Annotated in this window: 52 protein-coding genes and 2 tRNA genes (2 of these 54 running past the window's edge); 8 read left to right on the top strand and 46 right to left on the bottom strand. The window is 70.7% G+C overall.

Annotation, left to right across the window (positions count from 1 at the left end; all coding sequences use genetic code 11):
• From dxr to rpsB, 10 genes are all read right to left on the bottom strand, one after another.
• A protein-coding gene (gene dxr / locus EAE32_RS09505; protein WP_206059857.1) for a 1-deoxy-D-xylulose-5-phosphate reductoisomerase crosses the window boundary here: on the bottom strand, nt 1-410 show its beginning. The gene continues 853 nt to the left of window position 1, outside the view; 410 of the gene's 1,263 nt are visible here — the first part of the coding sequence; the start codon lies at nt 408-410; the stop codon falls past the left edge of the window.
• A gap of 128 nt (nt 411-538) precedes the next feature.
• Entirely contained in the window at nt 539-802 is a 264-nt protein-coding gene (locus EAE32_RS09500) for a GlsB/YeaQ/YmgE family stress response membrane protein (protein ID WP_121845789.1), read from the bottom strand.
• A gap of 165 nt (nt 803-967) precedes the next feature.
• Complete coding sequence (locus tag EAE32_RS09495) at nt 968-2,599, bottom strand: solute symporter family protein (protein WP_424321743.1); 1,632 nt, start codon at nt 2,597-2,599, stop codon at nt 968-970.
• Nucleotides 2,600-2,601: 2 nt separating this feature from the next.
• Complete coding sequence (locus EAE32_RS09490) at nt 2,602-3,039, bottom strand: DUF485 domain-containing protein (RefSeq protein ID WP_121845790.1); 438 nt, start codon at nt 3,037-3,039, stop codon at nt 2,602-2,604.
• A 170-nt stretch (nt 3,040-3,209) separates the two neighbouring features.
• A complete protein-coding gene (locus EAE32_RS09485) occupies nt 3,210-3,956 on the bottom strand; it encodes a DivIVA domain-containing protein (RefSeq protein ID WP_121864991.1) in 747 nt (248 codons plus the stop codon).
• A gap of 79 nt (nt 3,957-4,035) precedes the next feature.
• Complete coding sequence (locus EAE32_RS09480; protein ID WP_240625066.1) at nt 4,036-4,980, bottom strand: phosphatidate cytidylyltransferase; 945 nt, start codon at nt 4,978-4,980, stop codon at nt 4,036-4,038.
• Between the two features lie 41 nt (nt 4,981-5,021).
• The gene (gene frr / locus EAE32_RS09475; protein WP_121864990.1) at nt 5,022-5,579 is read right to left on the bottom strand and encodes a ribosome recycling factor; all 558 of its coding nucleotides are present in this window, start codon (nt 5,577-5,579) and stop codon (nt 5,022-5,024) included.
• A 131-nt stretch (nt 5,580-5,710) separates the two neighbouring features.
• Nucleotides 5,711-6,442 (bottom strand): UMP kinase, encoded by a 732-nt coding sequence (gene pyrH, locus EAE32_RS09470; protein WP_121845804.1) that lies wholly within the window; start codon nt 6,440-6,442, stop codon nt 5,711-5,713.
• A 257-nt stretch (nt 6,443-6,699) separates the two neighbouring features.
• Nucleotides 6,700-7,530, bottom strand: coding sequence for a translation elongation factor Ts (tsf, locus tag EAE32_RS09465; protein ID WP_121845794.1), 831 nt, complete (start codon nt 7,528-7,530; stop codon nt 6,700-6,702).
• Nucleotides 7,531-7,643: 113 nt separating this feature from the next.
• Entirely contained in the window at nt 7,644-8,522 is an 879-nt protein-coding gene (gene rpsB / locus EAE32_RS09460; protein WP_121845795.1) for a 30S ribosomal protein S2, read from the bottom strand.
• A gap of 381 nt (nt 8,523-8,903) precedes the next feature.
• Between rpsB and EAE32_RS09455 the strand changes: the two genes are divergently transcribed.
• Nucleotides 8,904-9,521 (top strand): murein hydrolase activator EnvC family protein, encoded by a 618-nt coding sequence (locus EAE32_RS09455; protein ID WP_121845796.1) that lies wholly within the window; start codon nt 8,904-8,906, stop codon nt 9,519-9,521.
• A gap of 67 nt (nt 9,522-9,588) precedes the next feature.
• Here the strand turns inward: EAE32_RS09455 and EAE32_RS09450 are convergent.
• The 6 genes from EAE32_RS09450 to EAE32_RS09425 all read right to left on the bottom strand — a co-directional run bounded on the left by EAE32_RS09450 (nt 9,589) and on the right by EAE32_RS09425 (nt 15,102).
• Nucleotides 9,589-9,665: transfer RNA gene (locus EAE32_RS09450), tRNA-Met, on the bottom strand.
• Nucleotides 9,666-9,774: 109 nt separating this feature from the next.
• On the bottom strand, nt 9,775-10,929 hold the full coding sequence (locus EAE32_RS09445; RefSeq protein ID WP_121864989.1) for a glycosyltransferase: 1,155 nt from the start codon (nt 10,927-10,929) through the stop codon (nt 9,775-9,777).
• A 22-nt stretch (nt 10,930-10,951) separates the two neighbouring features.
• A complete protein-coding gene (locus EAE32_RS09440; RefSeq protein ID WP_121864988.1) occupies nt 10,952-11,905 on the bottom strand; it encodes a DMT family transporter in 954 nt (317 codons plus the stop codon).
• A gap of 257 nt (nt 11,906-12,162) precedes the next feature.
• Nucleotides 12,163-12,939, bottom strand: coding sequence for a phage holin family protein (locus EAE32_RS09435; RefSeq protein ID WP_243635668.1), 777 nt, complete (start codon nt 12,937-12,939; stop codon nt 12,163-12,165).
• A gap of 202 nt (nt 12,940-13,141) precedes the next feature.
• Complete coding sequence (locus EAE32_RS09430) at nt 13,142-13,978, bottom strand: ABC transporter ATP-binding protein (RefSeq protein ID WP_121864986.1); 837 nt, start codon at nt 13,976-13,978, stop codon at nt 13,142-13,144.
• A gap of 2 nt (nt 13,979-13,980) precedes the next feature.
• Entirely contained in the window at nt 13,981-15,102 is a 1,122-nt protein-coding gene (locus EAE32_RS09425) for an ABC transporter permease (RefSeq protein WP_121846824.1), read from the bottom strand.
• Nucleotides 15,103-15,395: 293 nt separating this feature from the next.
• Between EAE32_RS09425 and EAE32_RS09420 the strand changes: the two genes are divergently transcribed.
• A complete protein-coding gene (locus EAE32_RS09420) occupies nt 15,396-16,769 on the top strand; it encodes a sensor histidine kinase (RefSeq protein WP_121864985.1) in 1,374 nt (457 codons plus the stop codon).
• A complete protein-coding gene (locus EAE32_RS09415) occupies nt 16,766-17,389 on the top strand; it encodes a response regulator (protein WP_121864984.1) in 624 nt (207 codons plus the stop codon). Before EAE32_RS09420 ends, EAE32_RS09415 begins: the two co-directional genes overlap by 4 nt.
• Before the next feature lie 155 nt (nt 17,390-17,544).
• On the opposite strand, the gene EAE32_RS09410 is transcribed toward EAE32_RS09415, so the two are convergent.
• From EAE32_RS09410 to EAE32_RS09355, 12 genes are all read right to left on the bottom strand, one after another.
• Nucleotides 17,545-18,687: a pyridoxal-phosphate dependent enzyme gene (locus EAE32_RS09410; RefSeq protein WP_121864983.1), complete on the bottom strand. Its 1,143-nt coding sequence runs from the start codon at nt 18,685-18,687 to the stop codon at nt 17,545-17,547.
• Nucleotides 18,684-19,529 (bottom strand): GHMP family kinase ATP-binding protein, encoded by an 846-nt coding sequence (locus EAE32_RS09405; protein ID WP_121864982.1) that lies wholly within the window; start codon nt 19,527-19,529, stop codon nt 18,684-18,686. Before EAE32_RS09405 ends, EAE32_RS09410 begins: the two co-directional genes overlap by 4 nt.
• Before the next feature lie 74 nt (nt 19,530-19,603).
• Nucleotides 19,604-20,875: an MFS transporter gene (locus EAE32_RS09400; RefSeq protein ID WP_121864981.1), complete on the bottom strand. Its 1,272-nt coding sequence runs from the start codon at nt 20,873-20,875 to the stop codon at nt 19,604-19,606.
• Nucleotides 20,872-21,738, bottom strand: coding sequence for a Rossmann-like domain-containing protein (locus EAE32_RS09395; RefSeq protein ID WP_240624963.1), 867 nt, complete (start codon nt 21,736-21,738; stop codon nt 20,872-20,874). Before EAE32_RS09395 ends, EAE32_RS09400 begins: the two co-directional genes overlap by 4 nt.
• Nucleotides 21,735-22,856 carry an ABC transporter substrate-binding protein gene (locus EAE32_RS09390; RefSeq protein WP_121864980.1) on the bottom strand — a complete coding sequence of 374 codons (1,122 nt, stop codon included), beginning with the start codon at nt 22,854-22,856 and terminating at the stop codon, nt 21,735-21,737. The genes EAE32_RS09395 and EAE32_RS09390 overlap by 4 nt, the downstream gene beginning before the upstream one ends.
• On the bottom strand, nt 22,853-23,752 hold the full coding sequence (locus EAE32_RS09385) for an ABC transporter ATP-binding protein (protein ID WP_243635667.1): 900 nt from the start codon (nt 23,750-23,752) through the stop codon (nt 22,853-22,855). The genes EAE32_RS09390 and EAE32_RS09385 overlap by 4 nt, the downstream gene beginning before the upstream one ends.
• Entirely contained in the window at nt 23,749-24,807 is a 1,059-nt protein-coding gene (locus tag EAE32_RS09380) for a FecCD family ABC transporter permease (RefSeq protein WP_121864979.1), read from the bottom strand. Before EAE32_RS09380 ends, EAE32_RS09385 begins: the two co-directional genes overlap by 4 nt.
• A 121-nt stretch (nt 24,808-24,928) precedes the next feature.
• The gene (locus tag EAE32_RS09375) at nt 24,929-25,837 is read right to left on the bottom strand and encodes an alpha/beta fold hydrolase (protein WP_121844892.1); all 909 of its coding nucleotides are present in this window, start codon (nt 25,835-25,837) and stop codon (nt 24,929-24,931) included.
• Nucleotides 25,834-26,553, bottom strand: coding sequence for a DUF998 domain-containing protein (locus tag EAE32_RS09370; RefSeq protein ID WP_121844893.1), 720 nt, complete (start codon nt 26,551-26,553; stop codon nt 25,834-25,836). The genes EAE32_RS09375 and EAE32_RS09370 overlap by 4 nt, the downstream gene beginning before the upstream one ends.
• A 179-nt stretch (nt 26,554-26,732) precedes the next feature.
• Nucleotides 26,733-27,041 (bottom strand): hypothetical protein, encoded by a 309-nt coding sequence (locus EAE32_RS11895; protein ID WP_206059827.1) that lies wholly within the window; start codon nt 27,039-27,041, stop codon nt 26,733-26,735.
• A gap of 267 nt (nt 27,042-27,308) precedes the next feature.
• Nucleotides 27,309-28,544, bottom strand: a complete 1,236-nt coding sequence (locus EAE32_RS09360) for an AI-2E family transporter (RefSeq protein ID WP_121864978.1) — start codon at nt 28,542-28,544, stop codon at nt 27,309-27,311.
• Nucleotides 28,545-30,248: 1,704 nt separating this feature from the next.
• Nucleotides 30,249-30,980, bottom strand: a complete 732-nt coding sequence (locus tag EAE32_RS09355; RefSeq protein WP_121864977.1) for a recombinase family protein — start codon at nt 30,978-30,980, stop codon at nt 30,249-30,251.
• A gap of 763 nt (nt 30,981-31,743) precedes the next feature.
• On the opposite strand from EAE32_RS09355, the gene EAE32_RS11815 reads away from it, so the two are divergent.
• Nucleotides 31,744-31,908, top strand: coding sequence for a hypothetical protein (locus tag EAE32_RS11815; RefSeq protein ID WP_165860493.1), 165 nt, complete (start codon nt 31,744-31,746; stop codon nt 31,906-31,908).
• Between the two features lie 248 nt (nt 31,909-32,156).
• Here EAE32_RS11815 and EAE32_RS09350 read toward each other — a convergent pair whose 3' ends face one another.
• The 12 genes from EAE32_RS09350 to EAE32_RS09290 form a co-directional block, all read right to left on the bottom strand.
• Nucleotides 32,157-32,348 carry a hypothetical protein gene (locus EAE32_RS09350; protein ID WP_121864976.1) on the bottom strand — a complete coding sequence of 64 codons (192 nt, stop codon included), beginning with the start codon at nt 32,346-32,348 and terminating at the stop codon, nt 32,157-32,159.
• 975 nt (nt 32,349-33,323) lie between these two features.
• Nucleotides 33,324-33,399 (bottom strand) — tRNA-Asn (locus tag EAE32_RS09340).
• Between the two features lie 148 nt (nt 33,400-33,547).
• Nucleotides 33,548-35,551, bottom strand: coding sequence for a DNA primase (gene dnaG, locus EAE32_RS09335; RefSeq protein WP_121864974.1), 2,004 nt, complete (start codon nt 35,549-35,551; stop codon nt 33,548-33,550).
• A gap of 68 nt (nt 35,552-35,619) precedes the next feature.
• Nucleotides 35,620-36,939 carry a deoxyguanosinetriphosphate triphosphohydrolase gene (locus EAE32_RS09330; protein WP_121864973.1) on the bottom strand — a complete coding sequence of 440 codons (1,320 nt, stop codon included), beginning with the start codon at nt 36,937-36,939 and terminating at the stop codon, nt 35,620-35,622.
• Nucleotides 36,940-36,944: 5 nt separating this feature from the next.
• Complete coding sequence (gene dusB, locus EAE32_RS09325; protein ID WP_121864972.1) at nt 36,945-38,135, bottom strand: tRNA dihydrouridine synthase DusB; 1,191 nt, start codon at nt 38,133-38,135, stop codon at nt 36,945-36,947.
• Nucleotides 38,136-38,257: 122 nt separating this feature from the next.
• Entirely contained in the window at nt 38,258-39,070 is an 813-nt protein-coding gene (locus EAE32_RS09320) for a tetratricopeptide repeat protein (RefSeq protein ID WP_121864971.1), read from the bottom strand.
• Nucleotides 39,071-39,091: 21 nt separating this feature from the next.
• Nucleotides 39,092-40,456: a galactokinase gene (locus tag EAE32_RS09315; RefSeq protein ID WP_121864970.1), complete on the bottom strand. Its 1,365-nt coding sequence runs from the start codon at nt 40,454-40,456 to the stop codon at nt 39,092-39,094.
• A 55-nt stretch (nt 40,457-40,511) separates the two neighbouring features.
• Nucleotides 40,512-41,933 (bottom strand): sugar porter family MFS transporter, encoded by a 1,422-nt coding sequence (locus tag EAE32_RS09310; protein WP_121864969.1) that lies wholly within the window; start codon nt 41,931-41,933, stop codon nt 40,512-40,514.
• A gap of 320 nt (nt 41,934-42,253) precedes the next feature.
• Nucleotides 42,254-43,048: a CPBP family intramembrane glutamic endopeptidase gene (locus EAE32_RS09305; protein ID WP_165860492.1), complete on the bottom strand. Its 795-nt coding sequence runs from the start codon at nt 43,046-43,048 to the stop codon at nt 42,254-42,256.
• A gap of 194 nt (nt 43,049-43,242) precedes the next feature.
• Nucleotides 43,243-44,208: a GNAT family N-acetyltransferase gene (locus EAE32_RS09300; RefSeq protein WP_121864967.1), complete on the bottom strand. Its 966-nt coding sequence runs from the start codon at nt 44,206-44,208 to the stop codon at nt 43,243-43,245.
• A 4-nt stretch (nt 44,209-44,212) separates the two neighbouring features.
• Complete coding sequence (locus tag EAE32_RS09295; protein WP_121864966.1) at nt 44,213-45,595, bottom strand: glycine--tRNA ligase; 1,383 nt, start codon at nt 45,593-45,595, stop codon at nt 44,213-44,215.
• Between the two features lie 266 nt (nt 45,596-45,861).
• Nucleotides 45,862-46,488 carry a winged helix-turn-helix domain-containing protein gene (locus EAE32_RS09290; RefSeq protein ID WP_121864965.1) on the bottom strand — a complete coding sequence of 209 codons (627 nt, stop codon included), beginning with the start codon at nt 46,486-46,488 and terminating at the stop codon, nt 45,862-45,864.
• A 137-nt stretch (nt 46,489-46,625) separates the two neighbouring features.
• On the opposite strand from EAE32_RS09290, the gene EAE32_RS09285 reads away from it, so the two are divergent.
• Nucleotides 46,626-47,807: an MFS transporter gene (locus EAE32_RS09285; RefSeq protein ID WP_243635666.1), complete on the top strand. Its 1,182-nt coding sequence runs from the start codon at nt 46,626-46,628 to the stop codon at nt 47,805-47,807.
• A 78-nt stretch (nt 47,808-47,885) separates the two neighbouring features.
• Here EAE32_RS09285 and EAE32_RS09280 read toward each other — a convergent pair whose 3' ends face one another.
• Nucleotides 47,886-49,079 carry an acyl-CoA dehydrogenase family protein gene (locus tag EAE32_RS09280; RefSeq protein ID WP_121844918.1) on the bottom strand — a complete coding sequence of 398 codons (1,194 nt, stop codon included), beginning with the start codon at nt 49,077-49,079 and terminating at the stop codon, nt 47,886-47,888.
• A 151-nt stretch (nt 49,080-49,230) separates the two neighbouring features.
• Between EAE32_RS09280 and EAE32_RS09275 the strand changes: the two genes are divergently transcribed.
• The gene (locus EAE32_RS09275) at nt 49,231-49,791 is read left to right on the top strand and encodes a MarR family winged helix-turn-helix transcriptional regulator (protein ID WP_121844919.1); all 561 of its coding nucleotides are present in this window, start codon (nt 49,231-49,233) and stop codon (nt 49,789-49,791) included.
• Here EAE32_RS09275 and mmsB read toward each other — a convergent pair.
• Entirely contained in the window at nt 49,733-50,689 is a 957-nt protein-coding gene (gene mmsB / locus EAE32_RS09270) for a 3-hydroxyisobutyrate dehydrogenase (protein WP_121844920.1), read from the bottom strand. The genes EAE32_RS09275 and mmsB overlap by 59 nt on opposite strands.
• Before the next feature lie 79 nt (nt 50,690-50,768).
• A complete protein-coding gene (locus tag EAE32_RS09265) occupies nt 50,769-52,265 on the bottom strand; it encodes a CoA-acylating methylmalonate-semialdehyde dehydrogenase (RefSeq protein WP_121864963.1) in 1,497 nt (498 codons plus the stop codon).
• Between the two features lie 240 nt (nt 52,266-52,505).
• Here EAE32_RS09265 and EAE32_RS09260 point away from each other — a divergent pair, with 240 nt between their 5' ends.
• On the top strand, nt 52,506-52,742 hold the full coding sequence (locus EAE32_RS09260; RefSeq protein ID WP_121844922.1) for an RNA-binding S4 domain-containing protein: 237 nt from the start codon (nt 52,506-52,508) through the stop codon (nt 52,740-52,742).
• Nucleotides 52,743-52,865: 123 nt separating this feature from the next.
• Here the strand turns inward: EAE32_RS09260 and EAE32_RS09255 are convergent, their stop codons facing one another.
• Nucleotides 52,866-53,510 carry an alpha/beta hydrolase gene (locus EAE32_RS09255; protein ID WP_121844923.1) on the bottom strand — a complete coding sequence of 215 codons (645 nt, stop codon included), beginning with the start codon at nt 53,508-53,510 and terminating at the stop codon, nt 52,866-52,868.
• Between the two features lie 71 nt (nt 53,511-53,581).
• Here EAE32_RS09255 and EAE32_RS09250 point away from each other — a divergent pair, with 71 nt between their 5' ends.
• Nucleotides 53,582-54,466 (top strand): SGNH/GDSL hydrolase family protein, encoded by an 885-nt coding sequence (locus tag EAE32_RS09250; RefSeq protein WP_121864962.1) that lies wholly within the window; start codon nt 53,582-53,584, stop codon nt 54,464-54,466.
• A 99-nt stretch (nt 54,467-54,565) separates the two neighbouring features.
• Here EAE32_RS09250 and metX read toward each other — a convergent pair whose 3' ends face one another.
• Nucleotides 54,566-55,735, bottom strand: a complete 1,170-nt coding sequence (gene metX / locus EAE32_RS09245) for a homoserine O-acetyltransferase MetX (RefSeq protein ID WP_121864961.1) — start codon at nt 55,733-55,735, stop codon at nt 54,566-54,568.
• On the bottom strand, nt 55,732-56,762 hold the 3' portion of the coding sequence (locus EAE32_RS09240) for a bifunctional o-acetylhomoserine/o-acetylserine sulfhydrylase (RefSeq protein ID WP_121864960.1). Its footprint extends 475 nt past the window's final position; the window shows 1,031 of its 1,506 coding nt (coding positions 476-1,506); its start codon lies beyond the right edge, outside the window; its stop codon occupies nt 55,732-55,734. The genes metX and EAE32_RS09240 overlap by 4 nt, the downstream gene beginning before the upstream one ends.

Genomic DNA, 56,762 nt, shown 5'->3' with positions numbered 1-56,762 from the left:
CCGATGCTGCCGGTGATCCCGTTGAGCACCACGTCCGTCCCGTTCCACTCGGCGATCCGCGTGGCCGCCTCGGGACCGTGGAACACCTCGGGAAGCGCCGCCGACGACGCCGCCCGCGTCCGTGCCGCGAGCAGCTCACGCAGCCGGGCGGCGTCGTCCGCCGTGCCACTCGTGCCCACGGCCGCCACCGCGAAGTCCACGGCCTGGCGCGCGAGCAGCTCCAGGTTGCCGGCACCGGCCGCGAGGGCGAGCACCCGGAAGGGCGGGTGCTCCGCGTCCGTGACGGGCCGGGCGAGCCGTGCCGCCGAGGCGACGACGTCCAGCGCCTGCGTGCCGATGGAGCCGGTGGAGCCCAGGATCACCAGACTGCGGGGGGCGTCCCGGGTGGCGCGGTCGAGGTCCGGGGTCATGGCGGGTGCGCTGTTCATGGGACCAGTATGGCCCGGACGCGGTGTGGGCCCGGCTCCGCAGATGCGACAAGGGCGCCACCTCGGAGGTGACGCCCTTGCGCGAAGGCCCCTCAGGGCCTGTGGGTCGTTCAGCGACGACGCCCGGTCACGAAGCCGTAGACCAGCAGCACGATGAGTGCGCCGACCACGGACGTGATGATGGTGCCGATGCTGATCTTGTCGATCCCGGCGTGCAGGCCCGGAATGAAGCTGCCCAGCCAGCCGCCGAGGAACGCGCCCACGACGCCCAGGATGATGGTCACGATGATCCCGCCACCCTGCTTGCCCGGCAGGATCAGCTTGGCGAGGGCGCCAGCGATCAGACCGAGGATGATCCAGCTAATAATGCCCATTTCTCCACCTCAAGTTGTCGTTGCTCGCGCATGCGGTTGCCCACATGACGGGGCGAGCCTCGCTCTGGTCAGCGAACTGCCGTTCAGTGTACTACCAGATAGCAGGACTATAGGCCTTACCGTCGGGTAGGAGATGTGGCTCACAGAAACCGCCCTCCCCCGCGATCAGTGGGCCACGGGCTTCTCCGCGCCCACACCCGTGAGCGAGCGCACCTCCATCTCGGACTGCTTGTACGGATCCTCCTTGCGGCGCTCCGTGACGGAGCCCAGGAAGCCCAGCAGGAACGAGGCCGGGATGGAGATGATGCCCGGGTTGGACAGCGGGTAGACGGCGAAGTCCGCGGTGGGGATCATGGACGTCTCCGCACCGGACATGACCGGGGAGAAGACGATCAGCACCACGGAGAGGATCAGCCCGCCGTACATGGACCACACGGCCCCTCGCGTGGTGAACCGCTTCCAGTACAGGGAGTAGAGGATGGTGGGCAGGTTGGCGGAGGCGGCCACCGCAAAGGCGAGGGCCACGAGGAACGCCACGTTCTGCCCCTGCGCGCCGATGCCACCCGCGATCGAGATCAGACCGATGACCACCACCGTGGTCTTGGCCACGCGCAGCTCCCGGCGGGGATCCGAGTTCCCCTTCTTGATCACCGACGTGTAGATGTCGTGCGCGAAGGAGGCCGACGCCGTGATGGCCAGTCCCGCGACCACCGCGAGGATCGTGGCGAACGCCACGGCCGCGATGAGCCCCATGAGCACCGATCCGCCCAGCTCGTAGGCCAGCAGCGGTGCTGCGGAGTTCACCCCGCCCGGCGCCGACTTGATCCGGTCCGAGCCGATCAGCGCCGCCGCGCCGAAGCCGAGCACCAGGGTGAAGAGGTAGAACAGGCCGATCAGCGAGATCGCCCAGACCACGGACTTGCGGGCCTCCTTGGCGGTGGGCACCGTGTAGAAGCGCATCAGCACGTGGGGCAGGCCGGCGGCACCGAGCACGAGGGCGAGGCCCAGGGAGATGAAGTCCAGCTTGGAGATCTCGCTCACGCCGTACTTCAGGCCGGGCTCGAGCATGGCGGGGTTGTTGTTGGTCTCCACCGCCGCGCCGAGGATCGAGGAGAAGTTGAAGCCGAACATGGCCAGGATCCACACGGTCATCACGGCCACCCCGGTCACCAGCAGGCACGCCTTGATGATCTGCACCCACGTGGTGCCCTTCATGCCGCCCACGAGCACGTAGACGATCATGATGACGCCCACGACGACGATCACCAGCGACTGCCCCGCCTTGGAGCCGATGCCCAGCAGCAGGGAGACGAGCGCGCCCGCTCCGGCCATCTGGGCGAGCAGGTAGAAGAACGTCACGGCCAGTGTGGAGATCGACGCCGCCACGCGCACCGGACGCTGGCGCAGCCGGAACGAGAGCACGTCCGCCATGGTGAACTTGCCGGTGTTGCGCAGCGGCTCGGCGATCAGCAGCAGCGCCACGAGCCACGCGACGAAGAAGCCGATCGAGTACAGGAACCCGTCGTAGCCCTGCAGGGCGATCGCTCCCACGATGCCCAGGAACGACGCCGCGGAGAGGTAGTCACCCGCGATGGCCAGGCCGTTCTGCGTTCCCGAGAAGGAGCGGCCGCCGGCGTAGTAGTCCGCCGCGGTGGCCGTGGACTTCGACGCCCGGATCACCACCACCAGGGTCACGAGCACGAAGCTGAGGAAGATGGAGATGTTGATCGCGGGGTTGCCCACGGTGGCCGAAGCGCCCTCCGCGAGGTGCACCGCCGGCAGGGTGGTGGCGAGGATGTTCACGGCCGAACCCCCTCGGACGTGCCGGGCTGCTCAGAGGCTCCGGGCTGCCCACGGTGCTGGATCGCGTGGTGCTGGGCCTCGAGCTGCTCCGCCTCGAGCTGCTCGCGCAGCGCCGTGGCCTGCGGGTCCAGCCGGCGGTTGGCGAACCGCACGTAGGCCGCCGTGATGCCGAACGTGGTCACGAACTGCAGCAGGCCCAGGACGAGTCCGAGGTTGATGTTGCCCAGCACCTTCAGCGACATGAACCCCGGCGCGTAGATGGCCAGCACCACGTAGAGCAGGTACCAGACGAGGAACGCGACGGCCAGGGGGAAGACGAAGGAGCGGTGGGTGGAGCGCAGCCGCTGGAACTGCTCCGAGCGCTGCACTGCGGGGAAGTCGATGCCGAGGGTGGCTGCGGAGCCGTTGGGATCGACGGAGGGCGTGGATGCCATGTGTGCCTCCTAGTGTGATGACCACCACAGTAGGAGTTGTGTATCCACAGCGGGAGGGGAGCGTGGATGTTGCCCCGAATAATCCGCATTGTGACGGCATCCTGCGGCATATCTCGCCGATCCGCGCCGTTCAATGTATACAAAGACGGGCCGTGCCGCGCGCCCGGATGTCAGCGCCGCGTCTGGTGTCCCCTCACCGCGAGCACGAACTCCACGGCGCGGTCCAGGAACGCGTCCACCTGCTGCTCCTCGTAGCAGCGCTGCCCCTGCGCCGCGCGGAACACGGCGCCGCGCAGCAGCCGGGGGTCGATGTCCGGGGCGCTGCGCAGCTGCTCCATGAGCCGGTCGCACAGCACGTCCACGTCCGCCGCCGAGTACCCCGCCGTACGGTGCTTCGCGGGTCTGCGGAACCGCTCCGTGCGCGGGCGGTTGAGACGGCCCACGAGCAGCTGCCCCAGCAGCTCCACGTGCTCGTTCCACCGCTGGACGCCGTGCTCCGCGACGAACGCCTCCCGCTCGCGGTCGAACAGCTCGTCCTCGAGATCGTCCAGGTGGGCGTCCACGGCCGCGGGGTCGTAGCCCTCGCGCCCCCGGTCGAACACGCGTTCCCGCACCTGTCGGCTGCCCACACGGGCGCTCGACCCCGCGGTGGCAGGGGTCGACTCCCCCACCGCCCCGGAGGTCCCTGCGCCCTCGACCGACGACGCGCCGGCCGCAGCCCCGGTTTCTTCGCACCCCGGGACCGCAGTGGCACCCGCGCCGGGAGCCGACGCGGCGGCGTCGTGCCCCGCAGTGGGAGACCGCGCGTCCGTGGCGTGGAGCACGGCCGCGACGCGGTCCAGGAAGTCGTCCACCTGGGCGGGGTCGTACCCCCACGAGCGCTGGTCGAGGCGGGGGAAGCGGTCCTGAGACGTCATGAGAGCCCTTTCGGAACTGGAACGGGCCGGTCGCCCACGACGACCGGCCCACGGCGGCAGGCCCCGGAGCCCGCCCGCGTCATGCGAGAACGGAGAACAGCTCGAAGATCACGTAGCCGGTGATCACCGCGAAGAGGATGGAGTCGATGCGGTCCATCACACCGCCGTGCCCGGGCAGCAGGGTGCCCATGTCCTTGATCCCGATCTCGCGCTTGATCATGGACTCGGAGAAGTCCCCCACGGTGGAGACGGCCACGATCGCGACCGCCAGGACCGCGCCCTGCCACCACGGGAGTCCCAGCAGCAGGACGGCGCTCAGGATCCCCACGAGCACGGCACCCCCGAGCGAGCCCGCGAAGCCCTCCCAGGACTTCTTGGGCGAGATCCTCGGGGCCATGGGGTGCTTGCCCCACACCACACCCACGGCGTAGCCGAAGGTGTCGGAGCTGACGGCCAGGAGGATCACGGTGAGGACCTTCTGCGGTCCGTCCGCGGAGTGGTAGAGCAGCACGGCGGTGCTGAGCAGGAACGACACCCACACGAGCGCGAACACCGAGCCCATCATCGACAGCATCATCCCGTGCCGCGGACCGAAGGCCCGCCACACCACCACGAGCGTGACCGCGAGCACGAGCGCCATGGACAGCCACGGCGCGCCGCCGAAGAACGCGGCGAGGGGCATCAGGACCGCGGCCACCACGGCCGGGACCTTGGGGATCAGCACGCCCTTGTAGGTGAGGGACCGCGCGACCTCCCAGACCCCGATCCCCGCCGCTGTGCCCGCCAGCAGCGCCAGCACGAGGGGGACGAAGAACAGCCCCGTGACGAGCGCACCGATCAGCACCACCGCCACGGCCACGGCGGCCGGGAGGTTGCGCCCGGCCCGGGACGGCGCCCTGTGCTCACGGCTGCGCTGGAACGGCCGCGCGAGCACGTGGCGCAGCGGCCCGGTGGTCGGGGACTCGTCGTGCCCGCCCGTGGCCGCCTCCCCCGCGGGCGCTTCCACGGGGTGGGAGCCCGCCACGGGGTCGCGGGGCGCTGGAGAGGTTGGTTCAGGAGCGGACATCAGGCGCCGAGCAGTTCGGCTTCCTTGTTCTTGAGCAGCTCGTCGATCTGGTCGGTGTGCTTCTTGGTGGCCGCGTCCAGGTCCTTCTCGCCGCGCTTGCCGTCGTCCTCGCCGACGTCTCCGTCCTTGACGAACTTCTCGATGGACTCCTTGGCGTGGCGGCGGATGTTGCGCACGGACACTCGGGCCTCCTCGGCCTTGGTGTGCACGATCTTCACGTACTCCCTGCGGCGCTCCTCCGTGAGCTCGGGCATGACCACGCGGATCACGTTGCCGTCGTTCGCGGGGTTCGCGCCGATGTCCGAGTCCCGCAGGGCCTTCTCGATGTCGTTGAGCGCGCTGCGGTCGTAGGGCGTGATGAGCAGCGTGCGGGCCTCGGGGGTCTGGAACGAGGCCAGCTGCTGCAGCGGGGTGGGGGTGCCGTAGTACTCCACCAGCAGGCTGGAGAACAGCGCGGGGTTCGCACGGCCGGTGCGCACCGTGGAGAAGTCGGTCTTCGCCGCGTCCACCGCCTTGCTCATCCGGGTGGTGGCATCCGAGAGGACATCTGAGATCACGGGTGGTTCTCCTTCTGCGACGGGTCGTGCGAGGCTGTGCCGGAGTCGCTCACCCCGGCGGCGGGACAGTGGTCCCACTCTATCGTCCGGGCCCGCCCCCAGGGTCCTGGGGCCGCGGCCCGCGGGTGTGTTCAGGGGGTGACGAGGGTGCCGATCTCCTCGCCCAGCACGGCGCGGGTCACGTTGCCCGCACCCTCCATGCCGAACACCCGCATGGTCACGTTGTTGTCGCGGCACAGGGCGAACGCGGTCTGGTCCATCACGCGGATGTCCCGGGCAAGCGCCTCGTCGTAGGTGAGGCTCGCGAGCCGCCGTGCCTCGGGGTCCTTGCGGGGGTCCGCGGTGTAGACGCCGTCCACACCGTTCTTGGCCATGAGCACCTCGGTGGCGTGCACCTCCAGCGCGCGCTGGGCGGCCACGGTGTCCGTGGAGAAGTAGGGCAGTCCGGCTCCGGCGCCGAAGATCACCACGCGGTCCTTCTCCATGTGGCGGATGGCGCGGCGGGGGATGTACGTCTCCGCGACCTGCTCCATCTTGATGGCGGACTGCACGCGGGTGTCCACGCCGCACTGTTCCAGGAAGTCCTGCAGCGCCAGGCAGTTCATGACCGTGCCCAGCATGCCCATGTAGTCCGCACGCGAGCGGTCCATGCCGGCCTGGGAGAGCTCGGCGCCGCGGAAGAAGTTGCCGCCGCCCACCACGATCGACGTCTCCACCTGACCCACGGTCGCTGCGATCTGCTCGGCGATCTGGCGGACCACATCAGTGTCCACGCCCACGCTTCCGCCCCCGAAGACCTCGCCCGAGAGCTTGAGCAGCACACGCCGGCGTCCCGGTTCCGATCGCCGGGACTCACGGCTCATCCGCAGTGCCTCGTCCTGGGGCTCGGAGTCGTTGGTGGTGGGCATGGATCCTCCCGGGGCCGCTGCGTGTTCTGGATGTGGCCCACCCGTGGCAGACCGCCCCCCAGCATACAGAAGCGGCGGGGCGCCACCGGTCCCCCGGTGATGCCCCGCCGCTGCGGGGTGGGCGCCGTCACGGTCTCCCGTCACGGCACCCCGGCCGCACTGCCCCGCCCGCACTCAGCGGGCCCGGGGCGCGGCCGTGGGACGAGCTCGGCTCAGGCTCCCACGCGGAACCGCGCGAACGCGGTGGCGGTGGCGCCGGCCTCGGAGAGGACCTGGCCCACGGACTTCTTGGAGTCCTTGGCGAAGTCCTGGTCCACGAGCACGACCTCCTTGTAGTAGCCCTTGAGGCGGCCCTGGACGATGTTCGGGATGATCTTGTCCGGCTTGCCCTCGTTGCGGGCGGTCTCCTCGGCCACGCGCTTCTCGTTCTCCACGGTCTCGGCGGGGACGTCGTCCTCGGAGAGGAACGCGGGGGACATGGCGGCGATGTGCACGGCGACGTCGTGGGCGGCGGTCTCCGCGTCGGAGCCCGAGACGGCCAGCAGGACGCCCACCTGGGCGGGGAGGTCCTTGGAGGTCTTGTGCAGGTACACGGCCACGTGGTCGCCGGCCACGCGGGCCACGCGACGCACGACGACCTTCTCGCCCAGCAGCGCGCCGGTCTCGGTCACGAGCTCGGAGACGGTCTTGCCGTCAACCTCGGAGGCGAGCAGGGTGTCCAGGTCCGCGGCGTCGGCGGCCACGGCGGCGTCGAGCACCTTGTTGCCGAACTCCACGAACGGCGCGGACTTGGCCACGAAGTCGGTCTCGGAGTTGACCTCGACCATGTAGCCCACGCTGTTCTCCGTGCGCGCCACCACGATGCCCTCGGCGGTGGAGCGGCCCTCGCGCTTGGTCACACCCTTCAGACCCTTGACGCGGATGATCTCCTGGGCCTTCTGGGCGTCGCCGTCGGCCTCGTCCAGGGCCTTCTTGACGTCCAGCATGCCGGCGCCCGTGCGCTCGCGCAGGGCCTTGATGTCAGCAGCGGTGTAGTTCGCCATGTGAACTCCTCTGTTGTCGGTTGTGTCCGCCCGGGCGTCCTGGGACGCCCGGGCGGTTCCGGTCACCACTGTGGGCCACCGGGAAGAATGGGAGGTGAACACCTCCCGCGGCCTCACTCGGCGGCGGGGGCGTCCTTCTGCTCGGTCTCGGCGGGCGCCTCGGCAGCCGGGGCGGCCTGCTCGGCCGGAGCCTCCTGCGCAGCGGCCGGGGCGGAGTCCTGGGACTTCTGCTCCTCGTGCTGCTCGAGCAGCTCGCGCTCCCACTCGGCCATGGGCTCCTCGGCGGCGTTGGACTTGCCGTTGTGGCGCTCCATGAGGCCCTCGGCCACAGCGTCAGCGACGACGCGGGTCAGCAGGGACACGGAGCGGATGGAGTCGTCGTTGCCCGGGATGGGGAACGCGACCTCGTCCGGATCGCAGTTGGTGTCCAGGATCGCGACGATCGGCACACCGAGCTTCTGGGCCTCGTCCACCGCGAGGTGCTCCTTCTTGGTGTCCACGATCCAGATCAGGGACGGGGTCTTGGTGAGGTTGCGGATGCCGCCGAGCGTGCGCTCCAGCTTCTCCTTCTCGCGGCGCAGCAGCAGCAGTTCCTTCTTGGTGTACTGCGAGCCGGCGACGTCGTCGAAGTCGACCTCTTCCAGTTCCTTCATGCGGTCGATGCGCTTGGACACGGTCTGGAAGTTGGTGAGCATGCCGCCGAGCCAGCGGTGGTTCACGTAGGGCATGCCCACGCGGGTGGCCTGCTCGGCAATGGCCTCCTGGGCCTGCTTCTTGGTGCCGACGAACAGGATGGTGCCGCCGTGGGCCACGGTGGCCTTGACCGCCTCGTAGGCCTTGTCGATGAAGCCCAGCGACTGCTGCAGGTCGATGATGTAGATGCCGTTGCGCTCGGTGAAGATGAAGCGCTTCATCTTCGGGTTCCAGCGGCGGGTCTGGTGGCCGAAGTGGACGCCGTTGTCGAGCATCTGGCGCATGGTAACGACGGGCATGTCGTCTCCTCGTGGGTATCCGGCGGCCCGGGGGCCGCCGTGGGTTGACGGTTCTCGACCGGTGGTGCCGGTCCCTGGCGCGATGCGCGGGCCGTGCTCGTGGAGCGTGGCCCGACGCGCCCCGTACCGTCGTCTCCCGCTGCCGGGAGCTCGAGCGGACCGAGGGGTGCGCACCCGGTGGGAGCGGATCCGTTCCGGGTTCCTTCGCGCGCGAAGTCAGCCGTCCCGCCGCCGCCCACGCCCGCGAACGGGCATGGGTGTGCTGCGGCAGGGCAACTGCACGGGTCAGCCTACAGCATCCCGCCACCGCCGCGTGCCGTGCGCACTCCACATCGGGGCACCGTCTCCCGCACGACGCCGCCGCCACGCCAGCCTGAGGGCATGACTCTCCTTCCCGCCGGGCCAGTGCGCCCCGCACCGTGCACCGGCCCGTCCGGCTCGGGCACCTCGGCACACGTGACAGCGGCTGGCTCCGCCGCGCAGGGCACCACCCGGAGCGCGGTGTGGGTCTGCGGGGCACTCGTGCTGCTGCTGTGGCCGCTCCTGGTGGGCTGGCCCGCCCCGGCGAGCGGTGCGAGCCCCGGCTGGGCCTGGCCGGTGTCCCCGCGCCCGGCGGTGGAGCGGCGCTTCGAGGCACCCGCGAAGAGGTGGCTCCCCGGCCACCGCGGCGTGGACCTGCACGCCCCGCCCGGCACACCCGTGCGCGCTCCGCAGGCTGGGGTGGTCAGCTTCAGCGGCATGGTGGTGGACCGGGAGGTGCTCACCGTGGACCACGGTGAGGGCCACCTGTCCTCCTTCGAGCCGGTCACCGCCGTGGTCCACCGGGGTGAGCGCGTTGCGCGGGGGCAGGTGGTCGCCACGGTGGCCGATCCGGGCCACGGCCCGGGCGGCTCGGCCGTGCACTGGGGTGTGCGAGAGGACGGGGAGTACGTGAACCCCGTGCAGTTCGTGGCAGACCTGCGACCGTCGGTCCTCCTGCCCCTGCCGGGCGGAGGCTGACGGGTGCGGGCCGACGGGTGCGGGCACGGAAAACCCCCGCGGTCCTCTCTGCGGACCGCGGGGGTCGTGGTAGGGCGGGTGGGGCTTGAACCCACGACCCAAGGATTATGAGTCCTCTGCTCTGACCAGCTGAGCTACCGCCCCGTGGTGCGGCCGGTGACCGACCGCCGGTCCAAGGTACCGCACTGCACGGTTTCGACCCGGCACCGCGCCCGGGTGGCTGCGCACGGGTGGCCGTCCGTCGCGGGCGGCGTCAGCGGCTCTCGCCGCGGTAGATCCGCTCGAAGGTGTCCAGGGTGCGGGCGAACGAGTGCTGCTCCACCATCCGGCGGCTGTGCTCGCCCATGACCCGGCGCTGCTCGGGCGGAGCGTCGAGCACGAGCTGCAGCTTGTGGGCCAGGTCCCCCGGGCTGCCGGGGGCGAAGAGGTATCCGTTGCGTCCCTCGTCCGCGAGGTGCGGCAGGGCCCGGGCGTTGGCGAGCACCACGGGTGTGGAGGCGCTCATGGCCTCGAGCGTCACGAGCGACTGCAGCTCGGCGGTGCCGGGCTGGCAGAACACGTCTGCCCGGAGGTAGGCCCGGCGCAGCTCGTCGTCCGTGAGAAAGCCCAGGAAGTGCACGCGGTCCGCGACGCCCCGCTCGTGGGCGAGCTTCACGAGCCGCTCCCGCTGCTCCCCCTCCCCCACGATCTCCGCGTGCACGTTCTTCTCGCGCGGGATCAGGGCCAGCGCCTCGATCAGCTCGTTGACGTTCTTCTCCACGGCCAGCCGGCCGCAGAAGAGCACCACGGGGTGCTCGGGGTGCTGGATCTGCTCGTCGGCGGCGGCCTGGTAGTGACCGGCGTCGATCCCGTTGGAGACCGCGACCGCCCGGTCCGGCACGCCGTTGTCCACCATGGTGCGCACGGCGAGCGGTGTGGGTGCGGTGATCACGTCGCACCTGCCGTAGACCCGCGCGATGTCCCACCAGGACACCTTCCGGTAGCCACGGATGAACCACTGCGGGAAGGGCAGGAACGGCTCGATGTTCTCCGGGATGAAGTGGTTGGTGCCCACCACCCGGATGCCCCGGCGCACGGCCTCCCGCACCATGATCCGCCCCACGATGTAGTGGCACTGCACGTGCACCACGTCCGGGCGCAGCTCGTCCAGCAGCCGCGAGACCTCGCGGGCGATCTCCCACGGCAGGCAGATGCGGAAGTAGGGGTGGGTGAACGCGTGGTGCGAGCGGAAGCGGTGCTCCACCACACCGTCGTCCGTCATGATCCGGGAAGCCCCGCTCGTGGGCATGGCGGCGGCCACGTGGACCTCGTGCCCCCGGCCGAGCATGCCGTGCGCGAGGCGGCGCGCGAACTGCGCGGACCCGTTGACGTCGGGAGGGTAGGTCTCTGCGGTGATCAGAATCTTCAAGGCGTGGGGTTCCGTACGTTGCTCACTGATCGGCGTGCTCGCCACGACACGGGGTCGTGGCGGCCCGGGGACGGGTGCCGCTCCCCGGATCCGTCGTCCGGGCGCGAGCGGCCGCTCGGCGCTGGAGGACCTCGGGGTGGTACCGGGAGAGCAGGACGACGCCGACTATAGCAACGAGACCTGCCAGACCCATGGTGACGGCGGTCCCAGTGGTCAGGCCCGCACCGGCCTCACCCAGGACCACGAGCCCCAGCGCCACGCCCACCATGGGGTCCACCACCGTGAGACCCGCGATCACGAGGTCCGGCGGGCCGCACGAGTAGGCGCACTGCACCATCCAGCCCCCCAGCAGGGCCGCCACCAGGATCATGAGCACGCTGAGCCAGTGCACCGCGCCGATCCCGCCGGACAGCAGGGCGGTCATGGTCAGACGCACCAGCACGGCCACGAACCCGTACAGCACCCCGGCCGCGAGCACGTAGAACATGCTGATCCGGCGTCTGCGCAGGACCACTTCCGCGACCCCGACGAGCACCACGAGACCCGTGAGCAGCAGCACGACGAGCCGCTCGGCGCCGGCACCCGCCACGTGGGACGGGTCGGTGGCCGGGACCGCGCACGCCACGAACCCGGCACCGCCCACGCTGCAGAGGGCCACGGCGAGCCAGGTCCTGCGGTTGATGGTGAGCCGGCGGCGCCTGGCGTGCAGCAGGGTGGTGATCACCAGGGCGATCACGCCCAGGGGCTGCACCACCGTGACCGTGGCCAGGGCGAGCGCCGCGACGTTGAGCAGTGTGCCCGAGGCCAGCAGGGCGAGGCCGCCGACCCACCGGCGGTTCCGCACGAGCACGAGCAGCCCCCGGGGTGACAGTGCACCCCCGGTGTGCCCGGTGACCGCCGCGGACTGGATCTGCGTGCCGAGCGCCAGGCACACCGCCGAGGTGATGGCCAGGGCCACCGCGATCCACTGGGTCATGCCGTCACCGTGCGCTGGTTCACACCCCCATGCTAGGCGATGGGTACCCGGCCCATGTGGAGCAGACCGGACCTGCAGAGTGGACCGGGCCCGCACCGAGGGGGGCGGGGCGAGGGGGCGGGGTGAGGGGTCTGGCGTCGGTGCCGGGGCGCGGACGCAGAACGGGCCGAGTCCTGAGGACCCGGCCCGTTCTGCACGGAGGTTCCGCCCGGAGACGGTGCGTTCGGGCGGCACCTCTCGGTGCCGGCCGCGCGGCGCTACTTCTTGAGCAGCTTCCGCAGGAACACGACGAACGCGGTGCCCGCGGCCACGGCCACGGCCAGCGGCTGCCAGCGCTCGCTCAGCTGGTCCGCCGCGGAGGTGGAACCCGCCGGGCGCACGTCCTGGGACCCGCCCCTGGTGGCGAACGTGTTCTTGACCGACTCCTGCGTGCTGGTGAACGTGCGGGAGGTGCGGTTCACGAAACCCTGGGTGGCGGACTGCACGGAGTCGGCCCGGTTCTGGGCGTCGTCGCGCAGGCTCTTGAGGTGCTCGCGGCGCAGCTTCAGGCGGTTGCGCAGCTGCTCCTCGGTGGGCTTGACCGGCTTGACCTGGTTGGGGTCGTTGGCGGCCTCCTCCTTCTCGCGCTGCTTCTTCTGCTCGGCCTCGTTGATGTCGCGCTGCACGCGGCCCTCGGTGTAGGCGGAGCCCTCCTTGACCACGCCGAGGTCGTAGCGCAGACCGAAGATGGTCTTCTCCGGCACGAGCGGCATGGCGCTCTTGATCCTGGAGACGCCGATCAGCGCGAGGACGGCCAGAACCACCAGGAACACCACGGCCAGCAGCAGGGCCGCGAGCCACGCGGGCATCACGTGCGAGAGACCGGCGATCGCCGCGCCGATGAGCGCGATGGTGGCGAGGAGCAGGAAGACCAGGCCCACCACGGCGAACGCGGCGCCCACGCCCACCTTGATGCCCTTCTCCTTCAGCTCCAGGACGGCCAGCTGGGCCTCGTCCTTGAGCTGCTTGGGGAGCAGGCGCAGGAAGACCTTCACGACATCCACGATGGATGCCGGACCCGGCTTCGTGGTGGTGCGAGTTCCTGCCCTGGGTGTGTGGCCGCTGGTGGGGCCCACTGCATGGCTCATGCCGCCTCCGATGAGTACGTGGTGGTGATTAACGGTCGATCTGCTCTCAAAATACCATTCGCTCGCCTATCGACAGGCCACTGTGCGCGCCGCACGGGGCCCCGCGACATCACTGCAGCCGGCCGTCCTCCATGCGCACGCACCGGTCCGCGAGCGGCACGAACTCGGTGTCGTGGGTGACCACGAGCGACGCCAGGGAGAACTGGTGGGTGAGGTTCGCCAGCAGCTCCATGATGCTGCGGGAGCGCTCCTGGTCCAGGGCCGCGGTGGGCTCGTCCACGAGCAGCAGCTGGGGGTCGTTCATGAGTGCGCGGGCGATGTTCACCCGCTGCCGCTGACCACCGGAGAGCTGGTGCGGGCGGCGGTCCCCGCAGTCCACGAGTCCCACCTGCTCGAGCAGCTCGTCCGCCCGGGAGCGGGCGGCACGCAGGTCCTTGCCCCGGGCACCGGCCACGTGGGCGGCCAGCACCAGCTGCTCCCGGGAGGTCAGGGCCGCCAGCAGGTTGGGCTGCTGGAAGACCATGCCGGTGTGACCCCGGCGGATCTTCGCGAGCTCCTTCTCGGGCAGCTCGGTGAGCTCCTGACCGGCCACGGAGACGGTGCCCGAGGTGGGCTTGATGAGCGCGGCCGCCACGGCGAGCAACGAGGACTTCCCGGAGCCGGAGGGCCCGATCAGGGCGGTCATGTCCCCGCGGTGCAGGTCCAGGCAGACCCGGTCCAGGGCTCGCACGGTGCGCGGCCTGCCCTGGGCGTCGGTGCCGTCCGGGTATTCCAGGGACACGTCCCGTGCGCTCAGAGCCGCCGCGGCGGCGTCGTCGACCGCGAGGCCGCCGGTGCGGGGCGCGGGCTCGCTCCCGGCCCCGTGGCGGGGCTCGTGGTGCTCCGCGTGGCGGTGGCCCTCGTGACGGTCCGCGCGGTGGCGGGGTTCGGCGTCAGAAGCATGCATGATCAGTTACCTCCCAGGGCAATCATCGGATCCACGGTGGAGACACGGCGCACGGCGAGCAGGGAACCCAGCAGGCCGAGCACGAGCACGCCCACCATGGGCAGGGCCACGCTCGCAGCACTGAGCTCGAACGGCACGGCGGAGCCCGCGAGCATTCCGCCGAGCAGTCCCAGGGCACCGCCCACGAGCACACCCAGGGTGAGCACCACGGCGGCCTGGACGAGCGAGTCCCGCACCACGTAGCCGCGGCTCGCGCCGAGCGCGCGCAGCACCGCGATGTCACGCGTGCGCTGGATGGTCCACACGGTCAGGAACGAGATCACCACCAGGGCGCTGATCCCGTAGAGGAAGCCCTGCATCATGAGCAGGGACCCGCGCTCGGACTGGTAGGCGGGCAGCGCCGCGAGGGAGTCCTTGGTGGACAGGGCCACGGTGTCGGTGTCACCGGGGGTGGCCTCGGGGACGTCCTGCGTGGTCAGTGCCAGGGCGGTGGCCTGCTCGTCCGGGGCGGTGTGCGCCACCGCGGGGAAGTCGGCCATGCTCATCCACGCCACGGGAACGTGGCTGTAGTACTCGTTCTCGGCCACGCCAGCCACCTTCAGGGCCTTGCCGCCCATGGACACGGTGTCCCCCACGGAGACCTTCATGTCCTCCGCGAGCGTCTCGCTCAGCACGGCCTCACCCTCACCGGGGTGGTTGGCGCCGGAGGTGGCGGTCACCCCGGAGGCCAGGTCCGTGCCCGGCTCCAGGGCCATGGCAGCGGCGGCGGTGGCGTCCGAGCGCTTGGCCGCGGCGTCGTCCGAGGACTCCGCACCGCTGCGGATGCTGGTCTGGGTGATCCCGAGGCGCTCCACCTTGTCCTCGCCCACGGCGTCCTTCCAGGTGTCCACCTGCTTCTGGTCGATCGAGGAAGTGGTGAAGGACGGCGTGCCGGAGTCGCCGGGGGGCGCGGTCAGCACGATGCGCTGGGCCTCCAGCTTCTCCAGGGCGGACGTGTTCTGGTGGCCCAGACCGTTGGTCAGGCCCGTGAGCAGCACCAGCAGCAGGGTGATGAGAGCCACGACCGTGGCCAGGAGCGCGAACCGCCCCTTGGCGAAGGTGATGTCCCGCAGGGACAAGAACATGGGGAGTCTCCCGTGACGACAGAGGTTTCAAGGACAGCATCCAGTCTGCTGGGCCGAGGGCTTGGGCGGATCACCAGCGCGGTTGAAGACCACCGCGCACGGGGTTGATCCCGGGATCAACCGTTCGGTTGATGTGTTCCGAGCCCGCCTGCGTACCATGGCCGGGGGTCACGACCCGGCCCGCCTCCGGCCCACCACCCGCCTGCGGCCACCACGGGATCCCGGCGTCCGCCGTGCCCCGGCCCTCGGAACCCCCATCCCGGAAGCCCCCCACCACCGCAGGAAGGTCCACCGTGCGCCAGGAGCTCTCCACCCCGGTCCTGCTGCGGGTCATGCGCGTCACCCTCCACGTGAGCTTCGCGGCGCTGCTGGGGCTCGCGTGCCTGCGCTCCGTCATGGAGCTCGGCACCGGGGGCGGCCACGAGCTGCGGCTCGCCCTGGTCCTGGGGCTCGCGGGGCTGCTCGCGCTGACCTACGTGCTCGGGACCACCGTGGAGAGCAGGGTGGCCCGGGGCCGGGCGGACCCGGGGCGGCTGCGCTGGACCCCGGTGTGGCTCGCCGCGGTGACCGTGCTGTGGATCTGCCTGGCCCTGCTGAGCCGGGACTTCGCGTGGGTGGTCTTCCCCCTCTTCTTCCTCTACCCCGTGCTGCTGCCCCCGGTGGTCGCGCTCGCAGCCATTGCCGGGCTCACGGGTGTGGTGGTGCTGTCCCAGCTGCTGCACGTGCCCGCCGGGACCTTCACCGCACCCATGGCCGTGGGGCCGAGCATGGGGGCGGTGGTCGCGCTGCTCGTGAGCTACGGCTACCGCGCGCTCTACCGGGACTCGCAGCGCCACGTGCGGGTGATCCGCCAGCTGGAGTCCACGCGCGCGGAGCTCGCCCGGCAGGAGCGCAGCGCGGGCACCCGCAGCGAGCGGGAGCGGCTGTCCCGGGAGATCCACGACACGCTGGCCCAGGGGCTGACCTCCATCGTGCTGGTCTCCCGGGCCGCCCAGCAGTCCCTCTCCGGGGACGACCGTTCCACCACCGCGGCCCGGCTCGCCACGATCGAGGAGACCGCCACCGCGAACCTCGCCGAGGCCCGCCGGTTCGTGCGGGACCTCGCCTCCCCCGCGCTCAAGGAGTCCCTGCCCACCGCGCTCGCCCAGGTGTGCCGCCGCACGGAGGGTGCCGCGCAGGCCGCGGACACGAACCTCTCGTGCGAGTTCTCGGTCCAGGGCGAGGTCCCGGACCTCACGGACCCGCAGCAGACGCTGTTCGTGCGCGCCACCCAGTCCACCCTGGCGAACGTGGTCTCCCACGCCCGCGCCTCCCGGGTGGTGGTCACCCTCGCGGGCTGGGAGGACTCCGTCTCGCTGGACGTGGTGGACGACGGCGTGGGGTTCGACCCGCACGCCCTGCGGCACCGGGGCTCGGACGACTCCTACGGCCTTTCCCACCTGCGGCGCCGCGCGGCCGAGCTCGGCGCCGAGCTCACGGTGGAGTCCGAACCGCGCCACGGCACCACGGTGAACCTCCGCCTCCCGCTCGCCCCGGTGCTGCCGGGCCACGCCACGACGGGCGACGCCGCACGGCCGGGCGCCGCGGCGTCGTCGCCCCCGGAGGCACGCACGGTGGGCACCGCGCCCGGAAGATCCCAGAACCACGACGACAGGGGAACACCATGACCACGCGAGTGCTGCTCGTGGACGACCACCCCGTGGTGCGCGCGGGGCTGCGCGCCGTGCTGGAGTCCGTGGGGGACATCGCCGTGTGCGCCGAGGCCCAGGAGGGGCGGGCGGCGCTCGCGGTGCTCGACGGCCCCGAGCCCGGTGTGGACGTGGTGGTCATGGACCTGCAGATGGGCGCGGGCATGGGCGGGCTCGAGGCCACCCGGCGCATCGTGTCCGCGGGCGGGCCGCCCGTGCTGATCCTCACCACGTACGACACCCAGGCGGACGTGGTGGCCGCCCTCGAGGCGGGTGCCACCGGCTACCTGCTCAAGGACGCTCAGCCCGCGACGATCGGGCAGGCCGTGCACGACGCCGCCGCGGGGCGGCCCGTGCTCTCCCCCTCGGTCACGGCGCGGCTCGTGCACCAGGTGCGCACCCCCGCGGCCTCGCTGAGCCCGAGGGAGATCGAGATCCTTCGGGGGCTCGCCACGGGGGCCTCCAACCGTTCGCTCGCCAAGTCCCTGTTCATCTCCGAGGCCACCGTCAAGACGCACCTGGTGCACATCTACGACAAGCTCGGCGTGGACAACCGCACCGCCGCCGTGACCCGTGCCCGGGAGGACCGGGTCATCTGACGTCGCCGTGTCCTGCCGGGCGCCGTGGTGTGGACCGCCCGCGGGGCTGCACCGCTGCACTCGTGCGGTGCCGCGGTGCCCGTCGTGCGCCGCGGGCCGACCGGTGACCCGTCGGTGTCTGCCGCGGACGCGCCCGCCCGTTCCGGTCCGTCACCTCACCCCTGGGCAGTGACCGGCGATGAGGGCACCGTTCCGCCCCAGTGCACGCAGGACCACGGCAGCCGGGGGGCCTGCCCCCGGGAGGTGAGCCGGTGCGGGGTGAAGTCCGTGACCGGCGGGACGTCCTCGTGACCCCTGAACACCGGCCCGGTGTAGCGGTGACCGGTGTCCGGGCAGACCATCAGGACGCAGCGGCCCGGGGAGGTGTCCCCGACCTGCCCGGTCCCCGGCGCGGATGGCGCGTCCGGCACGGGCAGGCGGGCGTCCCCGTGCGGTGCTCGCCCCAGCACGTGCCCGGCCACGGCGTACGCGGCCCCGGAGCTGAGCCCCGCGAACAGCGCGTGGTCCCGGCACAGCGAGACGGCCCCGGCCCGGCCCACCTCCGAACTGACCCAGTGGATCTCGCGGTAGAGCTCGTGGCGCACGTTGCGGAACTCGATGCAGCTGCCGATTCCGGCGATCAGCATGTCCGGGTCCTGGACGTCCTCGGAGCCGAAGGTCACGGAGCCGAACGGCTGCACGCCCGTGAGGCGGACCTCCAGTCCGGACTCCGCCAGGCCCAGGGCCAGTGCCCCGCTGGAGGCCCCCGACCCCACGGGAGCCACCAGCTCCACAGCGCGGTGGCCCTCCCGCAGCAGGCGTCGTCCGAGACCGAGGGCGAGGTCCCGGTAGCCGCGGTAGTGCACGGCGTCGTGGTACTGGCGCATCCAGTGCCAGTCCGGGTGCTCCGCGAGCAGCGCCTGGATCCGGGCCACCCGCCGGTCCTGGTCCGCGCGCAGGGAGTCCGAGGGAGGCATCTGCTCCAGCCGCGCCCCGAGCATCCCGAGCTGCAGCCGGAGGGTCTCGTCCACGGTCGTGGAGCCCACGACCACGCAGTGCAGACCTGCCTCGTGGCACGCCAGCGCCAGGGCCAGGGCGTAGATCCCGCTGGAGGAGTCCACCACGGTGTCCCCGGGGGCGATCCGACCCTGTGCGAGCAGCTGCCGCACGGCGCCCCGGGCGGACTGCACCTTCATCACCTCGAAACGCAGCGCGAGCAGCCCGGGACGCAGCCGGATCAGGTCCGGCGCACCCACGGCCTGGGCGGCGTGCTCGAGAAGGTCCGGAAGGGCGGCGTCGTCGTGCGGTGCGGTTGTCATGGTCCACCCCAGATCATGTCGACGGTGCGTTCCAGGCCCAGGGAGTCCAGGGCCGTGCGGGCCTCGCGCGCCCGGTGGGCCGCCCCCGGCCGGCGGGCGTCCAGCAGCACGGCGCACACCGTGCCGCTGTGAGCCACCTGGACACCCACTCCCCCGGTCTCCCGGGACACGGCGAGCAGCTCGGGCAGGGCGGGTTTGGGCAGGCGGGTCTGGTTCAGCAGGGCGGAGCGCGTGGCGGCCTCGCCGAGCGCCCGGGCGTCCCCGTCCCCCACGCAGCGTTCGAGCAGGTGGAGGATCCGGAGGCACTCCCGGCGCTCGTGCGGGGTGTAGCCCTGTGCGTCCAGTGCCAGGGTCTCCACCGGGCCACCGGGCAGGCGGCAGCCCACCAGGTGCACGGGTGGGAACGCGCGGGGCCAGTGCCGGAGCACGCGCGCGTGTCGCTGGGCGAAGAGGACCGGCTCGCATCCGAAGGCCAGCGGGTCCGAGGCGGTCTCCGCCCGGCGAGCCAGCTCGCTGACCTCTCCCCGGGTGAGCCGCAGGGAGCAGCAGTGCCCCACGGCCCGGATGGTGGCGATCACGTCCGCGGTGGACGAGCCCATGCCGCACCCGGACGGGATGGCGCTCTCCACGCGCAGCTGCCCCCCGGCTGGACGGGGCAGACCCCGCTCCCGGCACAGCCGCAGGGTCAGCTGCGCCGCCCGTCGAGCCTTCTCCGTACCGTGGCCCGCACGCACGCCGGGCCGGGAGCTCGGCACGAACTCCACTCGGGACTGCAGCGGTGGGAGGGGAACGGTGACGAGCGCGGGCACGGACCGGGTGCCCCACGCGAAGCTGCCCTGCACGAGTTCACCGTGGTGGGCGATGCACCGCCCGCGCCCGGTCCGTTCGGGGAGCGGCGGTCGTGGACCCGGAGCGCTCACGGGGTGCCTCCCGCGTGCTGCCCCGAACGCGCCGGTCCCCCGAGCACCCCGGCTGCCCGGCCGGCCGCGAGGGCGGCCAGCAGCGTCACGAGCGCGAGCGCGGTGCCCGCACCCTCCCAGCCGGCCGCGGCGAGACCGGCCCCCGCCACCGTGGCGCCGAGGCACACGCCCAGGCTCTGGCCCGCGCCGTTCAGCCCGAGCACCGTGCCGCGGTGTCCCGACGAGGCGCGCACCAGAACGGTGGTCACCACCGCGGCGACCACCGCGTGGGAGGCGGCGAGCAGCGCCGTCGCCAGCAGTGCCACGGGGAGCACGGGCGCGAGGAACACCGCCAGGACGGCCCCGGTCCCCACCAGCGCAGCAGCGCAGGCGATCCATGCGGCGCAGCGCGCGGAGGGCTGGGAGCGCAGCGCCCGACCCCCGAACCAGTTGCCCAGGAAGAACGCCAGACCGGACAGTGTCCAGACCAGGGAGAAAACCCCGGGCCCCACTGCGAAACGCTGCCAGTAGACGACCGCGAGGTACGCGAGCTGGCCCATGAACGCCGTGGTGCGCAGCGTGGACACCAGCAGCAGCGCGGGAACCCCGGGCCGCGTCCACGCCACCCGCAGCCCGGCCACGTACCCCGTGGGAGCACTCGGCGGCGTCGACGTCTCCCGCCCGGGCCCGCGCACGGCGTGGCGCAGCAGCAGCCCCGCCGTGGCGACCGCCAGCACAGCGGTCGCCACGAGGTCACCGCGCCACCCCCACAGCAGGGCGGGGCCCGCCAGCAGGGGTGCCGCGAGCATCGCGGTGAGCGTCATGGTGGCGGAGACCTGCGTGGCCGCGCGCCCGGAGGTGGCCTCGTCCCGGAACCGGTCCGCGGCCATCGCGGAGACGGCGGGGTTCAGCACCGCCGTCCCCGCCCCCACCAGGAGGCAGAAGACCGCCCACGACCACACCGAGCCGAGCACGCCGAGCAGGCACGCGAGCGCCAGCACGGCGAGCGCCCCGGCGGCCGCGACGCCGCGGGACACCCGGTCCAGCAGGGGCGCGCAGCACACGCCCACCACGAGGGCCGCCACACCACCCGTGCCGCGCAGCCAGCCCATGAGCGGGGCGCCCTGGCCGCTCTCCCGGGTGATATCGACCAGGAAGTTCGAGTAGACGGTGAACGGCACCAGCCCCAGGGCGCACGCCGCGAGCAGGGGCAGGATGCGCGCCGCGATCTGGCGGTCGGTCAGCGCCACGTCACCGTGGGACGCGGTGGCCCCGGAGCGCGCGGTCATCGTGCGGGCTCCCCCGCGCCGGCGCCGCCGGGCCCGCCGTAGACGTGCAGGTGCGTCTGCTCGGCGCTGAACTGCGAGAACGGGAACGGCTCGGCACTCAGCGCCGTGACACCGTGGCCCAGGAACTCCCGGGCCACGGCGGGTGCCGACTGCGCGTAGAGCCCCAGTGGGACGCCCCGTTCCAGGCACCGGTTGCGGATCCGGTCGAAGGTCCCGTTGCCGATCGTCATCCCCGTGGCGAGGACCCCGTCCGCGACCGCCAGCACGTCCTCCATGTCGCGGCTCACGGGGTCTCCCCACAGGGTCTCGCGCAGGGCGAGGTCGCACGGCAGCACCTCCGCACCGCGAGCGCGCAGTGCCGCTACCAGGGGGTTGACCACGCCGATCAGGGCGATCCGCTGGCCGGGGCTGACGGACAGCAGGTCGGCGACGGCGCTGTCCCTGGCCCGTGCGCGCTCGTCCGGCGTCCCGGGCGGCAGGGGCACGCGACGGGCGCGCGGATCCTCGGAGTGCGGTGCCCTGGACGCGAGCCACGCGTCCAGCACGGCCACGCGCACCGGGAGGCAGGGGTGCGCCAGCAGCTCCCGCACGGGCAGGCCGGAGAGCTCCGGGATCTCCGGGGTCAGCTCGCGGGCCTCCACCGCGCAGCCGCCGAAGGCCCCCTCGACCCTCACGAGGATGTACTGGTTGCGGTACAGCTCGGTCTCCGCAGCGAGACGTGTGCCGTGCTGGACGGCGAAGACGCTGCGGGCCACCGGCGCGGGAGCGTCCGATGCACCCGGATGCTCTCTGTCCAGGTGCTCACGGGCCAGCTCCAGCAGCTCCGCCACGGATTCCGGGGTGCGCTCCCCGAGCCGGCTCACCGCAGGCCCTTCGAGCGCAGGTAGTCGGCGAGCTTCTGCGCGCCGTCCATGTTGCGGGGGCTGGAGACCGCCTCCCCGTAGTCCATGACGTAGGTGCTGTCGTTCTTCACGGCGAGCGAGTCCTTGAGCGGGGACTGGTTCTTGAGGTAGTCGATCTTCTCCCGGACGGGCTGCTTGTTGTAGTCCACCACCACGATCGCCTGGGGCTCGCTCTTGACCACGGACTCCCAGCCCACGGTGTCCCAGCGGGCGTCGAGGTCCTTGGTCACGGACTCGGCCCCGGCCAGCTCGATCATGCCGTTCAGGGCGGTGCGGTGGCCCGCGGTGTAGGGCTCGGAGGTCCCGGAGTCGTAGACGAGCACGCGTGCGGGCTTCTCGGGCCTCGGTGCCTCCCGCAGCGCGCGCCGCTTGTCCTCCAGCTCCCCCACGAGCTTCTCGGCGCGGTCCTCCACGTCGAAGATCTTCCCCAGGTCCCGGAGGTCCTGGTTGGTGGCGTCGAGCGGATCGGGCTCGGAGGTGTCCCCCTTGTAGCCCTTGCAGGTCTCGTGCTGCATGTAGGAGTTCACGCCCACGTCACGCAGCGAGTCGGGGGTCACCCCGCGGGTCTCGCTGAACCCGGCCTGCCAGCCCGCGAACACCCAGTCCGCCTTGGCGCTGACCACGGCCTCCTGGCTGAGCACGGTGTCGGAGATGGTCTCCGTCTTCCCGTAGTCCTCGCGGTACGGGGACTTCTCGATCACGCTGCTCACCGTCGAGGGGAGCACGATCCCGCGCATCCGGTCCGAGAGGCCGAGCGCGAACATCTTCTCGATCGCGGAGACGTCGTACGCCACCGGCTTCCGTGGCGTGGGGTAGGTGCTGCTCTGCCCGCAGTTCTCGATGGTCTTCTCCGCGCCGGCTGCCGCATCCTTCTGGACCTGCGCACCACAGCCGGTGAGCAGCAGGCACGCGACCACCCCGAGTGCCAGGGGCCCGGTGCGCCGCGTCAGGCCCTTGCCGACGACGCCGCTCGCCCGGTTCTCGCGCCGGGCACCCGTGGCGGGTGGGCCCACCACGCCGGAGCGCGCGGCGGGGTCCGTGCCGTGCGTGGCAGGGTGCGGGGAAGGGGATGTGCTCATGAGGGGTCCTCTCGGGTGATGGGAAACAGCAGGTGGGGTGTCCCGGTGTCGGGACGGGTGATGCTCACGGGCCGCACCCCGTACACGCGTTCCACGGTGTCCGGGTGCAGTGCCTCGTGCGGCGGGGCGTCCGCGACCACCCGGCCCGCGGCCAGCACGACCACGCGGTCGCACAGGGCGGCCGCGAGGTTGAGGTCGTGCAGCGCCATGAGCACGGCCGGGCGCGCGGTGGTCGTGCCCCGCAGGGTGCGCACCAGGTCCGTCTGGTGGCGCAGGTCCAGGTGGTTGGTGGGCTCGTCCAGCAGCAGGTAGGGGGTCCGCTGGGCCAGGGCACGGGCGATGAGCACCCGCTGGCGCTCGCCGCCGGAGAGTCCCAGCACGCTGCGGTGGGCCAGCTCCTGCACCCCGGCGCGCGCCATGGCGTCCTGCACGGCGCGGTCCAGCTCTTCGCGTGGTGTCCGGGAGTTGGCCGCGGCGCCCAGGCGCACCACCTCGGCCACCAGGAAGTCCAGCTCCACCCGTTCCTCCTGGGGCAGCGCCGCGATCCGGGCCGCGGAGTCCCGGTGGCGCATCCGGTGCAGGGGGTCCCCGTCCACCAGCACCGCGCCGCCGCTCGGCACCAGGGCGCGGTAGAGGGCCTTCAGCACGGTGGACTTCCCGCAGCCATTGGGACCGACCAGCCCCACGACGTCGCCCGGGGCCACGTCCAGCGAGAGGTCCGGGACCACGGTGCGCCCGGCGACGTCGAGGCGCAGGTCCCGCAGCTCCAGGCCGTCGTTCCGCCCTGCGGCGGGGGCGTTGCACGGCACGTGCGCCGTGCCGCCGGCGGGCGCCCCCGCGGGCGCGTCACGCACCATGGCGCCACGCCCCGCCGCCGCCTGCTCGCGCGCGGTCACCGCGATCCCCCGAAGACGTAGCCGGCACGGCGCACCAGCACCAGGAAGACGGGCACACCCACCAGCGCGGTGACCACGCCCAGGGGCAGCTCGCGCGGCGGAACGGCCACACGGCTGAGCAGGTCCACCCAGACCATGAACAGGGCCCCCACCAGCGGCGCGACCACCACGGTGCGCCGGTGCGCCGGGCCCAGCAGGATCCGGGTGGCGTGCGGGACCACGAGTCCCACGAAGCCAATGGTGCCGGAGACCGCCACGAGCGTGGCGGTGCCCAGGACCGTGAGCACGAACAGCTGCACCCGCATCCGGTCCGGGTCCACGCCCAGGCTCGCGGCGGAGCCGTCCCCCATGGCCAGGGTGTCCAGGTCCCGGGCGCGCCACGCGAGCCACACCAGGCACAGCGCCGTGGCGAGGACCGGCAGGGGAAGCTGCTCCCACGTGGCCGCACCCAGGGAGCCGAGCATCCAGAACATGACGGTGCGGGCGGCGTCGCCCCTCGCGTCGAAGAACACGATCGCGGACATCAGCGCCTGGAAGCCGAAGGAGAGCACCACCCCGGTGAGGATGAGCCGCACGGGGGCCACACCGCCCGGGGTGCGGGACAGCAGGTACACGAGCACCGACGCCGCCAGGGCCCCCAGGAAGGCCGCCGCGCTCAGGGCCAGGGAGCCCAGCGCGGCGAACAGTCCCCAGGAGACGACGGCGCTCGCGCCCACCGCCGCGCCGGAGGAGATCCCCAGGATGAACGGGTCCGCCAGGGGGTTGCGCACCATGGCCTGCGCGGCGATGCCCAGGGCGCCGAGCCCCGCGCCGACCACCGCGGCCAGCAGCACCCGCGGGGTGCGGATCTGCAGGATCACGGTGTAGTCGGTGAAGTCCGCAGCGGGGATCGCCCCACCGGTCACGGCCGCCCGGAGGAAGTGGGCGGTGTCCCCCACGGGGATTGGGGCGGCGCCCCAGGAGATGGCCACGGGAAGGGACGCGCCCAGGGCCAGGAGCAGGGCCAGGACGGTGAGCGCGTGGCCGCGGGGAGACAGGCGTGGTGAGGTGTGCATGGCATCGCAATGATAATCATTCGCATATAGCGGGACAAAATCCGCCCTAGGGCGGTCGGGGACGGACATGCGTCAGCGCTCGGCGGGGCGGGCCCTGCGGGCGGCTGGTGGCCGCGGGGAATCAGTGTCCGGTGGCTTCGGTGATGAGCTCTGCGGTGCGGACGGGGCGGTCGAGCATCACGAAGTGCCCGGAGCGGGAGACCACCCGGGTGGTCACGCGGGCCTCGCGGTCCAGCGCGCGGGCCTGGCGCAGCACGTGGCGCACCCACGCGGAGGGACGACGGCGCGGGAGTCGGCCGTTCGCGGCCACCACGAGCACCGGCAGCCGGGGCGGCAGCGGGGTGGTGGCCCGCAGCTCCTCCAGGTGGTGCATGCACGAGCGGTAGCCCACGAGATCGCGCAGGGAGGCCGCCATCGTGCTCTGCGAGGCAGCCTCGGAGAGGACGCGACACCCCAGGGAGGCGGCCACGCGGCGTCGTGCGGGGACGGAGCCCGTGAAGACGGCCGGGCCCAGGGCACGCCACAGCAACCCGACGGGGCGGGACAGGGCCACCGGGAGCGTGGCGCGGCGGAAGCGTCGGGCGGCCCGGGCGGCGTCGACCCCGTGGTCCGTGCCCTCCGCCTCCGGGACGGAGCCGTCCAGCAGGACGAGTCCCGACACGCGCCCGGGGTGCAGCCGGGCGGTGGCCTCCACGACGGCCGCCCCGAAGGAGTGGCCCACGGCGGTGACCGGCTCCGTGATGCCGAGGGTGTCCAGGACGGCAACGAGGCGTGCGGCCTCCTCCTCGAGCGTGGGCAGCTCCGGGGTGACGGGGTCCCCCGGCGCGTAGCCGGGGCGGTCCACCACGACCACGCGGTACCGGTCGCGGAGCAGGCGTGCCAGCGGGAGCCAGTCCCACAGCACGGAGGCCACGCCCGAGGAGCACAGCAGGACGGGCCCGGAACCGGTGTCCAGGATCCTGGTGCGCCGGCCCGCCACCACGGGGGCACTCACGTGCTCTCGCAGCTCCGGGGTGGCGTCGCGGTTCATGCGGCCACCGGCTCGCGCCGGGACCCCAGCCGGTCCACCACGGGGATCCCGGCCACCGCCACGAGCCACACGACGATGGCCAGCATGGACACACGCTGGGTGATCCCCTCCGTGGGAATGCGGGTGACGACGGCGTCCACACCGGACAGTGCGATCGTCACGATCCCTGCCCAGCTGGCGATCCGCACCACGCGGTCGGACGCAGTGCTCAGGGCCAGGGAGGCCGCCATGGCGAGAACGAAGGCCGTGCCGGCGAGCGCTGAGGACACGGTGTGCATCTCGTGCTGGACGGGCAGCGTTCCGGCGGCCTCCGCCGCGGCGCACTCCGGGGAGACGGAGGGGGCGCACGTCATGGGGTTGATGGCGTCCACCACCGTGGCGGCACCGGCCACGGCCAGGGCGGCACTCCACACGCGCACGGCCACGCGTCCGCGCCGTTCGGTGCGCTGCGCGGGGGCGGCACCGCCGAGACCACCGGGCAGCCCGCGCCACAGCGTGCGCGTCCGCGCGTAGGAGAGCACCGCGATCACGATGAGGAGCATCCCGCAGATCCCGTCCGCCGTGCGCAGCAGGGTGGCCGCGGGGCGGTCCGCCACGAAGTACTCGGACGCGTACGAGGTCCACGGGTGCAGCTGCGGGTCCAGCAGCGGGGCCACGAGCCACGCCGAGTAGACCACCGCCACCACGGAGCAGAGCCGGCGTGAAGCCAGGGTCATGGGAACCGGGTCACCCGCCTGTGGTCGTCGTGGTGCTGCGGAAGGTAGCACCGGTTCACTGTACTAGGACGCGACGATGAAGGCCGCCGTGATGCGGCCACCTGGGACGGCCCCCTTTCACCTGCTCAGTGCACTGCTCTCACGTGAGTGAGGGGATGGCCCCGAGGGGCCACTCAGGGTTAGGCTCGCGGCGGCTTCAGCTCCTCCGCGGTGTGCACCACGCGTTCGTGCTGGGTGGGGTGGATCGCGGGGACCCGCAGCGAGACGTTCGCCATGCCCGTGGACCCGGCCATGCGGCGTCGTCGGCTCATGGGGGCGTCCGTGAAGACGCGGCCCAGGGACTCGGCGTTGGCGCGGTACGCGGCGACCATGGGGTCGTCGTTGCGCCTTTCCTCGTATGCGGTCTCCGGTTCGGCGTGCACCGAGTGGCTCAGCTGGACGACCTCCTCGCGGGCTGAGCGGGCAGAGGTGGCTCGTATGGTCGTCATGCCACAGGCGTACGCAAGTACGTACGTTTCCGCCATGGGCGGGCACCGCATGTCGTCATCCCATCACCTTGTTCGTAAAGCCTGGCCAAGGAGCCTGCTGGCGGAACGGGCCTGCTTGCTCTGCCCGCCTCTGCACGGCGCCACCGAGAACCTCGGCTGGTTCCGACGGTGCAGAGAGACAGTCTGGCTGTGTGGCCATTCGGCTCAGGTAGATGTAGCCCTCCCCGCGACAACGGTCGATCCGGAAGCCGCACGTGGTTGCGGGGCTCAGACCTGCGCGGCGAGCGCCTCGTCGTCGTCCTCCGTGGGAAGCGGGCGAGGGGCGGTGCCCCGCATGTCCCGGAAGGTCTTGAAGCTGGCCCAGAGCACCGCCGTGAGGGGGACCGCGAGCAGCGCTCCGGCCACCCCACCCTGGTGCGCGCCGATGGCCAGGGCCGCGATGATCACGAGGCCGTGCAGGCTCAGCGCGGTGCCCATGACCTTGGGCTGCAGGATGTGGTGCTCGATCTGGTTGACCAGGATCACCACGACGACCAGCACCACCGAGGCGAGCGGCCCGGCCGCCACCAGCGCCACCAGTGCGGCCGCGAGCCCGGTGACCAGGGCGCCGACAATCGGGATGAAGGCCCCCAGGAAGATCAGGGCCGCCAGGGGGAACGCCAGCGGCACTCCCATGACGAGCATCGCGATCAGGTCGCACACCGCGGCGAAGGCGGCGATGACCACGGTGCCGCGGATGTACTTGCCCAGCACGTTCACGGAAGCCCGCCCGGCCTCGTTGGCCCGCTCCTGCAGCCGCTCCGGCAGGAACCCCACCAGGAAGTCGGAGATCCGGTCCCCGTCCAGCAGGAAGAAGAACAGCATCACGATCATCAGCAGCGCACCGGTGATGATCTCCGTGGCCACGGAGACCCCGGACAGCGCACTGGATTCCGCGCCGCTGTTCTTGAGGAACTCGGTGACCTGGGAGAGGTACTCGCTCAGGTGGGTGTCGTCCAGCGGGATGCCCCAGCCGGTGAGGATCTCCATCAGCTTGTTCACGCCCTCCTGGGCCTTCCCCGCGAGGGCGGACCACTCAGCGCGCACCGTCAGCGCGATGCCGAACAGCACGGCGGCCAGGCCCACCAGGATGGCCACGAGGCCGGTGATGGCCGACCAGACACGGGTGAAGCCGGCCCGCTGGCGCAGGAACCGCATGATCGGATTCATGGCCGAGGCGATGATGAGGGCCAGGAGCAGCGGCAGCACCACGATCTTCAAGGTCACGGCCAGCCACACGCCCAGCCCGATCACCGCCACCAGGATCAGGGTCTGCAGGGCCCGGGTGGCGGACCGGCCGTAGGCGTCACGCCACATCTGACGCGGGGTGGGGGCGGGGGGCGGAGCCTGCGGCGAGGAGGTCTGCATCGCTGAGGAGTGCTGCTCCGGGCTCTGCCGGGTCGCGGCGGTGCCGCGCGCGGAGGCCATGGGCTGTGGGGAAGCGGTGGAGCCGGAATCGGTCATCGAGGACGTCCTTGGGCCGGAGGGTCGGGGAGGGCGCGACCGGGCGGTATCCACTGCCTCTGGGTGGGTCTGCTCGCGGTCGCGCACTCACACACTAGACCCGGGAGGATGGACGCGCACCACCGCTTCTCTCCCCTGCCGGGCTTGTCCGCTCCACCTGTGGAATGGAGATTCGACGGTGTGTCGAGGTGAAGCCGTGGCCACAGTGCGACGTCAGGCAGTTCCCGCCTCAAGAACGCCGCGCGCGACACCGCGCAACGCCTCGCCCCGGAGTTCCACGGCAAGCCGCTGACCTTCGCCATCGGCTACGGAGACAACGGGGACTTACCAGCGCCCCAAATAGCTGCAACCTTCCAGGACGCCCCGGACGTCGACGCTGACACGATCCCGCTGCACTACGACGGGTCCCACGTGCAGATGATCACCCCAGGCGGTGGCAAGTTCGACCGCGGCCCCATACCCGACGTGTCCGCGGAGGTGACCGCGCTGGGACGGCCCATGCCCTCGGCTTCCCGCACCATGTAGGACCGCGAGTGGCACCCAGACCCCGTGCCCAGCTAGGAGGCGCTGCCCTCTACGGTGAATTTCGGGACGCGGGGTGCACGGCAGCTTCCCTGTTTGACATACCCGCTTCGCGTGCATCACGGATCGCAGTGCGCCGAGTGTGCCGCTCAAAATCTGCGGCTGCGTTTGCTTGTTCCCGCGCCACCATGAACACCATGCGCGTGCATTCGAAGTTCGTCATCTCGCCTCTTCGTGCCCCACGATGAGAGATCGAAAAGTGTCTCGCAGCGGGACACTCACAGCCAAAGCCTCAAGGGCAAAATTGGTCAGTCCTGTACTCACCAGAGGGCTCCAGCAAAGATAGGCACACGCAATCTGAAGCTGTGGACCTCAGGCACTGATTCCTCTACTCAGGTTGGGCTGTTGCACGCACCTGCGTTTTTCAGTCTCCCGAGGCAAACGCCGGCTGGCCGATATCCCCCCACCCCCCCCCCGTCCGGCGCAGTTTTGAAACCATGACCAACATTCCGCTCGGTAATGTGCGAAGTCAGGTCTCCATTGGATAGCTGTTGTATCTCACAGTGATACCGCCGGGCACATGAACCAAGAATGCGGCTACCAGAGGACTGGCCAGCCGAAGGTTTGGATTGGTCCCTTTGGGAGGGTACCCCTCGGCGTCGGTGATGACAGGCCACCCGTTGGTAGAAGTAGCCTGACCTCAGGAACCTCGTTTCATAGCTCCCTAGACAGTCCAAGGGTGGCGGAAAACGCTGGTGGCGGGGCACATAGAGCCATGGTGGCTGCCAGCAGTGTTGGCAAAATAAAAGTTTTACGCGAGATCGCAAGAGTAGCGAGTGTTTTTTCCATGGGAAAGGTTTCGAACGGAGCGGTACAGGTAGTACAGCAGGAACAATGCAAAAACCACCGTGACAGTCATGTAAAGAACGTATACGGCATTCACCCACACGGGGACAATGTCATCTACCGCGTTGCAGTGCACCGAGATGGGATATATATTGTTGTCCAACTTGTATCTGTCAAACATGGGTTCCAGCCGAACACCACGCTTGGCGCAGTCCTCCCTTATGTCCAGGGTTGTTCCTGGAGGCCAAATACGGAAAAGCCCGGTGCAAATGGCTGACAATGCCGTGAGCAATGCAAGGATGATGCTTTTACCCCAGTCGGGTATTCTTCTCTTTCTCACTGGTCCAGCCGCTTCACTAGAGCACGGGTGAAACCTCGCTCGCGCACGTCCCGCGTGTAATCCGCCAACGCTGTGAGCCCGCGCCATGTGGTGCTCGCCGACGCACTCGCGTTGGGTGCCCCCTCGAGCCGCGCCAGGTCCCGTACTGCGTTCTCCGGTACCTGCAGATAAGTCGCCAGTTCCGCCTGCGCTCGCCCCACGGCCTCCCCCACGCTCGTGCGGAGCTCGCTGTGACCCGTGCTGCTCGTCGCGTGCCCGCTCATCCTTACCGCCCTTTCACCGTCTGCAAGCCCTTGTATATCGTCGGCCGGCTGACCCCGAACGCGCGCTACAGCGGCCGCAGGCCGACCACCTGCCACCGCCGCGCGCACAGCTGCGGTTCGCTCCTCGTCCAGCTTTGGTTTCGGTTCTGGGCGCCGGCCCGCGACCCGTGCACGGGCCACGCCTTCCATCGTGCGTTCGCGCAGCAGGTCCCGTTCCCACTCGGCCAGAGTGAGCATCATCTTCCCCGACGCCGTAGAGGTATTCAGGTGCACGTCCAGGGCTTCCAGCCCGATGCCGCGATCAGCGAGCTCCTGCACCGTGCGCAGCGCATCTGCCAGCGACCGTCCCAACCAAGCGACCACGAGGATGTCCTCACCATTACACAGGTAACCCAACACCTCAGCCAGCCCGGGGGTGATCCGCCCCCCGCACCGCTGAGCCGGTCGTGCAACATCCTGGAGCACCCGGCAGCCTCCAGTGCCGCGTCCTGCCCGGCCAGGGATCCTTTCTGGTCACGGTACTGACCCGCGCGTATCCAATCCTCACGGGTACCCCTCCCCCACCTCCCTGCCGTCGTGCAACGGGGCGATGTGTAGAAGATCGCTCGGTTTATTGACAGTGTCACACGGAACCAGTTGGAGGTCCCGAGGGGCGCGCAGGGCGTCAAAAATTTGCGTCGAGGATCCATCTGTCAGCAAACAGGCGGAGATCCACCGTTGCTTGCCACGCGAATCAGCCCCGGCCTCTCCTGTCCGTGCCGGGGCTGATCCATGGCGATGCCCCGGTGTCCCCGCGTTCGAGGCAACGACGCAATCCCTCGAAGTTGCTCGTAGTGCTGGTGGCTTATGGGGTAGCCGTTGCCCACCAAACGTGTGCCCACTCGTGCCTCATGCTGGTTTTCAGCCCGTCTGCGTGAGAGGGATGAAGAGGTTCCCCCCGCCGGTTGGATATCCATGTCAACCGAACGCAAGAACTCGGCTGCGCCCTTGAAAGTGGCCGCGGCGCATAAGTTTCGCACGGACCAGTCCTGCGCTTCTGCCAACACCGCTTTGAAAACTCGCCTCCCGATCCCCTGGCCCCGTGTTCAGGGTCAACGGCAATCTCCCCAAGCAACACATTGCCCGTGAAAGGTTTCACATGCCCCTTCGGGGTCAATGCCCTCGGCAGACGCGCATCGAGACGTGCGTAAGGAACCAGGCGGGAGCCGGTGCTCACTGGAGGTGCGGAGTGGACGACGCCGATCAGCTCACGCCCATTCCACGCACCGAGCCAGAAGTCGGCAAGAAGCTCGGCGCCGTGGTCGCGCCTGAACGCACGCGCGGCACGGTGCGCCTCGTCATCCCGACGGCCAATCTCCCGTGCCTTGACCATGTCAATTTCCTGATCGGCTAGCCAGTGGGCGCGACGCTGGCGCTGCTCGTCAATGATGCCGTAAATGATGACCATTCTCGTTTTCCTGTCCATTGACTAGCCGTCGATGGCTACGAGTCGTGAGCGCGGAATCGCCAAAAGGTGCCCGAGACTGTACGTTCCGGTGGCGCACGGTGCTCTTTGTCTACGGAATGCAATTCGAGAGCGGGCCGAGCGCCACCGGAACAGGCTGGTCACCGGTTAACTGCCGTGGAGTCACCACGACGAGCTCAGGGCTTGTGGTGCTCCTCGTCGGGTTTTCGGCGGTCGTGGTGGCGCTGCCACATGGTGGCCACGAGCGACCCCACGATCAGCGACAGTGCCAGGGGAACGGGGTTGCCCACTGCCCCGAAACCTTCCGTCAAGAGCACCGCCAGGCCAAGCAGAGCCAGAACAACGGCGATGGGGTATCCGATCTTCATACCAGAAGCCTTTCCAAAGGGTCGACCCGTCGTGAACGAGCAGACGAATCAGGAACTACCGGGGCCAGCACACAACGGGACCCACGTGGGGTTTCTTGATGGAGATCCCCTTGTCATTCCAGTTGCACAGTCCTGCGATGCCGCCGGCTGCCGCGAATGCTCCGGCAACCACACCGGCGACTCCCCCCACCCACACCGGTCCAAGACATGATTGCCGCAACCAAGGCGCTGACGCCGGCCCCGGCTGTGAGGGCAATTCCCGTGGGGTAGTTGTACGCACGCTTCATCACTCGCTTCTGAATGTCTCGGACCGTCAGGACAATCCCAGAATGCCAGCAGCACCCGAAAGGATACAAGCATCCGCCACCAAAGGTGACGAATATGTAGAACGCTCCTAACATGTCAATAGCCAAACGGCCAGAGTTTTCCTTATTGCCAGCAGCCTGTTATTTCATAATAAAACTACTCGGGTGACCGCTCCCAGTGCTTTCCGTTGGGCTCTGAGCCTGGTGCGCTACTTGATGTCCCACGCCCGGTGGTTCCCTCACGTTACGTAACTCGCTCCGCCCTCAATTTCTCCCAGGCGGGCAAAGGGTGCTGCCAAGGCGTTGAGCAGCTGGTCATCCCTCCCACGGAACACCGCGTTACCCCCGAATAAGAGCCCCCTCTCCTCGTCGTGAAAGCGACAGGTGTGTCGCTCATACCCGTCTACCGGCAGGGCGTCATCCAACGGCATGACCAGGTGACGCTGCTTCACGCCTGCTCCCAGCCAGCGACATGAGCAACGCGACCTCCACCAGGCGGTGGGCACCACGATCACCGACGCCGCGTGGAACCACACGAACGCGTGGGTCACGTGAAGTGAGGAGCCCTCGGCGCGCGTAGGTGAGAGTCCACCAACCGGCCGGCTCTCCACGATGCTGGACATGAAAAACCGGGCCTGCCTTGCGTCTCCGCAGGTCAGACCCGGTTCGGTGGCTCCCCCGACTGGACTCGAACCAGTAACCCTTCGATTAACAGTCGAATGCTCTGCCAATTGAGCTACGGGGGAATGCACATGTTGCTGCGCAACGAGACGATACTTTACAGCCCCCGCCGGGCTTCCTCAAATCGCCGGGGCGGGCGCCCCCACGCCCCGGCGGCCGTCCACTGGCAAGTGCGCCGCGCCGGCTGCCCCGCGGTCCGGCGGCTGGCCGGAGTCACACCCCCATGAGGCTGCGCCGCTGCAGCTCCAGGTCCAGCAGCTCACGGTTGAGCTGCTGGTAGAGGTCCGGCTCGCGCTGGGCGTTGAGCCGGTTGAGGTGCGCGAGCTTGTCGGACTTCTCCCGGTTGATGTGCATCTCCACGAGCGAGGTGATGACCCCCACCGCGTAGTTGCGCATCTGCTGCTCGGTGGCTGCGGGCAGCGGCGTGACGGACAGCTGCGCCAGGTAGCCATGCAGCGGTTCGGGCAGGTGGTTCCGCACGGCCTCCAGCCACACGCGTCCGCCCTGCACCTGCTCGCCCAGGTCCGCGCGGGCACCCACCACGGCGTCGTGCATCACCTGGTGCACCCGGTACGTCATCCCCGCGGAGTCGAAGTGCCCCCAGTAGGACAGCGGTACCAGGTCCGGAACCTGCAGCACCACCTCCAGCGCCTCGCGCTCCATGCGGGACACCGGCTCCCGGGGATCGGGAAGCTCCACGGGGCGCGGCCCCTGGGACTCCTCGGAAGTGTCACTGTGAGCGCCCGCCGACCCCTGGGTGCCGCCCGCGGCCGCGCGCCCGGGTTCGTGACCCTGCTGCCGTGACCGGGCGCCGTCGTGCCCGGAACCGGCAGACCGGGGCCCAGGGGCAGACCCGGCTCCGGAGCCAGCGGGACCGGAGCCGCCGCGCTGCGCGGACTTCGCCGCCGCGCTCACCGCGCGCATCACCTCGTCCGTCTCGATGCCGAGCCACCCGGAGAGCTCCCGGGCGTAGGCCGGGCGCAGGGAGGGGTCGCGGATCTGAGCCACGATGGGCGCGCACGCCCGCATGGCTCGCAGCCGCCCCTCCAGGCTGTTGACGTCGTGCTCCTTGATGGTGGCCCGCAGCGCGAACTCGAACAGCGGGGTGCGGGTCTCCACGAGGTCCCGCACGGCCACATCCCCGCGGGCCAGGCGGAGGTCGCACGGGTCCATGCCGTGCGGCTCCACGGCCACGTAGGTCTGGGCCACGAAGCGCTGGTCCTCCTGGAAGGCGCGCAGGGCGGCCTTCTGCCCGGCGGCGTCGCCGTCGAAGGTGAAGACCACTTCACCCCCGGCGGAGTCGTCGGAGAGGAAGCGGCGCACGATCTTGATGTGCTCGGGGCCGAACGCCGTGCCGCACGTGGCCACCGCGGTGGGAATCCCGGCCAGGTGGCACGCCATGACATCCGTGTAGCCCTCCACCACCACCACCTGCTTGGTCTTGGCGATGGGCCGCTTGGCCAGGTCGATGCCGTAGAGCACCTGGGACTTCTTGTAGAGCTGGGTCTCGGGGGTGTTGAGGTACTTGGGGCCCTGATCGTCCTCGTAGAGCTTGCGCGCCCCGAAGCCGATCACCTCCCCGGCCACCGCGCGGATGGGCCAGATGAGCCGGCCGCGGAAGCGGTCGTAGAGTCCGCGGTTGCCCTCCGAGAACATGCCGGTGAGCTTGAGCTCCTGGTCCGTGAACCCCTGGTTGCGCAGGTGGTGCAGCAGGTGGGACCAGCCCTGGGGTGCGTAGCCGATGCCGTAGGTGCGGGCGGCGGCGTGGTCGAAGCCCCGCTCCCCCAGGAACTTCTGGGCGGCGGCGGCCTGACGGGTGTAGAGGTTGCGCTGGAAGAACTCGGCGGCCACCTTGTGGGCGTCCAGCAGACGCTGGCGGCGGCCCACCTCCTCGCGGTTGGGCGCCCCGCCCTGCTCGTAGTGCAGCTCGTAGCCGATCCGTGCGGCCAGCCGCTCCACGGTCTCCGTGAACGGGGTGTGGTCCATCTCCATGAGGAACGCGATGACGTCCCCGGACTCGTCGCAGCCGAAGCAGTGGTACGTGCCCATCTGCGGTCGCACGTGGAAGGACGGTGAGCGCTCGTCGTGGAACGGGCAGAGCCCCTTGTAGGAACCGATCCCCGCGGGCTTCAGGGTGACGTACTGCTCCACGACCTCGCGGATGTCCGTGCGCGCGCGAACCTCGTCGATGTCTTCACGCTTGATCAGTCCGGCCACTGGGCCAGTTTAGGCACCCCGTCAAACCGGCACGACGCCGCTCGGGCGGGTGTGCAGGGCGCCCCACCTCACCACAGCGGCTTGTCCCCGGTGCGCCAGTTGGTGCCCCGGATGCGGTCGTGCAGCGCCACGGCCGAGTGGTCCGTGAGGCACGCGATCTGGTCCACCACGAGCCGCAGCCGGGCGGCCTCCGCGCCGGGCCCGTCCCCCAGTTCCCGCCAGTCCGCGGCGAACTCGGTGGCCAGGAACCGCCCGTCCGTCTCCATGAGGGCTTCCACCAGGATGGTGAGGATCTCGTGCTGGTTCTCGTACAGGGGCAGGGCGTCCCGCACGGTCATCACGAACGCCGTGGCAATGCCCTTGAGCACGCCGATCTCCAGCTGGGTCTCCCAGGGGACCACGAGCGAGGCCCGGTAGCGGGTGAGCCGGTCGTCCCCGGCCACGTCCCGGGTGGCCGCCACCGCGGACATCGCGAAGCGCCCGATCAGCTGACTCGTCATATTCTTGAGCCGCGCGAGGTCCGCGCGGGTGCCGTTCATGCGCGGTACCCAGGCGGTGGTGGCCTCCAGGCGGGCCAGGGCGGCGTCGAGCTCCGCGTCCGTGGCCTGGGGCAGGTACCAGCCGCGCGTGCACTCGATGACCCGCCCGCGCTGGGTGGGCTCCGCGAGCAGCTCCAGCTGCAGGGCGTGGGCGGCCACGGCGTCCTCCACGTCGTGCACGCTGTAGGAGATGTCGTCCGCGAGGTCCATCACCTGGGCCTCCAGGCACTTGCGGCCCTGCACCGCGCCCTCTCGGAACCACTCGAACACCGGGAGGTCGTCCTGGTACGCGCCGAACTTGCGGTTGGGGCGCCCGTCCGCGCGGGGCGGGGCGTCCGCGGCGGACCACGGGTACTTGCACGTGGCGTCCAGCGTGGCGCGCGTGAGGTTGAGCCCGGCGGGCTCCCCCGAGGGCGTCATGATCTTGGGTTCCAGGCGCACGAGCAACCGCAGGGTCTGGGCGTTGCCCTCGAAGCCCCCGATGCCCCGGGTGAGCTGGGCGAGCACCGTCTCCCCGTTGTGCCCGAACGGCGGGTGGCCGAGGTCGTGGGAGAGGCACGCGGCGTCCACCACGTCCGGGTCGCAGCCCAGCGCCTTGCCGAGTTCCCGCCCGATCTGCGCGACCTCCAGGGAGTGCGTGAGGCGGTTGCGCACGAAGTCCGAGGTCTGCGGGTCCACCACCTGGGTCTTGGCCGCGAGCCGGCGCAGCGCGGAGCTGTGCAGCACACGCGCGCGGTCCCGCTCGAAGTGGCTGCGGTGGCGGTTGTGGTGGTCCTCGGTGACGAAGCGCTCGGTGTCCGCGGGCGTGTAGCCGGGAGACAGGGACTCCAGCCGGTCGGGGGTGTGCACGGCGCTCAGCCTCCCGAGACGTCGAGCTCGGCGGCCGCGAGACCCAGCCGTTCGGCGTCGCCCAGGATCCGCGAGGACAGCCAGCCGTCCGGCAGGTGCGGCTTCTTGGGCGAGCCCGCGCGCCCGCGGGGCCCCTCCACGTCCGCACCGGGATAGGGGGCGTCCAGGTTCAGCTGGTCCAGCAGCTCGCGCAGCGCGGCGAGCGTGGGCACCTGCGCCATCTTCGCGCGCAGCTCCCCGCCCACGGGGTAGCCCTTGAAGTACCAGGACACGTGCTTGCGGATCTCGCGGCAGCCCTTGGCCTCGTCCCCGAACTCCTCCGTGAGCAGCTCCGCGTGACGGTAGACGGTGTCCGCCACCTTGCGCACCCCCGGACGGAAGCGGCGCGGGCTGCCCTCGAACGCGGCCTGCAGATCCCCGAACAGCCACGGGCGACCCTGGCAGCCGCGGCCCACGACGACGCCGTCCACGCCCGTGTGCTCCACCATGGCCACCGCGTCCTCGGCGGAGAAGATGTCCCCGTTGCCGAGCACGGGGATGTCCGGCAGGGCCTCCCGCAGCCGGGCGATGGCGTCCCAGTTCGCGGTGCCCGAGTAGTGCTGCTCCAGGGTGCGCCCGTGCAGGGCCACCGCGGCCACGCCCTCGTCGCGCGCCATGCGCCCGGCGTCCAGGTAGGTCTGGTGCTCGTCGTCGATGCCGATGCGCATCTTCACCGTCACCGGGATGTCCGCAACGGACGCCTCGCGCACCGCGGTGCTCACGATCGCGCGGAACAGGTCCGTCTTCCACGGCAGGGCGGAGCCGCCACCGCGCTTGGTGACCTTGGGCACCGGGCAACCGAAGTTGAGGTCGATGTGGTCCGCGCGGTCCTCCTCCGCGACCATCCGCACGGCCTTGCCCACGTTCACGGCGTCCACACCGTAGATCTGGATGGAGCGCGGGGTCTCGTCCGGGTCGTGGTGGATGATCCGCAGGGACTCCGGGCGGCGCTCCACCAGGGCACGCGCGGTGACCATCTCGGTCACGTACAGTCCCCCGCCGTACTCGCGGCACAGCTTCCGGAAGGACTTGTTGGTCACCCCGGCCATGGGGGCCAGCACCACGGGCACGTCCACGGTCAGGGGGCCCAGGTGCAGGGGTTTCAGGTTCAGCACGGCCGGTTCGCGGTCCGCGGTCTCAGTCGTCTCGGTGCTCATCGCGTGCCATTGTCTCACTTGCCCGCAACAGCGCTCCCGCTGGGCGGCGTCTCCCGCCCCGCGGACCCCGACGACGCCGCACGGGCCGGTCCCGAGCTCGCATGCCCTGCCGTCGGGCCGTCTCAGACGGTGGCGTCACGCGCGGGCCCGGTCCCGGACGCCGCGATCTGCTCCAGCCGCACCGCGAGCTTGAACGCGCGGATCTGCTCGTCCCGGCGGCCCAGGGTCTTGCACACCGCCCCGAGCTCACGCAGGCACGCCACCCACTCGTCCGTGTGCGCCTCGGGGTCCGGCAGTGCCGAGTACAGGTTCGAGGCGTTCTCCAGGGCGTGCGCGGCGTCGGCCCAGGCCATCCGGTCCCGCGCGAGCGCGGCGAGTCCCTGCCAGCACAGGATCTGCCCGGCGGCATCCCGGCGGGTCCCGCACCCGCTCAGCACCGCCTCGTAGTGCTCCTCCGCGAGCTTGCGCCGCCCGGCCGCCTGGGCCGCCGTGGCCAGGTGGGAGGTCCAGCGCAGGTCCTCGCGCGTGACGAACCCGGCGCTGCGCACGTCCACGGCCCGGGGATCCACACCAGCGGCCTCGGCGCCCTCCTGGAACACGCGGTACGCGTCCCACGGGCGTCCGAGTCCGAGCAGCACGTCCCCCAGCTCCTCCAGGCAGCGCACCCGTCCCCGCACCGAGCGCGCGGAGCGTTCCGCCCGCCGGTACTGGACGGCACCGATCCGGTAATGGTGTTCAGCCCCGGCCAGGTTCTCGGCGTCGCGCTCCAGATCTCCCCACGACGACGCCGCGTCACCCGCCGCGCACCACGCATCCCCCAGCCGGGCGATCCGCAGGGCGTCCTCGAACAGCGTCCGGGCCGCGGCGAGGTCCCCGCGCTCACGGGCGGCGAGGCCGCGCTTGAGCCGGCGGGCGGAGGTGTGGGCTGCGAACACTCTGGGACTCCCGGAACGGTGCTAGCGGACCCGACGCCCCGCGGGCGACGGGATCAGGGTGAGGAACAGGGGGTCGCGGAAGCCGTGCTCCGCGAAGGACCCGCACACGGACGCGGCGAGCGCCTCGACGTCATCCGCGGGTGCCAGGGCGATCACCGAGCCGCCGAAGCCGCCGCCCACCACCTTGGCGCCCAGGGCGCCGGCGTCCAGGCACGCGGTCACGGCGGCGTCGAGCTCGGGGACGGTGACCTGGCAGTCGCGACGCATGGACTCGTGGCCAGCCACGAGCAGGCGGCCCACGAGTGACCAGTCCGGGTCCGGGGAGGAGAGCTGGTCCGCGATGCGCACCGAGCGGACCATCTCCGTCAAGGAGTGGCGCAGCCGCAGCCGCACACCTTCCGGGTTGCCGCGCAGGGCGGCCCCGGAGGAGACCAGTGCGTCGAAGTGCTCGAGGACCGTGGCGGCGTCGTCCTCGGTGGGGTGCTCCGGCAGGGCGTCGCGCAGGCGGGCCACGCCCAGGACGGCGGCCGCGGCCTCGCACTCGTCCCGGCGGGAGCTGTACTGGCCGTCCGCGAGCCGGTGCGGGGCGCGGGTGTCCACCGCGAGCCACGTGAGACCGGCTGCGGAGGGGTCGGCGGGCAGGTGGGTGGCGTCGAAGTCGCGGCAGTCCAGGGCGATCATCTCGCCCGCGTGCGAGCGCAGGGACGCGGTCTGGTCCAGGCCGCCCGTGTTGGCGCCCACGATGTAGTTCTCGGCATCCATGCACGCGCGCGCGAGGGCGCGGCGGTGGGCGTCGTCGGGGTCGTCCTCGCCCGTGTGCAGCGAGTGCAGCGCGAGCGCCACGGAGCACTCCAGGGCCGCGGAGGAGGCGAGTCCGGCGCCGATGGGCACGGTGGAGTCCACCATGAGGTCCGCGCCGAACTCCGCGGGCAGGGTGAGCTCCGGTACGGCCACCGGGTGCGCGGAGGCGCCCGCGGCCACACGGTTCATGCCCCAGGCGACGCCGGCGGCGTACCCGAACCAGCCGCTGATCCCCCCGGGGGCGATCTGCGCCACGCGGGTCTCCCGCAGCCGGTGGTCCGCCACGGACTCGTCCGCGTCCTGCAGGGACAGCGCCCGCAGCACCCCGTCCGTGCGCGGTGCGGCGGCGGTGAGGGTCACGTACTGGTGCGCGAACGGCAGGCACATCCCGCCCGAGAAGTCGATGTACTCCCCCATGAGGTTGGCGCGCCCGGGCGCGGCCCACACCCCCGCCGGTGCGCGGCCGTAGGCCCGCTCGAAGCGCTCGCCCAGCTCCCGTGCCCGGGCGGCGACGTCCGGCTGGGGCACCCACTGCGGGCACCCGGCTTCCTCCGGCGGGGCGACGACGCTGGCTTCACAGGACACGGACGGTTTCCTCACGTGGTGGATCGGGTGGTGCGGGGCGACAGACCATTGTCCCCTACGCGCCGCGGAAGTGCTGCTCCAGCTCCTCCAGGGTGCGGTCCTTGGTCTCCGGGGCCACACGGTGCACCCACACGAGCGCCACGAGCTGCAGGGCCACGAAGATCAACACCGTGTACCCCACCCCCAGGGCGTCCGTGAGCAGGGGGAAGGTCAGCCCCACCACGAACGTCATCATCCACAGCAACCACGCGCACGCGCCCATTCCCACCCCGCGCACGGACAGCGGGAAGATCTCGGACATGTACAGCCACGTGACGGTTCCCACGCAGCACTGCTCGAAGCCCACGAACACCACGATGCACGCGAGCACCGCCCACGGCCGGGCAGCGCTGTCCTCGGGGATCAGCAGGTAGCACAGCGCGAACGCGGTCAGCGAGGTGATGGTCCCCGCCAGCCCGGTGAGCAGCAGCGGGCGCCGGCCCACGTGCTTGAGCAGCACCATGGCGAGCGCCACGGCGGCCACGCCCACGAACCCGGGGATGATGTTCGCGTAGAACGCCCCGTTGCCGCCGAAGCCCGAGTCCTGCAGCACGGTCACGCCGTAGTACTGGATGGCGTTGATCCCGGAGATCTGGTTGATCACGGCCATGGCCGCACCGATCCCGAAGATGCCGCGGATCCACGGCACGCGCACGAGGTCCAGCACACCGGCGGCGGGACGGTCCGCGTCCTGCGCGGCGAGCTCCCGCACGCCCTCGGCCTCGTCCGCGGTGTAGGCGTGCTGCCGGATGCGCTGGAGCACCCGCACCATCTCGTCCAGGCGGCCGCGGCGGGCCAGCCAGCGCGGGGACTCCGGCACCACGGTCATCCCCACCCACAGCACCAGCGCGGGCACCGTGGCGAGCACCAGCATGTAGCGCCACACGTGCGGGACGTGCCCGAACGCCGTCGCCAGACCCGCGTTGAAGACGAACGCGAGCGCCTGCCCACCCACGATCATCAGCTCGTTCTGGGCCACCACCCGCCCGCGCAGGTGGGCGGGTGCCAGCTCCGCGAGGAACACGGGCACGATCACCGACGACGCACCCACGGCCAGTCCCAGCACCGCACGGAACGCCACGAGCACCCCCACCGAGGGGGCGAGTGCGCAGCCGAGCGTCGCGGCCACGAACAGCACCGCGAGCACCGTGAGCACACGACGCCGCCCGAAACGGTCCGCGAACCGCCCACCGAACGCCGCGCCCCAGGCCGCGCCGAACGGCAGGATGGAGGCGACCAGCCCCTCCAGCAACGGAGTGAGCCGCAGATCCGTGACCAGGGAGGGCAGAGCGCCGTTGATCACGCCGGTGTCGTAGCCGAACAGCAGCCCGCCGAACGTGGCCACGGTGGCGATCAGCCGCAGCCGCCCGTTCAGGGGCTGGGTGTCGGGTGGAGAGGCCGCGCGGTCCGAGCGGGGTGTCACCTGGGAGCCGGTCATGGAAGTCCTTTCGTCCGTGAACGTCATACCACGGTCCTCACCGCGGAAAGCACATGCGCGGGGGTGGGGCGGTGCTCGGGCAGGCCGCGCATGCGAAGGCCCTCCCGCCGAGTGCTCGGAGGGAGGGCCTTCGCGGCAGGTGCTAGGGGTGCCCGATATTCGTCGGGAGCACGCGGTCCCCGCGTGCACCTCCCCCGCAGCTGGGTAGAGGATCAAGGTATTGCCATGACCCACTCCCCAACCCGCCGCAGCACATTCCCGCCACCTTTCATACTGGGTCTGGCGAGGCAGTCTTCAACGACGGGTCTGATGGGCGGGCGTCAGGAACGAGCGCGACGGTGCCGGACAAGAAGGTAGACGGTGGCTGCGGCAAACATCACCGTGGCAACCACGGAGCCCTCGAAACCAAAACCGCCGCCGGTGAGCCAGCTCGGAGACCCGTCCACCGTGGAGTAGTGCGCCATCCGAGTTGCGAAGGGGTTGTTCGACACAGCCGCTCCCCAGATGTTCCCCTGCGCCCAGTTCCACACGGTGTGCCAGGCACACGCGGCCCACAGGTTGCCGGTGACATACGTCCAAGCCGCCAGGAAAGTGGCGAAGAGGAAGAGATTGAGCACCGTCACAAAGGTTGCTCCACCGTTCGAGCTGTGCAGGGCCGAGAACACGACTGCCTGGAGGAGGAACGCAGCAGGTGCACCCCAGCGGGCGAGGGCCTGACTGAGGTACCCCCGGAACACGATCTCCTCGGTGGAGCTCTGGATCGCGAATCCGACGAGGACGATGAGAACACCTCCGAGCGCGCCCCAGGAGAAGGATCCGAGAGTGGCGGTTCCTGCGATCAGATTGACAGCCACGACGATGGCGGTCATGCCGAATCCCACCAGGCTGCCCACGAGGAGACCGCGGAATGCTCCAGCGGTCAACCCGACACTGCGAATCGAGCGTTTCTCCTTGAACTTCACCCATGCCAGCAGGGCCAGTGCCCAGCCCAGGAACGGGACGGTGAGGCCGAGCTGAGCGATCATCGACTGAGGCGGAGTGTCGTCAACCATCAGCAGCGGCAGAAAGACGAACTGGCCAAGCATCGCCAGGCCTGCGACGAGGAGTCCGACCACTGGCCCAGTAGGACGCCGTGCCTCCTTCATTCCCTGCAGGATCAGGGGAGGTGAGCAGGATCCCGGAGATCTTGACGTGATTTCATGACGAGGCGAGGACGCGGAGGACATGATTCCCTTTCGAGTAGCGGCAGTATTGGTGGGCCCATGCCCTCCTCTTCGAGGGAAAGGGCGATGGGGATCCATCGTGACACCTAGTCCAGGACCAGGGTCTCGGTCTCCGTGACCACCCGTGCCACCCCGGCGGCCAGGAGGTTGTCCACCACGGCCACCAGCGGGCCCATGGAGTCGTCCACCTGGATCTCCACCGGGTAGTCGCTCACGAGCAGCGCCAGCAGGGTCTCCAGTGCGGCACCGGACTGCTCCGGGGTGGCGCCGGCCGTCCCGGGGACGTAGCCCAGCAGCACGTCCGCCACCTCGTTCGGCAGGGGCTCGTCGTGCGGGTTGGCGGGGTCGAACGGGCGGTAGCTCACGGCGAAAGCACCGATCGGGCCCTTCCCCTCCGTACCGTCCACCGTGCGCCGCAGCACCACCGCGCCGTAGGCCCCGGCGGTGTCCGAGAGGAACTGCTTGTTGACCGCCCCGATGCTCACGTCCCCCACGGGATCCCACTCGTGCACCGCACGGTAGAAGGCCTCCACGGCCCGGGTGAGCTCCACCGAACCGGTCGCGAGGTCCGCCACGGACTCGGCGTCCGAGCCGTCGGCGTTCTTGCCCATCGTGGGCTGCGGCAGGGCGCCGGCGTCCACGCGGACCACGCGCGAGCGCATGGTGTCCACGAACCCGAGGGAGCGGGCGAAGCCCTCCCCTGTGGAGCCCGGGGTCATGCGCGTGCGCAGGGCCTCGACGGGAGCACCGGCCTCACGGGCCGCTGCCCGCAGCCGGGACACCAGTTCCCGCCCGATGCCCTCGTGGCGGTGGTCCGGGGCCACCTCCACGAACAGCCACAGCCGCTGCGGGTGCCACGCGGAGGCGTAGCAGACCCCCGCGGCGACCGGGACGTCGTCGTCGGTGGCCACCAGCGTCGTGGAGAAGCCGCTGTGGTCCTCAGCACCGAGCCGGGCACGGAACGCCTGGACGGGCGCGGACTCGGCGTCGGGCCACAGTTCCAGCAGGCGGAGGTCGTCGTCCTCCTGCCAGAGGCGGTAGTCGATGCTCATGCGCTCACTTCTCCAGGCGCTCGGCCAGGTACTGCTGCACGCGGTCCAGGCCCACGCGCTCCTGGGTCATCTCGTCCCGGGAGCGGATGGTCACGGCCTGGTCCTCCAGGGTGTCGAAGTCCACGGTGATGCAGAACGGGGTGCCGATCTCGTCCTGGCGACGGTAGCGGCGCCCGATGGCCCCGGCGTCGTCGTAGTCGATGTTCCAGCGGCGGCGCAGCTCGGCGTCCAGGTTCTGCGCGTCGGGGCGCAGGTCCTCCTTCTTGGACAGCGGCAGCACGGCGGCCTTGACCGGGGCCAGGCGGGGGTCCAGGCGCAGCACAGTGCGGGTGTCCACACCGCCCTTGGTGTTGGGCGCCTCGTCCTCCACGTACGCATCCACCAGGAACGCCATCATGGAGCGGGTCAGCCCGAAGGACGGCTCGATGACGTACGGGGTGTAGCGCTCGCCGGAGGCCTGGTCGAAGTACTGCATCTTGGTTCCGGAGGCCTCGGTGTGGTTGCTGAGGTCGAAGTCCGTGCGGTTGGCCACGCCCATCAGCTCACCCCACTCGGAGCCCTGGAAGCCGAAGCGGTACTCGATGTCGATGGTGCCGTCCGAGTAGTGCGCGCGGTCGTTCTCGGGGACGTCGTAGCGGCGCATGTTGTCCGGGTTCACGCCCAGGTCCACGAACCAGTTCCAGCACGCCTCGACCCACTCGTCGAAGTACTGCGTGGCCTCGTCCGGGTGGATGAAGTACTCGATCTCCATCTGCTCGAACTCGCGCGTGCGGAAGATGAAGTTGCCGGGGGTGATCTCGTTGCGGAACGCCTTGCCGATCTGTCCGATGCCGAACGGCGGCTTCTTGCGGGCGGCGGTGACCACGTTGAGGAAGTTCACGAAGATGCCCTGGGCGGTCTCCGGGCGCAGGAAGTGCTTGCCCTCCTCGTTGTCCACGGGGCCCAGGAAGGTCTTCATCAGACCGGAGAACTGCTGCGGCTCGGTCCACTTGCCGTCCTGGCCGGTCTCCGGGTCCTTGACGTCCGCCAGCCCGTTGACCGGCGGGTGCCCGTGCTTGGCCTCGTACGCCTCCAGCAGGTGGTCCGCACGGTAGCGCTTGTGGGTGTGCAGGGACTCCACCAGGGGGTCCGTGAACGTCTCCACGTGCCCGGAGGCCTGCCACACCGCGGACGGCAGGATGATCGAGGAGTCCAGGCCCACCATGTCCGCGCGGCCACGCACGAAGGTCTGCCACCACTCGCGCTTGATGTTCTCCTTCAGCTCCGCACCCAGGGGCCCGTAGTCCCACGCGGAGCGCGAACCGCCGTAGATCTCACCCGCCTGGAACACGAAGCCCCGGCGCTTGGCCAGGGAGATGACATTGTCCAGGGTGGATTTCGGGGCCATGCGGTCTCACTTCCGTTTCTCGCGCGGGCCTCGCGAGGGCTCGCGCGTGGGGATCGGTGGGCTCAGGCTCTCGACCCGCGCGGGCAGAGCCGTTCCGCTCCAGGGTAGCGAGGTTCCGCAGGCCGGACCTAACCCCCGCGCACGACGACGCCGCACGGCGGACTCCCGCGCGCACCGCCCGCCGCTCAGTCCGTTCGGATGCTTCGCCCCCCGAAGCGCGTGGGAGTGATTCCCGGGGCCACGAACCGACGCCGGGCGGCACCCGCTCACTCGTGTGCTTGGGGTCTGTCGTGGCTGTGGTGTTCGTCTGGAAGAGAGAAGGAGTGCAAGAAGATGCGAACGCGTCTCTCTCCGGCACGTTCCGATGTGTCGCCCGGCATCTTTCCTTCACCTTTGCGGCGCTGCTCAGCGGCCTCCGAGTGACGTTTGAGGGTGCGCAGCATCTCTGTCGTGAGCGCAGCCAACTCCTCAGAGGTCATCCACTGCGTGTACGTCGTCAGCGTTCCTGCCTCAGACCACGGGGAGTCTCTGGCTGAACCCGCGACCGAGCGGCGGAGATCGTTCACCACTGCTTCGACGGTCCAGTCCCGCAAGCCCTCCACCACCACGGCCGGTGCAGTGCCGACGTCTTCGAAGGAGAAGCTTTGCGCCCGCCACCACCGCTGCCGACTCGACCCCGACCCCTCGACCTCACCAACGAAGCCGTACTTGGCCAGCTGGCGAAGGTGGTAGCTCGTCTGCCCACTGCTCTCCCCCGTCTGCCGAGCCAGCATGCTGGCCGTGGCCTGCCCCTGATCTTCGAGCAGGCGATACAGCCGCATCCGGAGCGGATGGCTGAATGCCTTCATCTGCTCAGGCGTCATCGCCACGGGCAGGTTCTTGTCCTCATCCATATACAGAGATACCTTTGCAGAACTTTCTTTGCATAGCTTCCGTTGTACTCAGTCTAGAGGTGCCCATGGTCCCGCTCCATCGTTTGTCAAGCCCCCGCCGCGTTCATCCTTTCCATGCTCACCTCGGCGCGGTGGGCATGGCAAACCTGGCAGACGGCGTCATGCAGACGGGCATTGGCCTTCTGGCGCTCACCCTGACCCGGTCCCCGTCCGCCATGGGCGCACTCAGCGCCGCGGTCTGGCTCCCATGGCTCCTCCTCGGTTTGAGCGCCGGCCGAGGAGTCGACCGGTGGGACCGTCGCCGTATCATGATCGTTGCGCTGACCATGCGCGCGATCCTGCTTCTCGCAGTCACCGGTCTGGCGATGGCCGGGCATCTTACGATCCTGATCTTGGTTTTTCTGGCACTGTCCTACGGGATCACCGAGGTGTTCGTGGACCTGGCTGCACAGGCACAGGTCCCCGCCTTGACAGGACGGTCATCCACCGAACTGCAACGCGCCAATGCGCGCCTTCTCTCCCTCGAGCAGATCACCAACGGATTTATCGGCCCTCCCCTAGCCGGATTGCTCGTCGGCTTGGGCGCCGCATGGGTGCTCGGGCTCCCCGCCGTCGCCGTCCTCGCCGCGGTGCTCGTCCTTTTCCTTGGTCTGCGGCGCTGGCGTGCCCCCGCGACGCGAAGCGCCCCTGAAGATGATGAAAAGAACCATCTGAATGGCGGACTCAGGATTCTGTGGCGCCACCCGGTACTTCGACCCCTGATCTTCTTTGGAGCGCTGTGGAACGCCGGTTCCACCGCGATGGGCGCCGTGCTACTGCTCTGGATGGTCGGGCCGGGTTCCGCAGGGGCCTTGACCCCGCAGACGTGGGGGCTGGTTGTCATCGCTCTTCCTGCCGGCGCCTTGCTTGGTAGCTGGCTGGCCACCTATCTTTTGCGACGACTGCTCGAGATGACCGTCTTGCTCTCGTGCTGGGCCGTCGGTGCCGTGGCCCTTGTCGTCCCCCTGATCTCTCCGAGCGTGGCCGGTATGGTGGCCTACGGCTTGATCGCCGGAATAGCCGGCGTGATTGGAAACGTTGTGTCCGGCTCCATACGGCCCCGCATGATTCCTGACGCCCAGCTCGGACGGGTTGGGGGTGCCGCGCGTTTCGTCGGTTTCGGGATCATGCCTGTGAGCGCCCTGACCGCAGGGCAACTTGCAGCCATCGTGGGAATCCCGGCCATCATGATCGCCGCTGCCGTCACAGCAGGGCTGGCGACACTGTTGGCGGGAGCCACCGTGAGCCAGAAGCTCATCAACGCCCACGAACTCACCTGAGTCGAACAGAGCGGCGATGGTGACGCAACGGTGTCACCTGCCGCTTCGTTGATCCATCACGTCGTTAATTTCGAACACCTACGAAACGAACGCGGAGACGCCCGTGAGGGCGCGGGCCACGATGAGCGAGTTGATGTGGTAGCTGCCCTCGTACGTGTGGATGGCCTCGATGTCCGCCATGACCTTGGCGATCCCGTACGGACTCAGCAGGCCGTTGCCACCGAGCGCGTCCCGGGCCTGCGCGGCGGACTGGCGGGCCAGGCGCGTCGCGGTGGACTTGGCGAGGGCGGCCTGCATCATGGCGAGCTCGTCCGCCTCCTGGACGTGCGTGAGCTGCGCCATCATCCCGGAGCTGGCCGCCAGGTTCCCGGCAACCTCCGCGATCACCTGCTGGACGAGCTGGAAGCTCGCGAGCGGCCTGCCGAACTGGATCCGCTCCAGGGCGTAGTCCCGCACGATGTCCAGGATCGCCTGCTGGGCGCCCACGGCCTGCCAGCCCACCCACGCGCGGGAGTCCTTGAGCAGGCCGTTGGCCGCCTGGAAGGACGCCGCACCGGGCAGGAGTGCGTCAGCGGGCAGCCGGAGGTCCGTGAGCTCGATGTCCGCGTTCTGCATGATGCGCAGACCCATCTTGTGCTCGATCTTGGTGGCCGCGTACCCCGGCAGGGACGTGTCCACCGCAAAGCACTTGACGAGGCCGTCCGCGGTGTCCCGGGCCCACACCAGCGCGAGGTCCGCCACGGTGCCGAGCCCGATCCAGCGCTTGGAGCCGCTGAGCACCCACCCGTCCGCGTCCCGCGTGGCGGTGGTGGCAAGACCACCGGCGATGTCCGAGCCGTGCTCGGGCTCGGTGAGGCAGAACGCGCCCAGCTGCCGCAGCTCCATGAGCCCGGGCAGCCACGTCTGCTTCTGCTCCTCCGAGCCGAAAGCGGCGAGGGTGCCCACGATCAGCTCGTTGTGGATGCCGAGCAGCGCGGACAGCGAGAGGTCCGCGCGGGCGATCTGGGTGTGCACCAGGCCCTGGAACAGACGGGAGCCGCCGTCCTGGACCAGCCGCCCCAGTCCGAGCTCGGCGAGCCCGGGCAGCAACTCCCGGGGCAGCTCCTCCCGGTTCCACGGGTCCACGCTCTGGTGCCGCACCTCGTGCTGCAGGTACTCCGAGATGGCGTGCAGCCGCTCACGCTCCGCCGCGCCGAGCTGGTGCTCCAGGTGCAGCAGGTCCGGGGTGGGGAGGGATGCGGTGGCGCGCTGGGGTGATGCGGCTGGGCTCATGGTCCTGGTCCTCGTGTGGTGGGCAGGTCGATAGTGGTACGTCCAACTATAACGGATTCATGGATTTTCCGTGGTGCGGATCACATGGGGTGCCCACGCCCGGGGCTGCGCCGCTGCGAGCCCGCAGGCCGGTGCCCACTAGAATGCGGGCATGCCCCAGCACGAGCCCCTCCCCCGCGATCCCATTGCCGAAGCACGGCGCAACTGGGAGCGCGAGGGCTGGACGCAGGCCGCCGGTCCCATGGCGGCCGTGACCTCGATCATGCGCGCACAACAGCTGCTGCTGGGGCAGGCGGACCGCATTCTCAAGCCGTTCCGGCTCACGTTCTCCCGCTACGAGGTGCTGGCCCTGCTGAGCTTCGCACGGGAGCACAAGATGCTCATGAAGAAGGCGAGCGCCCTGCTGCAGGTGCACCCCACGTCCATCACCAATGCCGTGGACCGTCTGGAGGACGCCGGGCTGGTGCGCCGTGAGCCGGTCAGCACGGACCGCCGGGCGGTGAACGTGGCGCTCACCCTCGAGGGTCTGGAGATCGTGGAGCAGGCCAGCCGCGCGCTGAACGAGCAGCTGTTCCTGACCACGGGCTTCGAGGAGCAGGAGGTGGAGACGATCGTGGCCGCACTCAGCGGCTTCCGTGCGCGCTCCGGGGACTTCACTGCTCCCGAGAACCTCCCTGTGAGTCTTCCCCCGTCCCCGCCCGCAGCGTCGTGATGATCCCGGAGAAGTCCTTGCCTGCGTGGCCGTCCGTCACGAACTGGTTGTAGAGCTCCGCAGCCAACCGCCCCATGGGCGCCGTGGCCCCGGTCTCGTCCAGCGCGGTGGCCGCGAGGTTGAGGTCCTTGGCCATCAGGGCGCCGGCAAAACCGGGTTCGAAGTCGTTGTTGGCCGGGCTCGTGGGCACGGGGCCGGGAACCGGGCAGTTGGTGGTCAGTGCCCAGCACTGGCCGGAGGCGTTGGAGACGACGTCGAACATCGCCTGGTGCTCCAGCCCCAGCTTCTCCGCGAGCACGAACGCCTCGCTGACCGCCACCATGGACACACCCAGGATCATGTTGTTGCAGATCTTCGCGGCCTGGCCCATGCCGTTGCCGCCGCAGTGCACCACGCGCGCGCCCATGATCTCCAGCAGCGGCCGCACGCGCTCGAACACCTCCGGCTCACCGCCCACCATGAACGCGAGGGTCCCGGCGGTGGCGCCCACCACTCCCCCGGAGACCGGGGCGTCCGCCGCGGTGAACCCGGCGTCCCGCGCCAGCTGGGCGGCCTCCTGCGCCTCGGAGATGTTGATGGTGGAGCAGTCCAGGAACGTGGCACCCGCGGGAGCCGCGGCGAGCAGGCCCTCGGCGCCGTCGGCCCCCGTGTAGGCGTCGATGACGTGCCGGCCGGACGGGAACATGGTGATCACCACGCCCGCCGCGCGCACGGCATCCTGCGGGGTGTCCACCACGTCGACCCCCTGCTCGCGGGCCGCCGCGCACGCCTCGGGGACGATGTCGTAGCCGGTGACCCGCACGCCCGCCTCCACGAGGTTCGCGGCCATCGGGCCGCCCATGTGGCCCAGGCCCAGGAAGGCGACGGCGGGGAGCTGCTGGCTGGTGGTCTCGGTCATGACGTTCCTCGTTCCAGGAGTGGTGGAGATCCGGGGGTGGTGGAGTGCCGGGGGGCTGCGGACGACGACGCCGCGCGGCTCAGCTGCCCGCGGGCATCACGAAGCTCGCGCCCTCCTTGGCACCGGAGGGCCAGCGCGTGGTGACGGTCTTGGTCTTGGTGTAGAACTTCAGCCCGTCCGTGCCGTGCTGGTTGAGGTCCCCGAAGCCCGAGGCCTTCCAGCCGCCGAAGGTGTAGTACGCGATCGGCACGGGGATGGGGACGTTCACGCCCACCATGCCCACGTCCACGCGGGTGGTGAAGTCCCGGGCGGTGTCCCCGTCACGGGTGAAGATGGCCACGCCGTTGCCGAACTCGTGCTCGCTGGGCAGGCGCAGGGCCTCCTCGTAGTCCGCGGCGCGGGCAATGCACAGCACCGGGCCGAAGATCTCCTCGCGGTAGATGCTCATGTCCGTGGTCACGCGGTCGAACAGGGTGGCGCCGACCCAGAAGCCGTCCGGGTAGCCGTCCACGGTGGCACCGCGGCCGTCCACCACGAGCTCGGCACCCTCCTTCTCACCGGCGGCGATGTAGGACTCGATGCGCTCCTTGGCCTGGGCGCTCACCACCGGTCCGAAGTCGGAGGACTCGTCCAGGGACGGGCCGAGCGTGAGCGTGGCGATCCGCTCCTCGAGCAGTGTCCGCAGGGTGTCCGCGGTGGCCTCCCCCACGGGCACCGCCACGGAGATGGCCATGCAGCGCTCACCCGCGGAGCCGAAGGCCGCGCCGATCAGCGCGTCCGCGGCCTGCTCCAGGTCCGCGTCCGGCATGATCACCATGTGGTTCTTGGCGCCGCCGAAGCACTGCGCCCGCTTGTTGTGCGCGGCCGCCGCACTGTAGATGGACTGGGCGATGGGTGTGGAGCCCACGAAGCCGATGGCCCGCACCCGGGGATCCTCGATCAGCGCGTCCACCGCGGTCTTGTCCCCGTGGACCACGTTCAGCGTGCCCGCGGGCATCCCGGCCTCCAGGGCCAGCTCCGCGAGCCGCACCGGAACGGAGGGGTCCCGCTCGGAGGGCTTGAGCACGAAGGTGTTGCCCGCGGCGAGCGCGATGCCGGTCTTCCACAGCGGGATCATCGCGGGGAAGTTGAACGGGGTGATTCCGGCCACCACGCCCAGGGGCTGGCGCAGGGAGTGCACGTCGATGCCCGTTCCGGCGCCGCTGGAGAACTCGCCCTTGAGCAGGTGCGGTGCACCGGCCGCGAACTCCACCACCTCGATGCCGCGCTGGATGTCACCCTTCGCGTCCGGGAAGGTCTTGCCGTGCTCGTTGGAGAGCAGGGTGGCCAGCTCGTCCATGTTCTCGTTGATGAGGTCCACCCACTTCAGCAGGATGCGCGCGCGCCGCTGGGCGTTGAGCCCGGACCACTCGGGGAAGGCCCGCTCCGCAGAGCCCACGGCCTCCGCGACCTCCTCGGCGGTGGCCAGGGGAACCTGCGCGCTCACCGCACCTTCCACCGGGTTGTAGACGTCCTGGGTCCGGCCCGAGCCGCCCTCGGTCCTGCGGCCGTGGACGAAGTGGGGAACGAGGGTCATGGCTGCTCCTGGGGTGGGGTGTGATGCACGTCTCCCCCGAACGTAGCCCCACTTCGTTGGACGTGCAACTACTTTGGCGCACGACGCCGCCCGGGTGCGTTCACGTGTCGCCTCGCGCGCCCTGCCCTCGCACGTCCCGGCACCGGCCGTCCTGACCCGTGGCCCACCCCGAGCACTCCGGAGCCGTCTGAGACACCTGGGGCTTCCGCGCACTCCCAGAGCACCTGAGACAATGTGCCCATGAGCGACAACGCCTACGAAGAGCTGCCGATCCGCGACGAGATGATCCGCCTGGGCCAGGCCCTGAAGCTGGCCAACCTGGCCGAGGACGGGCACGTGGCCAAGACCCTGGTGGCAGAGGGCAGGGTGACTGTGAACGGCGCGGTGGAGACCCGGCGCGGCGCCCAGCTGCACCCGGGCGACGTCGTCGCCGTCGAGGGCTCCGGGCTGCCGGGGGTGCGTCTCGTCTCCGCGTGACCGTGGCGAGCTGCGCGCCGACGCCGCATGGAAGGAGACGCGTCCGTTCGGCACCCGGGTGGGAACTGACGGGAGCGCGGCCACGGCCCCCTGAGGCAGGTCGTGGAGAGCCGTGGACCCGGCTCAGCCCACCAGCGCGCGCAGGTACTCTCCCACGTGGCCGATCTCCTGCGGGGACACCCCGTGGCCCACGTTGCGGTACTGCACCTTGGTGGCGTCCGCGTGCTGCTGCATCCACTCCGCGGTGAAGTCCACCATCGCGGGCGGGATCACCGGGTCCTCGGGGTCGCGGCCCCAGAACATGGGCAGGGGCTCCTCGCGCAGGGCGGTGTCGTGGAAGAAGTCCGCCTGGGCGTCGTCGTGCGCCACCGGGACCACGAAACCGGAGAGACCCACCACGGCGTCCACCAGGTCCGGGGCGTGACGGGCCACCGTGGTGGCCATGGCCATGCCCTGCGAGAAGCCCAGCAGGATCACGTGGGTGTGCTGCAGGGACTCGTCCCGCAGCCACTCGACCACCGGCTGCGCGGCGGCCACCACGGCGTCCGTGGTGAAGCTGAGGTCATCCGCGAGCGGGAACCACTGGAAGCCCATCCCCGCGCGCTGCGGCGCACGCACGGCGACGTAGCTGAAGGACTCCGGCAGGGACTCGCTCAGGGCCATGAGGTCCCCCTCGTGCGAGCCGTAGCCGTGGAGCAGGACCACCAGCGGGGTGCCTGCGCGGTCGTCGGGGTCGTTGTTCCAGATCACGTGAGGGGCTTGCTGCATGCCACCATCCTGGCACGCGCTGCCGGTCCCGGAAGTCGCGTCCACCCCTTTGGGCGTGTTAGAAACCGATCATGGATCAGAGCACCCCAGCGCAGACCCCGATGGCCGAAACCCCGCAGACCCCGACCGCCGAACCGCTGCACCCGTGGCACCCGTGGCACCGCATGGTCTCCATCGGGGACTCCTTCACCGAGGGCGTGGGTGACCCGGACGACTCCGTCCCTGGCGGCTTCCGCGGCTGGGCGGACCGGGTGGCCGAGGAGCTCGCGCGCACCACGGACGACTTCGCCTACGCGAACCTGGCCATCCGCGGGCGTCTCTTCCAGCCCATCGTGGACGAGCAGCTGGAGCCCGCCCTGGAACTCAAGCCGGACCTCGTGACCATCAGCGCGGGTGGCAACGACATGCTGCGCCCCGGCGCTGACCCCGACGACATCGCGTCCCGCCTGGACGTGGTGGTCGAGCAGATCGCCGCCACCGGCGCCACCGTGGTGATGTTCGACGCCGCGGACATCGGCAACACCCCCGTGATGCGTGGCATCCGCGGGCGCGTGGCCATCTGGAACGAGAACGTGCGCACCGTGGCCGCCCGCCACGACGCCGTGCTGGTGGACCTGTGGGGGCTCAACCAGCTGAGCGATCCCCAGATGTGGGCCCCGGACCGCCTGCACTTCTCCCCCCTGGGCCACCAGTTGCTCGCGTGCGAGACCCTGGACAGCCTGGGCGTGGACCACGGTCTCACCCCGGACCACCCGGAGGTGCGCCCCGAGCGCACGTGGCGCGAGGCCCGCCGGGACGACATGGTCTGGGCCCGCAAGTACTTCGTCCCGTGGGTGGGCCGCCGCATCCGCCGCCGCAGCTCCGGCGACTTCATCACCGCCAAGCGCCCCGCCTTCGGCCAGGCCACCATCCCCGGCGCGGGCGAGGAGATCCCCCAGCAGGCCGAGGAGGCCTGAGCCCTCCCGCTCTGCTCCACCACACGACGACGGCGCCCGCGCCCTTCCGGGGGGCAGGCGCCGTCGTAGGTCAGCCGCAGCAGGCAGCCACCCGCGCGCTCAGTCCCCCAGCACCGTGGCCCGCAGCAGGCGGCCCACCTGTGGGGTCTCCAGCAGGAAGCCGTCGTGGCCGCTCGGTGAGGTGATGGTGTGCACCTCGTGCTCACCGGGCAGCGCTTCGGCGAGCTCCGCGGACTCCTCGGGCGGGAACAGCCGGTCCGAGTCCACGGCGGCCACGAGCCACTCGCAGCGGGTGCGCGCAAGGGCCTGCCGGAGGCTGCCGCGGCCGCGGGCGACGTCGTGGGACATCAACGTCTCGTTGACGCTGAGGTACGCGTTCGCGTCGAAGCGCGCCGCGAGCTTCTCCGCCTGGTGGTCCAGGTAGCCCTCCACCCGGTAGCGACCCCGGCTGCCGGGGTACGTGCCCGCGGGGTCCTCGCGCGGCTGGGGCTCCCGCCCGAAGCGCGCGGCGAGCTCGTGGGCGCTGCGGTAGGTGATGTGCGCGATCCGCCGTGCCAGGCCGAGGCCCTCCACGGGGTGCGGGCCCGCGTAGTAGTCGCCGTGGTGGAACCGGGGGTCCTGGCGGATGGCGAGTGCCTGGGTGCGGCCCCACGCGAGCTGCTCCGCGCTGACCCGGGCGTTCGCGGCGATCACCGCGCACGCGGCCACCCGCTCGGGGTGGCACACGGCCCACTCCAGCGCGCGGGCCCCGCCCATGGAGCCGCCCACCACGAGCCGCCACTGCGGGATCCCCAGCAGGTCCGCGAGCCGCGCCTCCGCGGCCACGGTGTCGCGCACGGTGATGCGCGGGAAGCGCGAGCCCCACGGGGCGCCGTCCGGGGCCAGGCTCGCCGGGCCGGTGCTGCCGTGGCAGCCGCCCAGGATGTTCGCGCACACCACGAACCAGCGGTTGGTGTCGATCGCGGCCCCCGGTCCCACGAGCCCGTCCCACCAGCCGTCGGTCCCCGCGGCCACGCGGCGGTCCAGGGTGTCGAAGGGTGCGGTGTCCCCGTACCCAACACTGGTGCCGCGCGCCACGTGCGAATCGCCCGTGAGCGCGTGCTCGACCAGCACTGCGTTGGAGCCGTCCGGGGCCAGCTCGCCCCACGTCTCGTACGCCAGGCACACGTCCGGCAGGCGCACCCCGGACTCCAGCTCCAGCTCCCCGAGGTCCGCGCGGCGCACCACGCCGTCCCGGCGCACGGTGGGCGCGGTCTGCACCGCGCTCACGCCGCACGCTCCGCGTCCGTGCCACCACGCGCCCTCGACGACGCCGCTGGGCCACCTCCGCGACCCGCGCCCACCGCCGTGTCGGCAACCACGGCGTCATCGCCACCCTGTGCCGACTGTGCCGACCGCGAGCGCGCCGGCTCCTGCGCGTCCCCCGCGGTCGGGGCGCCTGCCACCGCCGCGAAACCGGCCTCCAGGTCCGCGAGGATGTCCTCGATGCCCTCGGTGCCCACAGAAAGCCGCACGAAACCGGGTTCCACACCCGCCGCGAGCTGCTCCTCGGCCGAGAGCTGCGCGTGCGTCGTCGACGCCGGGTGGATCACCAGCGAGCGCACGTCCCCGATGTTCGCCACATGGGAGTGCAGGCCGAGTGCGTCCACGAAGGCGATCCCCGCGTCCCTGCCGCCGTCCAGGACGAAGCCGAGGACGGAACCGGCTCCTCGGGGGGCGTACTTCCGGGCGCGCTCGTGCCACGGCGAGGAGGGCAGGCCCGCGTAGGAGACGGAGCGCACCTCGGGGCGGGCCTCGAGCCACTCGGCCACCCGCTGGACGTTGGCCACGTGGCGCTCCACGCGCAGGGAGAGCGTCTCGATCCCCTGCTCGATGAGGAACGCGTTGAACGGTGAGATGGCCGAGCCCAGATCACGCAGCAGCTGCACGCGCGCCTTGAGCACGTAGGAGAGGTTCGCGCCGAACGCGCCGCCCTCCCCCAGGTCCCGCGCGTACACCAGGCCGTTGTAGGTGGGGTCCGGCTCGTTGAAGCCGGGGAAGCGCTCGGGGTCCGCACCGTAGTCGAAGCGCCCGGCGTCCACGATGAACCCGCCGATCGCCGTGCCGTGCCCGCCCAGGAACTTGGTGCCCGAGTGCAGCACGATGTCCGCGCCCCACTCGATGGGCCGCACCAGGTACGGGGTGGCCACGGTGTTGTCCACGATCAGCGGCACACCGGCCCGGTGGGCGATCTCGGCGACCGTCTCCACGTCCAGGACATCGTTGCGGGGGTTGGGGATCATCTCCCCGAAGAACG

It is taken from the genome of Kocuria tytonicola (assembly GCF_003687175.1).
GTDB lineage: Bacteria > Actinomycetota > Actinomycetes > Actinomycetales > Micrococcaceae > Kocuria > Kocuria tytonicola.
This window is presented reverse-complemented; position numbering and strand designations above follow the sequence as displayed.

What these genes read in the sequence shown, in the direction of transcription:
- EAE32_RS09500 (WP_121845789.1), bottom strand. Translation starts at nt 802, where the DNA reads ATGGGCATTATTAGCTGGATCATCCTCGGTCTGATCGCTGGCGCCCTC.
- EAE32_RS09490 (WP_121845790.1), bottom strand. Translation starts at nt 3,039, where the DNA reads ATGGCATCCACGCCCTCCGTCGATCCCAACGGCTCCGCAGCCACCCTC.
- EAE32_RS09485 (WP_121864991.1), bottom strand. Translation starts at nt 3,956, where the DNA reads ATGACGTCTCAGGACCGCTTCCCCCGCCTCGACCAGCGCTCGTGGGGG.
- pyrH (WP_121845804.1), bottom strand. Translation starts at nt 6,442, where the DNA reads ATGAGCCGTGAGTCCCGGCGATCGGAACCGGGACGCCGGCGTGTGCTG.
- tsf (WP_121845794.1), bottom strand. Translation starts at nt 7,530, where the DNA reads ATGGCGAACTACACCGCTGCTGACATCAAGGCCCTGCGCGAGCGCACG.
- rpsB (WP_121845795.1), bottom strand. Translation starts at nt 8,522, where the DNA reads ATGCCCGTCGTTACCATGCGCCAGATGCTCGACAACGGCGTCCACTTC.
- EAE32_RS09455 (WP_121845796.1), top strand. Translation starts at nt 8,904, where the DNA reads ATGACTCTCCTTCCCGCCGGGCCAGTGCGCCCCGCACCGTGCACCGGC.
- EAE32_RS09440 (WP_121864988.1), bottom strand. Translation starts at nt 11,905, where the DNA reads ATGACCCAGTGGATCGCGGTGGCCCTGGCCATCACCTCGGCGGTGTGC.
- EAE32_RS09430 (WP_121864986.1), bottom strand. Translation starts at nt 13,978, where the DNA reads ATGCATGCTTCTGACGCCGAACCCCGCCACCGCGCGGACCGTCACGAG.
- EAE32_RS09425 (WP_121846824.1), bottom strand. Translation starts at nt 15,102, where the DNA reads ATGTTCTTGTCCCTGCGGGACATCACCTTCGCCAAGGGGCGGTTCGCG.
- EAE32_RS09415 (WP_121864984.1), top strand. Translation starts at nt 16,766, where the DNA reads ATGACCACGCGAGTGCTGCTCGTGGACGACCACCCCGTGGTGCGCGCG.
- EAE32_RS09410 (WP_121864983.1), bottom strand. Translation starts at nt 18,687, where the DNA reads ATGACAACCGCACCGCACGACGACGCCGCCCTTCCGGACCTTCTCGAG.
- EAE32_RS09400 (WP_121864981.1), bottom strand. Translation starts at nt 20,875, where the DNA reads ATGACCGCGCGCTCCGGGGCCACCGCGTCCCACGGTGACGTGGCGCTG.
- EAE32_RS09390 (WP_121864980.1), bottom strand. Translation starts at nt 22,856, where the DNA reads ATGAGCACATCCCCTTCCCCGCACCCTGCCACGCACGGCACGGACCCC.
- EAE32_RS09380 (WP_121864979.1), bottom strand. Translation starts at nt 24,807, where the DNA reads ATGCACACCTCACCACGCCTGTCTCCCCGCGGCCACGCGCTCACCGTC.
- EAE32_RS09375 (WP_121844892.1), bottom strand. Translation starts at nt 25,837, where the DNA reads ATGAACCGCGACGCCACCCCGGAGCTGCGAGAGCACGTGAGTGCCCCC.
- EAE32_RS09370 (WP_121844893.1), bottom strand. Translation starts at nt 26,553, where the DNA reads ATGACCCTGGCTTCACGCCGGCTCTGCTCCGTGGTGGCGGTGGTCTAC.
- EAE32_RS11895 (WP_206059827.1), bottom strand. Translation starts at nt 27,041, where the DNA reads ATGACGACCATACGAGCCACCTCTGCCCGCTCAGCCCGCGAGGAGGTC.
- EAE32_RS09360 (WP_121864978.1), bottom strand. Translation starts at nt 28,544, where the DNA reads ATGACCGATTCCGGCTCCACCGCTTCCCCACAGCCCATGGCCTCCGCG.
- EAE32_RS09350 (WP_121864976.1), bottom strand. Translation starts at nt 32,348, where the DNA reads ATGAAGATCGGATACCCCATCGCCGTTGTTCTGGCTCTGCTTGGCCTG.
- dusB (WP_121864972.1), bottom strand. Translation starts at nt 38,135, where the DNA reads ATGAGCACCGAGACGACTGAGACCGCGGACCGCGAACCGGCCGTGCTG.
- EAE32_RS09310 (WP_121864969.1), bottom strand. Translation starts at nt 41,933, where the DNA reads ATGACCGGCTCCCAGGTGACACCCCGCTCGGACCGCGCGGCCTCTCCA.
- EAE32_RS09300 (WP_121864967.1), bottom strand. Translation starts at nt 44,208, where the DNA reads ATGAGCATCGACTACCGCCTCTGGCAGGAGGACGACGACCTCCGCCTG.
- EAE32_RS09295 (WP_121864966.1), bottom strand. Translation starts at nt 45,595, where the DNA reads ATGGCCCCGAAATCCACCCTGGACAATGTCATCTCCCTGGCCAAGCGC.
- EAE32_RS09290 (WP_121864965.1), bottom strand. Translation starts at nt 46,488, where the DNA reads ATGGATGAGGACAAGAACCTGCCCGTGGCGATGACGCCTGAGCAGATG.
- EAE32_RS09285 (WP_243635666.1), top strand. Translation starts at nt 46,626, where the DNA reads ATGGCAAACCTGGCAGACGGCGTCATGCAGACGGGCATTGGCCTTCTG.
- EAE32_RS09280 (WP_121844918.1), bottom strand. Translation starts at nt 49,079, where the DNA reads ATGAGCCCAGCCGCATCACCCCAGCGCGCCACCGCATCCCTCCCCACC.
- EAE32_RS09275 (WP_121844919.1), top strand. Translation starts at nt 49,231, where the DNA reads ATGCCCCAGCACGAGCCCCTCCCCCGCGATCCCATTGCCGAAGCACGG.
- mmsB (WP_121844920.1), bottom strand. Translation starts at nt 50,689, where the DNA reads ATGACCGAGACCACCAGCCAGCAGCTCCCCGCCGTCGCCTTCCTGGGC.
- EAE32_RS09265 (WP_121864963.1), bottom strand. Translation starts at nt 52,265, where the DNA reads ATGACCCTCGTTCCCCACTTCGTCCACGGCCGCAGGACCGAGGGCGGC.
- EAE32_RS09260 (WP_121844922.1), top strand. Translation starts at nt 52,506, where the DNA reads ATGAGCGACAACGCCTACGAAGAGCTGCCGATCCGCGACGAGATGATC.
- EAE32_RS09255 (WP_121844923.1), bottom strand. Translation starts at nt 53,510, where the DNA reads ATGCAGCAAGCCCCTCACGTGATCTGGAACAACGACCCCGACGACCGC.
- EAE32_RS09250 (WP_121864962.1), top strand. Translation starts at nt 53,582, where the DNA reads ATGGATCAGAGCACCCCAGCGCAGACCCCGATGGCCGAAACCCCGCAG.